55 protein-coding genes and 2 other annotated features (1 of these 57 only partly in view) are annotated in these 57671 nt (G+C 45.5%); of the genes, 44 read left to right on the top strand and 11 right to left on the bottom strand.

The genetic code is table 11. The features are described 5' to 3' along the window. Window positions 1–281: 281 nt before the first annotated feature. The 3 genes from KYJ26_RS13840 to KYJ26_RS13830 form a co-directional block, all read right to left on the bottom strand. A complete protein-coding gene (locus KYJ26_RS13840; protein ID WP_219167984.1) occupies window positions 282–1355 on the bottom strand; it encodes an aromatic acid exporter family protein in 1074 nt (357 codons plus the stop codon). Window positions 1356–1474: 119 nt separating this feature from the next. Beyond that, window positions 1475–1801: a cyclic-phosphate processing receiver domain-containing protein gene (locus KYJ26_RS13835; RefSeq protein WP_219167983.1), complete on the bottom strand. Its 327-nt coding sequence runs from the start codon at window positions 1799–1801 to the stop codon at window positions 1475–1477. Window positions 1802–1966: 165 nt separating this feature from the next. Next, complete coding sequence (locus tag KYJ26_RS13830) at window positions 1967–2914, bottom strand: glycerophosphodiester phosphodiesterase family protein (protein WP_219167982.1); 948 nt, start codon at window positions 2912–2914, stop codon at window positions 1967–1969. A gap of 225 nt (window positions 2915–3139) precedes the next feature. Here KYJ26_RS13830 and KYJ26_RS13825 point away from each other — a divergent pair, with 225 nt between their 5' ends. Beyond that, entirely contained in the window at window positions 3140–4189 is a 1050-nt protein-coding gene (locus KYJ26_RS13825) for an ATP synthase beta subunit C-terminal domain-containing protein (RefSeq protein ID WP_219167981.1), read from the top strand. Window positions 4190–4333: 144 nt separating this feature from the next. After that, complete coding sequence (locus KYJ26_RS13820; protein ID WP_219167980.1) at window positions 4334–5644, top strand: ATP-binding protein; 1311 nt, start codon at window positions 4334–4336, stop codon at window positions 5642–5644. A gap of 37 nt (window positions 5645–5681) precedes the next feature. On the opposite strand, the gene KYJ26_RS13815 is transcribed toward KYJ26_RS13820, so the two are convergent. Then, complete coding sequence (locus KYJ26_RS13815; RefSeq protein ID WP_219167979.1) at window positions 5682–6281, bottom strand: YczE/YyaS/YitT family protein; 600 nt, start codon at window positions 6279–6281, stop codon at window positions 5682–5684. A gap of 100 nt (window positions 6282–6381) precedes the next feature. On the opposite strand from KYJ26_RS13815, the gene KYJ26_RS13810 reads away from it, so the two are divergent. Then, on the top strand, window positions 6382–8655 hold the full coding sequence (locus KYJ26_RS13810) for a helicase C-terminal domain-containing protein (RefSeq protein ID WP_219167978.1): 2274 nt from the start codon (window positions 6382–6384) through the stop codon (window positions 8653–8655). Window positions 8656–8687: 32 nt separating this feature from the next. Here KYJ26_RS13810 and KYJ26_RS13805 read toward each other — a convergent pair whose 3' ends face one another. Then, on the bottom strand, window positions 8688–9125 hold the full coding sequence (locus KYJ26_RS13805) for a ferritin-like domain-containing protein (RefSeq protein WP_219167977.1): 438 nt from the start codon (window positions 9123–9125) through the stop codon (window positions 8688–8690). 148 nt (window positions 9126–9273) lie between these two features. Here KYJ26_RS13805 and KYJ26_RS13800 point away from each other — a divergent pair, with 148 nt between their 5' ends. After that, the gene (locus tag KYJ26_RS13800; RefSeq protein ID WP_219167976.1) at window positions 9274–9429 is read left to right on the top strand and encodes a hypothetical protein; all 156 of its coding nucleotides are present in this window, start codon (window positions 9274–9276) and stop codon (window positions 9427–9429) included. 61 nt (window positions 9430–9490) lie between these two features. Then, entirely contained in the window at window positions 9491–9730 is a 240-nt protein-coding gene (locus KYJ26_RS13795) for a YkuS family protein (protein ID WP_206852339.1), read from the top strand. 235 nt (window positions 9731–9965) lie between these two features. Here the strand turns inward: KYJ26_RS13795 and KYJ26_RS13790 are convergent, their stop codons facing one another. After that, window positions 9966–10928 carry a S8 family peptidase gene (locus tag KYJ26_RS13790; protein WP_219167975.1) on the bottom strand — a complete coding sequence of 321 codons (963 nt, stop codon included), beginning with the start codon at window positions 10926–10928 and terminating at the stop codon, window positions 9966–9968. A gap of 369 nt (window positions 10929–11297) precedes the next feature. Here KYJ26_RS13790 and KYJ26_RS13785 point away from each other — a divergent pair, with 369 nt between their 5' ends. Next, window positions 11298–11816 carry a superoxide dismutase family protein gene (locus tag KYJ26_RS13785; RefSeq protein ID WP_219167974.1) on the top strand — a complete coding sequence of 173 codons (519 nt, stop codon included), beginning with the start codon at window positions 11298–11300 and terminating at the stop codon, window positions 11814–11816. A 53-nt stretch (window positions 11817–11869) separates the two neighbouring features. Here the strand turns inward: KYJ26_RS13785 and KYJ26_RS13780 are convergent, their stop codons facing one another. After that, window positions 11870–13213: a sodium-dependent transporter gene (locus KYJ26_RS13780; protein ID WP_219167973.1), complete on the bottom strand. Its 1344-nt coding sequence runs from the start codon at window positions 13211–13213 to the stop codon at window positions 11870–11872. Between the two features lie 70 nt (window positions 13214–13283). Then, window positions 13284–13493, bottom strand: a binding site (T-box leader). Window positions 13494–13787: 294 nt separating this feature from the next. Between KYJ26_RS13780 and KYJ26_RS13775 the strand changes: the two genes are divergently transcribed. Together KYJ26_RS13775 and KYJ26_RS13770 are read left to right on the top strand one after the other, a co-directional pair. Further along, window positions 13788–14903 carry an NAD(P)/FAD-dependent oxidoreductase gene (locus KYJ26_RS13775; protein WP_219167972.1) on the top strand — a complete coding sequence of 372 codons (1116 nt, stop codon included), beginning with the start codon at window positions 13788–13790 and terminating at the stop codon, window positions 14901–14903. 94 nt (window positions 14904–14997) lie between these two features. Next, window positions 14998–16554 carry an ABC-F family ATP-binding cassette domain-containing protein gene (locus KYJ26_RS13770; RefSeq protein ID WP_219167971.1) on the top strand — a complete coding sequence of 519 codons (1557 nt, stop codon included), beginning with the start codon at window positions 14998–15000 and terminating at the stop codon, window positions 16552–16554. A gap of 469 nt (window positions 16555–17023) precedes the next feature. Here the strand turns inward: KYJ26_RS13770 and KYJ26_RS13765 are convergent, their stop codons facing one another. Together KYJ26_RS13765 and KYJ26_RS13760 are read right to left on the bottom strand one after the other, a co-directional pair. Then, window positions 17024–17707 (bottom strand): GntR family transcriptional regulator, encoded by a 684-nt coding sequence (locus KYJ26_RS13765; RefSeq protein ID WP_219167970.1) that lies wholly within the window; start codon window positions 17705–17707, stop codon window positions 17024–17026. A gap of 111 nt (window positions 17708–17818) precedes the next feature. Beyond that, window positions 17819–18661: a YitT family protein gene (locus KYJ26_RS13760; protein ID WP_257475040.1), complete on the bottom strand. Its 843-nt coding sequence runs from the start codon at window positions 18659–18661 to the stop codon at window positions 17819–17821. 249 nt (window positions 18662–18910) lie between these two features. Between KYJ26_RS13760 and KYJ26_RS13755 the strand changes: the two genes are divergently transcribed. The 15 genes from KYJ26_RS13755 to paaX all read left to right on the top strand — a co-directional run bounded on the left by KYJ26_RS13755 (window position 18911) and on the right by paaX (window position 32263). Next, entirely contained in the window at window positions 18911–19366 is a 456-nt protein-coding gene (locus KYJ26_RS13755) for a MarR family winged helix-turn-helix transcriptional regulator (RefSeq protein WP_219167969.1), read from the top strand. A 13-nt stretch (window positions 19367–19379) separates the two neighbouring features. Beyond that, window positions 19380–20978, top strand: coding sequence for an MDR family MFS transporter (locus KYJ26_RS13750; protein WP_219167968.1), 1599 nt, complete (start codon window positions 19380–19382; stop codon window positions 20976–20978). Between the two features lie 313 nt (window positions 20979–21291). After that, window positions 21292–22617 (top strand): phenylacetate--CoA ligase family protein, encoded by a 1326-nt coding sequence (locus KYJ26_RS13745; RefSeq protein WP_219167967.1) that lies wholly within the window; start codon window positions 21292–21294, stop codon window positions 22615–22617. Between the two features lie 73 nt (window positions 22618–22690). Next, a complete protein-coding gene (paaA, locus tag KYJ26_RS13740) occupies window positions 22691–23659 on the top strand; it encodes a 1,2-phenylacetyl-CoA epoxidase subunit PaaA (protein ID WP_219167966.1) in 969 nt (322 codons plus the stop codon). A 16-nt stretch (window positions 23660–23675) separates the two neighbouring features. Continuing rightward, a complete protein-coding gene (gene paaB / locus KYJ26_RS13735) occupies window positions 23676–24032 on the top strand; it encodes a 1,2-phenylacetyl-CoA epoxidase subunit PaaB (protein WP_219167965.1) in 357 nt (118 codons plus the stop codon). After that, window positions 24005–24847, top strand: coding sequence for a 1,2-phenylacetyl-CoA epoxidase subunit PaaC (gene paaC, locus KYJ26_RS13730; RefSeq protein ID WP_374939764.1), 843 nt, complete (start codon window positions 24005–24007; stop codon window positions 24845–24847). Before paaB ends, paaC begins: the two co-directional genes overlap by 28 nt. A 13-nt stretch (window positions 24848–24860) precedes the next feature. After that, window positions 24861–25340 (top strand): 1,2-phenylacetyl-CoA epoxidase subunit PaaD, encoded by a 480-nt coding sequence (gene paaD / locus KYJ26_RS13725; protein ID WP_219167964.1) that lies wholly within the window; start codon window positions 24861–24863, stop codon window positions 25338–25340. A gap of 40 nt (window positions 25341–25380) precedes the next feature. Then, the gene (locus KYJ26_RS13720; RefSeq protein ID WP_034760972.1) at window positions 25381–25689 is read left to right on the top strand and encodes an EthD family reductase; all 309 of its coding nucleotides are present in this window, start codon (window positions 25381–25383) and stop codon (window positions 25687–25689) included. Then, the gene (locus tag KYJ26_RS13715) at window positions 25682–26461 is read left to right on the top strand and encodes an enoyl-CoA hydratase/isomerase family protein (protein WP_219167963.1); all 780 of its coding nucleotides are present in this window, start codon (window positions 25682–25684) and stop codon (window positions 26459–26461) included. Before KYJ26_RS13720 ends, KYJ26_RS13715 begins: the two co-directional genes overlap by 8 nt. 12 nt (window positions 26462–26473) lie before the next feature. Next, window positions 26474–27247 (top strand): enoyl-CoA hydratase-related protein, encoded by a 774-nt coding sequence (locus KYJ26_RS13710; RefSeq protein WP_219167962.1) that lies wholly within the window; start codon window positions 26474–26476, stop codon window positions 27245–27247. Between the two features lie 24 nt (window positions 27248–27271). Further along, window positions 27272–28789 carry an aldehyde dehydrogenase family protein gene (locus tag KYJ26_RS13705; RefSeq protein WP_219167961.1) on the top strand — a complete coding sequence of 506 codons (1518 nt, stop codon included), beginning with the start codon at window positions 27272–27274 and terminating at the stop codon, window positions 28787–28789. 70 nt (window positions 28790–28859) lie between these two features. Continuing rightward, the gene (locus KYJ26_RS13700) at window positions 28860–29735 is read left to right on the top strand and encodes a 3-hydroxyacyl-CoA dehydrogenase (RefSeq protein WP_219167960.1); all 876 of its coding nucleotides are present in this window, start codon (window positions 28860–28862) and stop codon (window positions 29733–29735) included. Continuing rightward, entirely contained in the window at window positions 29732–30937 is a 1206-nt protein-coding gene (locus KYJ26_RS13695; protein ID WP_219167959.1) for a thiolase family protein, read from the top strand. Before KYJ26_RS13700 ends, KYJ26_RS13695 begins: the two co-directional genes overlap by 4 nt. A 74-nt stretch (window positions 30938–31011) precedes the next feature. Beyond that, the gene (locus KYJ26_RS13690) at window positions 31012–31233 is read left to right on the top strand and encodes a hypothetical protein (protein ID WP_219167958.1); all 222 of its coding nucleotides are present in this window, start codon (window positions 31012–31014) and stop codon (window positions 31231–31233) included. Window positions 31234–31387: 154 nt separating this feature from the next. Then, complete coding sequence (gene paaX / locus KYJ26_RS13685) at window positions 31388–32263, top strand: phenylacetic acid degradation operon negative regulatory protein PaaX (RefSeq protein WP_219167957.1); 876 nt, start codon at window positions 31388–31390, stop codon at window positions 32261–32263. A 576-nt stretch (window positions 32264–32839) separates the two neighbouring features. Here the strand turns inward: paaX and KYJ26_RS13680 are convergent. Beyond that, complete coding sequence (locus tag KYJ26_RS13680; protein WP_219167956.1) at window positions 32840–33505, bottom strand: DUF1129 family protein; 666 nt, start codon at window positions 33503–33505, stop codon at window positions 32840–32842. Continuing rightward, the gene (locus KYJ26_RS13675) at window positions 33498–33833 is read right to left on the bottom strand and encodes a PadR family transcriptional regulator (protein WP_219167955.1); all 336 of its coding nucleotides are present in this window, start codon (window positions 33831–33833) and stop codon (window positions 33498–33500) included. The genes KYJ26_RS13680 and KYJ26_RS13675 overlap by 8 nt, the downstream gene beginning before the upstream one ends. Before the next feature lie 198 nt (window positions 33834–34031). Between KYJ26_RS13675 and KYJ26_RS13670 the strand changes: the two genes are divergently transcribed. The 21 genes from KYJ26_RS13670 to KYJ26_RS13570 all read left to right on the top strand — a co-directional run. Continuing rightward, complete coding sequence (locus tag KYJ26_RS13670) at window positions 34032–34988, top strand: NAD(P)H-dependent flavin oxidoreductase (RefSeq protein ID WP_219167954.1); 957 nt, start codon at window positions 34032–34034, stop codon at window positions 34986–34988. A 507-nt stretch (window positions 34989–35495) separates the two neighbouring features. Next, a complete protein-coding gene (locus KYJ26_RS13665) occupies window positions 35496–36467 on the top strand; it encodes an ABC transporter substrate-binding protein (protein WP_219168063.1) in 972 nt (323 codons plus the stop codon). A 16-nt stretch (window positions 36468–36483) separates the two neighbouring features. After that, entirely contained in the window at window positions 36484–37512 is a 1029-nt protein-coding gene (locus tag KYJ26_RS13660) for an ABC transporter permease (protein ID WP_219167953.1), read from the top strand. After that, on the top strand, window positions 37487–38281 hold the full coding sequence (locus KYJ26_RS13655; RefSeq protein WP_219167952.1) for an ABC transporter ATP-binding protein: 795 nt from the start codon (window positions 37487–37489) through the stop codon (window positions 38279–38281). The genes KYJ26_RS13660 and KYJ26_RS13655 overlap by 26 nt, the downstream gene beginning before the upstream one ends. Before the next feature lie 499 nt (window positions 38282–38780). Then, window positions 38781–39176: a thioesterase family protein gene (locus KYJ26_RS13650; protein ID WP_219167951.1), complete on the top strand. Its 396-nt coding sequence runs from the start codon at window positions 38781–38783 to the stop codon at window positions 39174–39176. Window positions 39177–39282: 106 nt separating this feature from the next. Next, complete coding sequence (locus KYJ26_RS13645) at window positions 39283–40389, top strand: Leu/Phe/Val dehydrogenase (protein WP_219168062.1); 1107 nt, start codon at window positions 39283–39285, stop codon at window positions 40387–40389. Window positions 40390–40653: 264 nt separating this feature from the next. Next, window positions 40654–41718 carry a pyruvate dehydrogenase (acetyl-transferring) E1 component subunit alpha gene (gene pdhA / locus KYJ26_RS13640; protein ID WP_219167950.1) on the top strand — a complete coding sequence of 355 codons (1065 nt, stop codon included), beginning with the start codon at window positions 40654–40656 and terminating at the stop codon, window positions 41716–41718. A 1-nt stretch (window position 41719) separates the two neighbouring features. Further along, the gene (locus KYJ26_RS13635) at window positions 41720–42715 is read left to right on the top strand and encodes an alpha-ketoacid dehydrogenase subunit beta (protein WP_307513926.1); all 996 of its coding nucleotides are present in this window, start codon (window positions 41720–41722) and stop codon (window positions 42713–42715) included. A 15-nt stretch (window positions 42716–42730) separates the two neighbouring features. Then, on the top strand, window positions 42731–43915 hold the full coding sequence (locus KYJ26_RS13630) for a dihydrolipoamide acetyltransferase family protein (RefSeq protein WP_219167949.1): 1185 nt from the start codon (window positions 42731–42733) through the stop codon (window positions 43913–43915). Beyond that, a complete protein-coding gene (gene lpdA, locus KYJ26_RS13625) occupies window positions 43916–45343 on the top strand; it encodes a dihydrolipoyl dehydrogenase (RefSeq protein ID WP_219167948.1) in 1428 nt (475 codons plus the stop codon). Between the two features lie 119 nt (window positions 45344–45462). Further along, window positions 45463–46578, top strand: a complete 1116-nt coding sequence (gene hppD, locus KYJ26_RS13620; RefSeq protein WP_219167947.1) for a 4-hydroxyphenylpyruvate dioxygenase — start codon at window positions 45463–45465, stop codon at window positions 46576–46578. Window positions 46579–46762: 184 nt separating this feature from the next. After that, on the top strand, window positions 46763–47872 hold the full coding sequence (gene hisC, locus KYJ26_RS13615; RefSeq protein ID WP_219167946.1) for a histidinol-phosphate transaminase: 1110 nt from the start codon (window positions 46763–46765) through the stop codon (window positions 47870–47872). Continuing rightward, window positions 47873–48484, top strand: a complete 612-nt coding sequence (locus KYJ26_RS13610) for a flavin reductase family protein (RefSeq protein WP_219167945.1) — start codon at window positions 47873–47875, stop codon at window positions 48482–48484. Between the two features lie 6 nt (window positions 48485–48490). Further along, entirely contained in the window at window positions 48491–49456 is a 966-nt protein-coding gene (locus KYJ26_RS13605; protein WP_219167944.1) for a fumarylacetoacetate hydrolase family protein, read from the top strand. Further along, the gene (locus KYJ26_RS13600; RefSeq protein ID WP_219167943.1) at window positions 49422–50567 is read left to right on the top strand and encodes a homogentisate 1,2-dioxygenase; all 1146 of its coding nucleotides are present in this window, start codon (window positions 49422–49424) and stop codon (window positions 50565–50567) included. The genes KYJ26_RS13605 and KYJ26_RS13600 overlap by 35 nt, the downstream gene beginning before the upstream one ends. A 678-nt stretch (window positions 50568–51245) precedes the next feature. Then, window positions 51246–52145, top strand: a complete 900-nt coding sequence (gene ilvE, locus KYJ26_RS13595) for a branched-chain-amino-acid transaminase (RefSeq protein WP_219167942.1) — start codon at window positions 51246–51248, stop codon at window positions 52143–52145. A gap of 15 nt (window positions 52146–52160) precedes the next feature. Beyond that, on the top strand, window positions 52161–53828 hold the full coding sequence (gene ilvD / locus KYJ26_RS13590) for a dihydroxy-acid dehydratase (protein ID WP_219167941.1): 1668 nt from the start codon (window positions 52161–52163) through the stop codon (window positions 53826–53828). Next, window positions 53829–54085 (top strand) — a binding site (T-box leader). Between the two features lie 222 nt (window positions 54086–54307). After that, window positions 54308–56029, top strand: a complete 1722-nt coding sequence (ilvB, locus tag KYJ26_RS13585) for an acetolactate synthase large subunit (RefSeq protein WP_219167940.1) — start codon at window positions 54308–54310, stop codon at window positions 56027–56029. Next, window positions 56026–56550, top strand: a complete 525-nt coding sequence (gene ilvN, locus KYJ26_RS13580) for an acetolactate synthase small subunit (protein WP_044339131.1) — start codon at window positions 56026–56028, stop codon at window positions 56548–56550. The genes ilvB and ilvN overlap by 4 nt, the downstream gene beginning before the upstream one ends. Window positions 56551–56599: 49 nt before the next feature. Then, window positions 56600–57631 (top strand): ketol-acid reductoisomerase, encoded by a 1032-nt coding sequence (gene ilvC / locus KYJ26_RS13575; RefSeq protein ID WP_219167939.1) that lies wholly within the window; start codon window positions 56600–56602, stop codon window positions 57629–57631. Beyond that, on the top strand, window positions 57618–57671 hold the 5' end (the start) of the coding sequence (locus KYJ26_RS13570) for a 2-isopropylmalate synthase (protein WP_219167938.1). The gene runs 1494 nt beyond the window's last position; only the first 54 of its 1548 coding nucleotides appear in the window; it begins with the start codon at window positions 57618–57620; its stop codon lies off the right edge, out of view. Before ilvC ends, KYJ26_RS13570 begins: the two co-directional genes overlap by 14 nt.

Raw genomic sequence — 57671 nt, 5'->3', positions numbered from 1 at the left:
TTTTATTGTTATGGCTAAAGAATACCTAGTGTATTTAGCAGATTCTAGCTGTTGATTGGAGTGCAAGGCGGAGACTCCTGCGGGAAAAGCGGAATAGGTGAGACCCCGCAGGAGCGACAGCGACGAGGAGGCTCGCCTTCCGCCCGAGGAAAGCGGAGTCTTGCACGGAAATCAACAGCGGTGTAACAAGCGATCCTAAAAAGTCAAAAGTACAGATGTTTCGTCTTTAGGTTGATTTTATTTCGTTATATACCAACCCCTTCTCGTTGTTTTTGGTATCTTCATTGTGAATGTAATGTCTTTTCTAATACTTTTTGGTGTTGCGTTTCCAGTATGTGAATTTCATTCAATTCTTCTATAAGATCATGGATGGATAACAATTCATAAAGCATGACGGTTTCACAAGAAAAGTGATGCTTCATGGATTGAAAAGGCTTCATATGAAGTCCCTCGTGATCTTCCCAGAACTCTTCAAGCAGGTTCTTCATCAGTGTGAAATGATGTTCAGGAATTTCAAATGAAGGATGATGCATGATTCCTTTTAAGCTCAGGGTGGCATCCATGATCCGTTCCTTTTCATCTTCACTGAATGCAGATTGAACCGGTAAGTAGATTAGATTTCCAATATGGAAAAGGATCTGCCTCAATAGGTTCAGCTTTTTGTATTCATAATTAAAACAACGCAATTCCTGACGGTTGGAGCGATGAAGCTTCCATTCTTCTTTTTGATACTCACAAAGGGTATCCGTTGTTTCGATTTCTCTTAAAATATCGTTGAATATCAATTTTGTCTCCCTGTGGAGTGAGTGATTCTGAAGGACTTCAGATCCGCGTTTCTCCAATAGGTTCCCCGTTTTGAAATAGAGATTATGGATATTGGTTGAAATCGTGTTGGCATATTTAGGTGGAAGAATCCATAGATTCACCAATGTCGATACAATCAAGCCGATAGTAGTCGTACCAAGTCGGATGAAGAATGTCGCTACATAATGATCGTGTATGGTTGGAATCATGGCGATTCCGGTCAATGTTGCAACCAAGATCCCTGCTCCAAGATGAAGTTTATGGCATGTGATGATCGTCAGAAGTGCGACCAGTGCATACGTAATGGCGTGATCTCCTAGTGTATGGGTGATGATCACGGCAAATAAAGCTCCTATAGCAGAAGCTGGGAAACGGATGAATGCTTTCTTGATTGAATTTGCAGCAGTCGGTTCAATCGTGACGATGGCTGTAATGACAGCAAAGGTCGCCGGCCAGTCCATCAATTCACATACAAGAGCAGTAAGAAAAACGGCAATTCCCGTTTTCGCAATCCTTCCGCCGACAAATTGGAATTTCTTCAAAAAGTCCATAGTTTAAACCCTCTTTAATCAAATTCTCTATTCTCCATTATAAAGTAAGAAAAAACCAAATTAAATAAATTGACAAAAAAAGAACTGTTCAGGGAACAGTTCTTTATATATATGATAACTCATCTTAGAGGTAAGGGCCGCAAAAGAATTTGAATGGACCGAGGCATCTTTTGATCATCCTGAGCTGCTTTTAAATACTTGTACATTCTCTTTCCGGCTACAGAGTTTGCGGAGTGAATCGTGATTCTCTCTGCAAATAACTGTTTTTCCACCATGTAGTGGACGAGCATTAAGCCATTACGAGTCTTACTCTCTAAGTCGTGATCCAGTGAAAGATGAGCGATAGAAAAATTAAGAAGCAGGTCAATACATTCATCGATATCTTTCGCGAGAATGTACCCTTGAGGACAGTGTCGATAATCGTCTAAAAACACATTTACTGTCATATTTATTCTTCTTTCGTCATTTGACTTAATTTAAGCCTAACAGACATTGACAAATAGTTATATAGGTAAATAGTATGATTAATACAAATATATTTGTAATTTTTTTGTAGGTTTTTGGTGAGGAATCTTTATGAAATGTCACTTGGTAAAAAAGTAATGCTTGATTCAATCTTCTTTTTTCCTTAGTAAATCCAATAATAAATCGGGTCTGTCTGTGATGATTCCGTCTGCACCCAGGTTTATGAGTCTTTCCATCGTTGCAGGATCATTGACGGTCCAATAGTGAACATGCAGACCAATGCGATGTGCTCCGGAAATCAACATCGGTTGTGTCAGATCGAGCTTACCTTCCCGGATTGGAAGCTGAAAGGCGTCGACATTTGTTTTATAAAGGTTTCTTAGGAATAATTTGTGAAGGATGACGAATTTCTTTGCTTCCTGCTTCCCTCCTTGGGTGGCGACCCGCCCGTTTGAGTAAGATTCAAATAAATCGATAATATGCTGATCGAATGAAGCGATAAGGACTTTATTTTCCATATCGTATTCTTCGATGAGTTCCATTAATTTCTGCGCGATTTCCTGTGTCCGTTCTTCAGGATTATCGTCTTTTACTTCAATGTTGATCCTCATGTCTGGAAACCGCTGAAACATTTCCTCGAGGGTGGGGATATATACATGTTTTCCGCGAAAGGAGTAGTCTCCATTTAGGTCTTGAAAATAATAGGCTGCATCAAGTCGTTGGAGCTCTTTTAATGTGAAGTCCTTTACAAATCCGTGCCCATTTGTTGTCGCATCAACTGTAGGATCATGAATGGTGACCAAATGACCGTCTTTGGTGATATGTATATCCGTTTCAATTACATCGGCTCCCAAATTGGCGGCATGTTGGAAAGCTTCAATGGTGTTTCCAGGCGCAAGTTGCTTCCCTCCCTGATGAGCGATGACGAGAGGGCGCTCATTTTCTTTTTGTAAAAATGGGGGTGGGGTGGCTGTTTTTACAGGCATCCAGTAGACGATGATGGAAATCGAGACAAAGAAAACGATCATCGCTGCCGAGACGATTAGACGCTGCTTTTTAGAAGTTTCAGGTATTTTGAGATTCGTATTTTTCATCCACTTTCATCCTTTTAATAAAAGATTCTTATCTTTTATTATAGGTACGACCTTTTGAATTTAGGACAATAAAATAGGGTGATTTTAGATGTGTCTAAGAAGAGGAGAGGTGAAGATATTCGTCTTATTTACTATTAGAAGTAAAAAAATTACGTTTTAAAATAAAAACTATTGCTTTTTAACGTAATATAGATTACCTTATAAAGTAAGGAGGGGATATTTTCCATGAAAGACCATTTAAAGCTGAATGTTTCATTATTGCGTAAGCGTGTGCCGAATCTGACAACGGCTGCTAAATCGGTGGGATTGAGGCCGGCCACGGTTTCAAATTTATGTACAGGAAAGATAGCGGTCGGTCGTGCAGAAGTCAAAACAATCGTCACGCTTGCAAATCTGGCTAATTGCACGTTGGATGAACTGATTATTCAGGGAGGGAAACGAAGGATGATTGAAACGGGAATCAAACCACTTGATGTATTTGCACCAGTTGTTCAGGGAGGTACCAACGGATTCGTCGCAAGAGCTCAGGTCGGCCAATTTGTCGTACTGGCTGAATTGACGCAAGCATTGAAGAAGAAAGGGTACCACGCCATATTATTGACACCGGATAAACCATACCCGGGATTAAGTGATCTAGAAGGATTTGTACATGCTAAATGCCATAGTATAGAGGATGCCTTTGCAGAAGTTTCCATGGTTGAAGACAAAGAAAGTATTCTTCTGTATGTGGACCGTTCGTATATCGTATCGGGAGAATTGTATGAATTAAGGGAGCGTTTTGAAGCGGAAGATTATACTGAGCTCACGACACTATTGTTTGATCCGAGTGGGGAAGCAGTCGACGAAGATGATCCGTTCGGTCCGCTTGATAGCCTCTGTTATTTCGATATTGATTTGGCAACCCGTGGGATGTATCCGGCAATTCATCCGGTCCAGTCCACGTCTGTTCTCTTAGAAGACGAAACGGTCGATTCCAGCCACTCGTCGACACACAAGAAGGCAAAAAAATTATTAAGACGGTATAAAGAAATCCGCGTTCTCATGAACACGATCGGGAAGGAGAAAATCCCTGAAGCAGATCTTGAAATTTTTCAAATTGGAGAGAGACTAGAAGCTTACTTGAGCCAGCCCTTCTTCGTTGCAGAAGAATTCACCAAGGTCAAAGGCCAAAGCGTACAGGTTCAGCAAACCATCACAGATATCCAAAAAATACTTCAAGGCGACTTCAACCACCTCGACCCGAAAGACCTTACCTATAAAGGGCAACTGAACTGATTTGAGGGACGGACCTCGGCAGAAATGCTGAGGTCCGTCCCTCTTCTATGACTTTTTTCGTGATTTTATGACTGATGAAAGAGGAATTATCAGAATTTTGTCGTATGTGTAAAGTATTACATTTTTAAACTGGGAGACATTTCGATGCTGATCGAGAAATTATTATTACATGTACTGATTATTTTGGCTCCTGTTCTCATTCAAACCTCGCTTCTTGAAAACCACAGGCTGGGAAAATCGCCTGTTTTCATAGGGGTTTTACATGGGATTGCAGCGTTTATGTGTTTGATTTTTGCTTATGAGAGCTTTGGGTTGTACTGGGATTTCAGGTATATTCCGTTGGTTCTTTCCATGTTATATGGTGGGAGGAAGGCAGGGGTCATCGTCTTCGTATTCATAATATCAGCACGTATCATCAATGGAGGTGATGCAATTGTCTTCGGATTCGTTAGTGCCTTGTTAGCAGGGTTGCTGCCCTTCTTGATTTCCAATCGTTTCTGGTCTTTTTCTCCCAAGAAGCGGGTGACGTTTGCTGTGCTTCTGGGCTTTTGGCCGGCATTGGTGATGCTCGGTATCCTTCTTGCCTTTGCCTTCATAACGGGTGTCCCCGTATCTGGCAACCGGGAAATGGGGCTCTATGTTCTTATATTCGGTGGTATCCAAGTGCTGGGGGTGGGATTGGCAGCTCAACTAAATGAATGGATGATCGAAAAGAAGTTACTGCGTGAAGAAATCATGAAATCGGAGAAGCTGAATACACTTGGTGAATTGGCAGCTTCTATCGCTCATGAGGTACGAAATCCCCTCACTGTTGTGAAAGGATTCCTTCAGTTGATGAAGAAGCAGGTGACCGGTGATCACGATGAATACTTGAAGATTGTGTTGAGTGAATTGGGAAGGGCGGAGGACATCATCAATGATTATCTTAATTTTGCCAAGCCTGAATTTGAAAAGGTCGAGAAGATCAACCTCAGGGAGGTTCTCTCTGATGTCACTGTACTCCTCAACGCCTATGCTCTGAAAGAAGGGGTTTACCTTGAAGCTCATTTACATGAAGATGCCCATCTATTAACGGACCGGAATAAATTGAAGCAAGCCTTCGTGAATATCATAAAAAATGCCATAGAAGCGACTCCTCCCCAAGGCAACGTCACCGTGAATCTTGAGGTCACCCATACTCAGGCGGTCATTACGGTCGCCGATACAGGTAAGGGTATGACGAAAGAACAGGTTTCAAGAATAGGGACGTTATTCTTCACTACCAAAGACCGTGGGACGGGCCTGGGGACATCGGTTTCCATGCGCATCATTGGGGCCATGGGAGGGCATGTCCATTATACGAGCATAGTGAATAAGGGGACAGTCGCCACGATAAGCCTTCCGTTGGACAGTGAAAGGCAAGGGAAATACGAATCAAAACCATCCAATACATATAGTAACAATTTAAACGCTTAGGACATGGACTAAGTGTTTTTTTATTCTGATAAATTCTTTAACTCCATTTCCCGTACATACGTTCCATGATAGGATAGAAGATATGAATGATGAAGCCTAATGTGCAGGCAACTATGACGGTTCCGATCCCCACTGCCCCATGAAACATCATGGCAAGCGTAATGGCAATGGCTTCATTTAATAAACGTGAATTGCGTAAGTTCAATCCGAAACGCCTGTGAATGGCCACCATGAACGTATCCATCGGACTTGAAGGGAGTTTGGCTTGAAGGTATATCGAAATGCCAATCCCGAGGAGCAGGATGCCTGTAATGACCAGGATCAACTGCTGAGGAAATCCCGCAGGTTCCAGGAAGGTAAGGCCCATTGAAATCCAGTAATCAACCATCATCCCGATGATGAATATCGAAAAGGCAGCCAACCATTGTATGCTTTCTTTCAGTAATAGGGCATTTATACAAATGAGGATGCATCCATTCATGAAGATGCATGTCCCGATTGAGAGATGAAAGAGGTTGGATTCCCCCACGGCCAGCGCATCCCAGGGAGCCGCACCAAGTTCCCCTTTGATAATGAGAGAAACACCTAATGAAAGAGCGAGTAAACCAATACAGTAAAAGCCGAATCTTGCCTTCATTCCCCGAATCCTCCGTTCCAAAATGCTTGTCTAATATATATGTTCATTGAGAAACGGTTAGAATCAACATTTTCGACTGAAAGCTTGAGGTGAAACGTCTGTGAAGAAAACGATTAAGATATCCATCAGGGAATTGGTGGAGTTTGTCTATAAAGAAGGTAGCATCGATCTCAGGTTCCAGGCACGCTCCTCCATGACGACCGGTACAAGGCTTCATCAAAAGCTGCAGAAAGAATATAAAGAAGGTGATGAGAAGGAAGTCTTCCTGAAGGGAGAACTAACATATGAGGATATACTTTACCAATTGGAGGGCCGCTGTGATGGAATTCACTATGAAGAAGGAAAAGTCATCATTGAAGAAATCAAGTCAACTGCGAAACGGTTGGATTTGATTGAAGAGGGATCCCGAGTCCACTGGGCTCAGGGAGAATGTTATGCCTACTTATTGGCAAAGGAGAAACAGCTTTCCCAAATCGATGTTCAACTAACTTACATCGAAGTCGAATCAGAACAAACGAAGTCCTTCCATCAGACCTATTCCTTCGAAGAGCTTGAACAGATCGTAACCGCTATCCTGGTGGCCTATACCCCATTTGCCATTTTGTTATTGAACAATGAAGTAAATAAAATGGAAAGTATTGAAGATCTTACATTCCCTTTTCCAACGTACAGGAAAGGGCAAAAGAAACTAGCGGGTGCCGTATACAAAACCGTTTCCGAATCAAAATCATTGTATGCGAATGCACCGACAGGAACGGGTAAAACCATTTCCACTTTATTTCCCACTATAAAAGCGATGGGGAAAGAAAATTCCAAATGGATTTATGTAACGGCTAAAACCATCACCCGGACTGTGGCGGAAGAGGCATTGCATCTCCTTGAAGGAGAGGGGTTGTCCCATAGGACTGTTACGATTACGGCGAGGGATAAAATCTGCTTTAAGGAAGAAACCATATGTCAAAAAGAGTATTGTGAGTTCGCCAATGGGTATTATGACCGCATAAACGGGGCTCTGATCGATATCTTGACAAACGAAACCATCCTTACCCGTCCTATCATTGAAACATACGCAAGAGATCATAAAGTCTGTCCCTTTGAGTTCTCAATCGATCTTTCCTATTTGGTGGACGGAGTCATATGCGACTATAACTACATCTTCGATCCGAAGGTATCCTTTAAAAGAATGAGCGATGAAGGCAAGAAAAAGACGACTCTGTTAGTAGATGAAGCTCATAATCTTGTCGGCAGGGGAAGGGAAATGTATACAGCCTCACTGAAAAAATCGGATTTTTCACAGATCAAAAAGCTGTATTCCGCACACGAAGCGTTGAGGCGAAGTTTAACGGCTGTAAATAAGCAATTCCTCCGGATTAAAAAAGAAGACGGATCTGATATTCGATCTGAATTGGATGCTGAATTTATAGAGTCCGTTATGGGGTTCATTGAGATAGCTGAAAAGAGCCTGGGGGAAGCAGGCAAAGAGTGGTCAGAAGATTTCATGCAATTGTACTTTGATTCGTTAAGTTTTGTTCGAATTTCCAACCTTTTCTCGAAGGAGCATCGTTTTGTGATTGGTCGGAGCTCGAATGACTTAGAGGTGAAGCTCTATTGCATCGATCCATCTAAACTCATCAAGCAGGTTGCAAAGCCTTATCATTCTTCCATCTTTTTCTCTGCAACACTTCACCCGTTTTCTTATTATTTTCAACAATTGGGTGGAGGGGAAGAGGATTATCGTTTCTTGATGCCTTCCCCATTTCAACATGAGCAATGGCAAGTTGGAATTCATCCGATTTCGACCAGGTTCAGTGACAGGGAACGAACCCTTCCGTCCATTACGCATTCAATTGCAGAGACGTTCAATCAGTATACAGGAAATTATCTGATCTTCTTTTCGTCCTATGCGTATATGGAAGAAGCGTATGAAAGGTTGAACAAGGAATCAATGTTGAAGGCGGATACCATCATTCAGGAACCAAATATGAATGAGGGTGAAAGAGAAGCGTTTCTCCAGCAGTTTCAAAGTGAAAGAGAGCAGCCTGTTATCGGTTTTGCCGTCCTTGGAGGAATATTCTCAGAAGGGATCGACCTGAAAGGAGACCGGTTAAAAGGAGTGATCGTGGTCGGTGTCGGCCTTCCACAGCCGTCAGAGGAGCAGGAAATCATCAAAGACCATTTCAATACCTTGGGAATGAACGGGTACGATTATGCCTATGTATACCCAGGACTGAACAAAGTGTTTCAAGCAGGGGGAAGACTCATTCGTTCGGAAGAGGACATTGGTGTCCTGAAACTGATCGATGACCGCTACTTGACTCCTAAGTACCGATCCTTATTACTTGATGAATGGAGTAATTACCGGGTCATAACGTAAGAAAAGACCGCTGAATAGCGGTCTTTTGTGTATTAATTGAAAGAAGGGTCCTTTAACAGGCGATCGAACTCTTCAAGGTGATGGGTTTCATCAGCGATCATATCATCGAGCTTGATGCTAAGCTCGACAAGACCTAATTCGTCAGCCTGTTCTTTACGTTTCTTGTAGCGTTCAATTGTATCTGCTTCGGCTTTTCGTCCTTCTTCAAGCATTTCCTTCACATTATCCGTTTGCTTCACGGCTGCAGGCGTCGTTGTCGGATCTCCACCCAATGTTTTAATCTTTTCAGCCAGATATAAAGCGTGGCCCTGCTCGTCTGGAATTTCCTCTTCGAAGAAAGGCTTTAATATTTGACGATATAAGCCGCTCACTACAGCAGCGTAGTTTGTGTAAAGAATGACTGCGGCATATTCATTTGCCAAGTCTTCATTTAATCCATCAATTAACTCGTTTAATTTTGCTTCATCCATGTGAATACCACCCTTTTTATTTGTTGTTATATAAACCATTTACCCGGGTTCTTGAAAAATAAACATACCCGTCGGATTTGAATGCCCTTCAAATATTTTGTCTTGAAATGGGGATTCTAATTCTATAAAAGTCAGAGGAGGGATGAAAATGTCTAAACAGGGAAAGAAAAGTATGGACCAAACATCGGAACAATTGGCGAAACAAAAAGCGAAAAATGATGTGGAGTTTGCATCTGATACCCAGACAGGAAATGCTAAAGGTCAAAGCCAGAAAAAAAGCGGCACACAAGTAAATAAAAAATAAATGACGAATATCTTTTTCATCGATAGAAAATCCTATATGTAGAAACAGGAGGTGTAAAGGCATGAGAATTGGTGTTGAACAATCCTTAACAAACGTTGTAGAAGCCTTACGTGCTCAGGGGCATGAAGTAGTGGAGCTGAAGCAGGAGTCAGATGCAAACGGATGTGACTGCTGTGTCGTAACAGGAATGGATACAGATGTAATGGGTATTCAGAATGTAGCGACTCAAGGCCCGGTCATCGAAGCAAGCGGACTGAGTGCAGATCAAATCTGTCAGGAAGTACAAAGCAGACTGCAATAGTTTACAGCACAAAAAACAGTCAGGGATGGCTGTTTTTTTGTTGCATATTAAAAGAAGTGGATCGTGCACGATTTTTGGCTCATTCGGTTGAAACGTACGTTTCAACCGCCTTTCAGCAAAGCTGAAAGGTCGTCTAAATGAAAAGAATCCCCGGACCTAATGCATTAGTCCGGGGATTCTTTTCATTTAGACGGAAATGAGCCAAAAATCAACTAGATAAGGATTCGAAACACGATCACCCAATCTGTGCAAGTGGCTGATTTCTTAGGTGCTCCCGCAGAAGGTCAGGAGCAGTTAAAAAGACGAGTCCATTTCCTTCCAGTGTTTTCGGGAAACCGAGTGGGACCGTGCGTTTAATGAGTTGAGCATATACTTCACATTCAGATAGCTTGCGGTCAAAGGAGACCTGTTCGAACTCTTTGATCAGGGCCAGGGCTCCGGAGACGTGGGGAGCAGACATGGAGGTGCCGCTGAGCTTAGCGTATTTCTCACCAGGGATGGTCGATAAGATTTGTTCACCGGGTGCCACTAAGTCAACCTCATTGTTGGAATTGGTGAAGTAGGAAGACTTTCTCTGGAGGTCAATGGCTCCGACCGAAATGACTTCATTGTAGCAGGCAGGGTAGGAGAATTCATCCGTACTGCTATTTGAGTCACCCTCGTTACCGGCAGCGCAGACCACCAGGATGTTGGAATCCACCGCTTTTTGAATCGCTTCATGAAGCGGCTCATAGTCTGTAGGGCCTCCCAGGGACATGGAAATGATGTCGACCTTTTGTTCAATCGCATACAAAATACCATTTACGATCCATTCATACTTTCCACTTCCACGGCTGCCGGCAAGAACTTTAATGACCATCAGATCAGCCTGTGGGGCCACTCCGATGACACCATCGCCATTTTCACTTGCGGCAATCGTTCCCGCCACATGAGTACCGTGTCCACTGTAATCAGTCACGTTATCTTCCGCGCCGTCATCATCATCGGTGAAATTCCGGAAGCTCTTGACCTTCCCCGCAAGATCCGGATGGTTCATATCACATCCTGTATCGAGGATTGCAATGGTCACACCTTTTCCTTTATACCCATTCTTCCACATGCTAGGAGCTTGGATTAAATCAACGCCTTTAGGAATTTCATTTGCATCAACAATCATTTCGTCCATGAAATATGGAATTAACCTAATTTCACCTTGCATATCAATCCCTCCTAAAATAGTGTTGCATTGCAGAATAGAAATCAGAAGTTTCTGAAAATATAACATTTCTGGGACAAAATGAAAAGGGATAATAGTAATAGGAAAATAAAACCAATCGTAATTTCGCACTTCAGAGCATATAGGGATTTGGGAATAACCAACAAAAGAGATAGTCCACGGAAAGATGTCAAACGGTTTCAAAGTAAAGGCTGGAAATTTAAACAAACGTTTGATTAGTGCCTCGAACCCTTGATGAAGGAAGGTTTTTTGAAGTTAAACAAACGTTTGATTAAAAAGGACACTACGGTTTTTTTCATCATGTATCCCCGGTTCCTTCATAAAATAGAATGAAGGAAGGGGGATTACGGGATGAATTATTATCAATACGGCTATCCGGCTTATTCCTATTATCGAAATACTCCCAATATGGCGTATGCTCAAATCCAGGGAGGACCACTCGCTCCTGGGCTGCAAGGGTATGTTTTTTTTCGGGAAGTTCAAAATGGAGTGGAAGTATTTGCCGAGGTGACAGGTCTACCGTCTTATAAAGAAGGAAAAGGGGATCAAAAACCGATTGGCCCCCACGGTTTTCACCTCCATGAGAAGGGAGTCTGTGAAATAGGGGATCCGAAAGAACCTTTCACTTCTGCAGGAGGGCATTGGAATCCGACCAATCAGCCACATGGCAATCATGCAGGGGATTTTCCTGTTTTGTTTTCGAACGATGGCTATGCCAAAATGTCCTTCTTTACGAATAAATTCAAAGTGGGTGACGTGATCGGTAAAGGAGTCATCATCCATCAAAACCCGGATGACTTCAGATCACAGCCTTCAGGGGATGCAGGAAAGAGGCTTGCGTGCGGAGTGATCATGGGATATGGAACTTAACAAGAAAAAGGGTTGACCCTTGAATCGGGTCAACCCTTTTATGGGAAGAGGTATTAAAATACCCCCAAGACATCAAGCATGACAAACAGGATCAACACAGGTGCCACAAAACGGATCAAGAAGAACCACGTTTCGAACAATCCGCGCTTCAACCCGCTACCTTGCTTTAATTCTTCATAGAGTGCCGTTTTCTTCATTTTCATAGGGACGAAGATTGCGATGAGCAATGACCCGATTGGAAGCAATACATTACTGACGGCAAAGTCGGCCAGGTCGAAAATGGTTTTGTTAAAGAGCGTGATGTCCCCCATGATTCCGAAAGATAATGCCGATGGGATCCCGCAAACGAAAATGGCAAGGCCGATGATCCACGACCACTTTCTCCGCTTTACAGGGTCTCCCTTCGAAATGACGGAAACGATGATTTCAAGCATCGAAAAGGCAGAGGTCAATGCTGCGAATAAGAACAGTACCAGGAATGCGATGAAGAAGAGCATCCCGAAAGGTAGCTGACTGAACACAGTAGGCAGCACATTGAACAGCAATACAGGACCGGCACCCGGTTCTAAATCAAAGGCAAAGACTGCAGGGAAAATTGCAAGACCGGCTAACAACACGATGAAGATATTCATCGCAACAATTGAAATGGCCGAACGGGGCAGACTCTGCGTTTTCGGGAGGTAGGAACTGTACGTCACCATGACCGATACCCCGACACTTAATGTGAAGAACGATTGTCCCATTGCTTCCAAGATCGTCTGAGACGTCACTTTAGAAAAATCCGGCTGAAGCAGGAATGTGATTCCTTCACCTGCCCCTTCCAGTGTTACCGCGCGGATCACAAGCAGAATGAATAGGATGAATAACGCCGGCATCATGATTTTACTTGCCAGCTCAATCCCTTTTTCAATCCCTTTGGCCACGACAATGATGGTCATCAAGATGAAAAGAAATTGGACAAATACACTGGTTAATGGATTTGAAATCGTCGTCCCGAATACTTGGGCATACTGATCTGAAGTAAGTCCGTTTAATTGTCCAGTGACAGCTTTGAATAAATAAACGACGATCCAACCACCGATCACACTGTAGAACGAAAGCAGGATGAAGGAGGTGATCATCCCAAGAATCCCTACCCAGTGCCATTTAGTCCCGGGAGCGATCTTACGATACGAATCCACGGCATTGCTCCCGGATGTTCGTCCGATTGAGAATTCTGCCAATAGTAATGGAAGACCGAGTAGTAAAGTAAATAGAATAAAGATCAGGAAGAATGCTCCGCCTCCATTTTCACCGGCGATATAAGGGAATTTCCATATGGCCCCCAATCCGATGGCAGACCCGGCTGCCGCTAAGATAAAGCCGATTTTCGATGACCATTGTTCACGCTGACTCATTCTCATTCTCCTTTCTGTTTTTTGTGTGGGAGGGGATTTTTGACCAAATAAAAAAATCGCCCCTACGTATCGTAGGGACGATTTGGATATCGCGGTACCACCCTAGTTATGAGAAGTATCTTCTCATCACTCTTCACACATAACGGCCTTGACCGTCTTTTGATCTCGTCAAAAGAAGCTCCGGAATCGAAATTCGCTTAATCTTTGTACCGGTTCACACCAACCACCGGCTCTCTTTAACAGGGAAATGTCTGCTACTTGTTTCCTTCAAAGCTTTTCAATATTAGGTTATACAATTTTTATCATGAATCAAAACGACTTGTCAATCTATTTCGGGAAAAGGTGTGAGAATTGTCTGGAATTGATGGTGGTTTTTGGTTTGGTACGAATGGGTGGGAGGTGGCTGCCAGGCACCGAATGGTGAATTGGTACCTGGCACCAAACACCGGAAGCGTACCAGGCATCAAATGTACAATTTGTACCTGGTACACATGCCCTTGGCAAGCGTCCATCCATTGAGTTCATCTTTCCACTGAAGTAAAATGAAAGAAAAATAGGTGAAAAGGTGTTTTGCATGAAATCATATATTATCGTTGGTGCCGGCATTCTGGGAGCTTCAACTGCGTATCATCTTGCGAAGGCAGGAGCGGATGTCATCGTTGTAGACGGCAGGGATCCCGGACAGGCAACCGATGCGGCAGCAGGGATCGTCTGTCCGTGGCTGTCACAGCGGAGGAATAAAGTGTGGTATCGTCTTGCCAAAGGCGGAGCCAAATATTATCCGAGCATCATAGAACAGCTGGAAGCTGATGGAGAAACAGACACAGGCTATAAACGCGTAGGAGCCATCAGTCTACATACCGATGAACAGAAATTGCATAAGATGGTGGAAAGAGCGGAGAAGCGAAGGGAGGACGCGCCGGAAATCGGTGAGCTTAACCTTCTGACCGCAGAAGAAACAAGGCAGCGTTTTCCACTGCTTTCTGAGGAGTATCAGTCTGTTCATGTCAGCGGGGCAGCCAGGGTGGATGGTAGAGCGATGAGGAATGCCCTTTTAAATGGGGCTGAAAAGCACGGGGCAACACTGCGACAAGGAGAGGCCACGTTGTTAAACGAAGACAATCGGAACATTGGTGTCAAAATAGGAGACGAAGTACTTCGGGCGGACGGAGTCATCGTGACGGCCGGGGCCTGGGCGAAGGAACTCTTTCTACCCCTTGGAATCAACTTTCTCGTATCCTCCCAAAAAGCGCAGATTCTCCATCTGCAAGCAGGGGGGCAGGAGACCGATGGATGGCCGGTCGTCATGCCACCCAATGATCAATACCTCCTTGCCTTTCCTGAAGGAAGAGTCGTGGCCGGGGCCACTCACGAAAATGATGTCGGTTTTGATCAGCGGGTAACAGCTGGGGGATTGCACGAAATTCTTCACAAAGCAATGGACGTTGCACCGGGAATTGGTGACAGTGCAGTCCTTGAAATGAGAGTGGGATTTCGTCCGTTCACACCTGGTTTCCTTCCCGTTTTTGGTGTCATGCCGGGATTGAATGATGTCTGGGTGGCCAATGGACTTGGCGCATCGGGCTTAACGGTGGGTCCATATCTTGGTTCGGAGCTTGCGAAACTGGTTCTCGGTGAACCTACAGAACTTGATCCAGCTGATTATGATGTAGCAGGGGCCGTAGAGTAAAAGAAGAAAAAACCACTCCCCCTATCTTCTATAGGGAATGACCCTTATAATAGAGGGAGCGAAATTTAGTTTAGGAAGAAAAGGTGTTTACGATATGAGTTTATTGACAGTCAAAAACTTAACACACGGTTTCGGTGACCGTGCGATTTTTAACGATGTATCTTTCCGATTGTTGAAGGGTGAACATATCGGCTTGATCGGTGCCAACGGAGAAGGAAAGTCTACATTTATGAATATCATTACAGGGAAGCTTGAACCTGATGAAGGGAAAGTGGAATGGGCGAAAAGGATCCGTATCGGCTACCTGGACCAGCATGCTCAGTTGAAGCAGGGGATGACGATCCGGGACGTATTGAAAACGGCCTTCCAATACCTGTTTGATATGGAAACTGAAATGAACGAGCTCTTTGCCAAGATGGGGGAAGCCTCTCCGGAAGAACTGGAAGAATTGCTGGAGGAAACCGGTACCCTTCAGGATGCGTTGACGAATAATGATTTCTATATCATTGATGCCAAGGTGGAAGAAATCGGCCGTGGCCTTGGGTTGGATGATATCGGATTGGATAAAGATGTCCACGATTTAAGCGGGGGGCAGCGGACGAAAGTATTGCTGGCCAAGCTATTACTCGAAAAGCCGGACATCCTGTTACTCGATGAGCCTACCAACTATCTCGATGAGCAGCATATCAATTGGTTGAGACGCTATCTGCAGGAATATGAAAATGCATTTATCCTGATCTCTCATGATATCCCGTTCTTAAATAGTGTCATCAACCTGATCTATCATATGGAAAACCAAGAGCTGAATCGCTATGCCGGGGATTACCATGAGTTCAAGCGGGTCCATGAAATGAAGAAACAGCAGCTGGAGTCTGCATTCAAGAGGCAACAGCAGGAAATATCAGAGCTGAAGGACTTCGTGGCCCGCAATAAAGCACGGGTATCCACCCGGAACATGGCCATGTCACGTCAGAAGAAGCTCGATAAGATGGATATGATCGAGCTTGCTGCAGAGAAGCCGAAACCGGAATTCAACTTTAAACAAGCAAGAACCGCCGGCCGGGTCATCTTTGAGACGAAGGATCTTGTGATCGGGTATGATGAGCCGTTATCAAAGCCACTCAACCTCAAGATGGAACGTGGTCAGAAGATTGCTCTATCAGGAGCCAATGGAATCGGGAAGACGACATTACTGAGAAGTATCCTTGGCGAAATCAAGCCGATCTCCGGTTCAGTGGAGCTTGGGGATTATCTTCATATCGGATATTTCGAACAGGAAATCAAATCAAAGAACAATAACACGTGCATCGAAGAGGTGTGGAATGAATTTCCTTCCATGAATCAGGCAGAAGTGCGTGCAGCCCTTGCCAAATGCGGTCTGACGACAAAGCATATCGAAAGTAAGGTGGAAGTGCTGAGCGGTGGGGAAAAAGCGAAGGTACGCCTATGCAAGCTTATGAACAAAGAATCGAATGTACTTGTATTTGATGAACCGACAAACCACTTGGATGTCGAGGCCAAAGAAGAGTTGAAGCGTGCCTTGAAAGAATACAAAGGTACGGTGCTCTTAATCAGCCATGAACCTGAATTCTATCAGGACGTAGCGACAGAAGTATGGAACTGTGAAGATTGGACAACGAAATTGTTTTAATGAAAAAGCCGAATCCCTCAAATAACTAAACCGTTCCATTTTGAGGTGCTTTTCATAATTGGTATATAAAAAAGTAGAACTCGCCGAAGTGAATTTTGGCGAGTTTCTTTGTTAGGAATACAAAAAACTGTTCATTAAGATCTCTTGCCCTACCAGCGAGAGTAAAATAAGCGGAGATTTTCCGGCTACGTTCAGAATGGAACTTGTTTTGGGGGTGAATAAGCGGAGATTTTCCGCTTATGAACAGAAAAATCACCCATATTTGTATGTTTTGAGCAAATAGACGGAATCTTTCCGTCTATTTCAGCTTTTATATAGATTCATAACTACTTAAGCGGAATCTTTCCGTCTATTTACCAGCCCTGGAGCTTAACCTGATCTCCTAACCGATAAGTGAAGTTTTGCCCACCTAGTCATGTGTCTATTAATAAAAATACACCTGACTGGATTCGGATTATTTACATTACAGCTATTCTTCCAATACGGATTCCAAAGAAGAATACCCATTTTCTTCTAATCGGAGATCATCGAAGCTATGCTTCATATGTAGGTCGATCAGTTCCAAGAGTGTCTGCTGATCCTTGTTTTCAATGGCCTTCACCATTTCCTCATGTTCACGGAATCGGACATTTTCCCCTGGCTCTACATGATAGAAAACATCAAATAAAAACAAATACACATTGGATTGGGTAAGCATTTCATCCATGTAGCGAATCAGGAATTTATTCCCGCTTATTTCTGCAAGGAACAAATGAAATTGCTTATTAAGCTCGACATATTTCAACAGATCCTTTTGTCTATACGTTTCCTGTTCTTCTTCAAGAAACATATAAAGCTTAGATATATCTGATTTTCTAACTTTAGGCAGGCCGTACTTTACGGTTAGAAATTCGATTTCTTTCCTTAATTCAAAAAAAGAAATGATTTCTTCCCTGGTAGGATGGACGACGAATGCGCCACGGTTCGGAATGATCTGAACCAGTCCTTCTGCTTCCAGCCGTTTCAATGCATGTCGGATAGGGGTCCTGCTTACAGCCATCTTCTGAGAGATGATTTGCTCGACCAGCTGAGTACCGGGTGCGATTTTCCTCGCCAATAAGGCGTCCTTTAGATGGCTATATACTTTTCGTTCTGTGGTCTGTCTTTTCTTCACGGTCATCATCCATTCAATCGAATATTTCCTTTTCTATCATATATGAAAAAGAGGCCAATCCAAAATCAGGTGCCTTCTATACAGAAGACACCTGACTTACGAACCAGCCTTTTAAGCGAATGATTTAAAATTATTGCCCCAGATTTCGTTCATGCTGTGTACCGTAATGAATGCTTTCTCATCAGTACATTGAATATATGATTTTAACTTGGAGAAGTCCTTGCGGCCGACAATGGTCGTGATGACTTCTTTCCGGTCATCGGAAAAGGCGCCTTTGGCTGAATGCACCGTAGCTCCTCTTTCAAGGTCTCCAACAATATATTCTTTGATTTCTTCGCTGTATTCGCTGATGATGACTACTTCTTTGTTTTCGTTGAAGAATTGAAGGGTGCGGTCAATCATCATCCCTTTCAACAGCAAGCCGAAGAATGCATATAATCCGACCTGAAGGCCAAAGAACCACGCAGATGCAACAACAATGAGAACATCTGAAGCAAGAACGGCACGTCCCAGTTCAAGTCCGGTAAATTTGTGGATGATTTTCGCCAGGACCCCTGTACCTCCGGCGGAAGCACCCTGATTAAATATCATGGCGACTCCGATAGCCCCAATCAGCGTCCCGATGACAATTTGAATCAGGACATCATGTCCGATTGGATTCTGAAGAGGATGGAACACCTCTAATCCCCACACCATCCCGCTGAGGGAAAGACTCGCGAAAACAGATTTCAGGCCGAAACTTGGACCAATCAATATCAGCCCAAGAATGAATAACAACATATCCAGTGTAAACATGATGACGCCGACAGGCAGGTCCATAAATTGAGCAAGCACGATGCCTGCTCCGCTCGTCCCGCCTGTGCCTACTTTATTGGGTGAAAGGAAAAAATGTATATTCAATGCGATTAAAAACGCACCAAGCACTATGTTTAATAAAGAGTGAACTTGTTTCATTATGGAGCACGCTCCTTTTGAGTAACGGTAGTTTGAAAAACAATCAACCCGATTATAAAGAGTGTATAACCCCCTGTAAATGATAAATTCTTATGAAAGCATTTACGTATAAAAGTTTTTATAATGCATGTTTTCTGACATTTTCGCTGCCGAAAATAGGGGAGAAAAATTGGTTGACTTTTTTACCTAAGGTGATTAATATTTAAACAGGTTAAATATTAAATGAATGAACAGAAATGGAGGGTGAACTTGGACCCGGAACAAATCCAGCAATCTTATATAGATCGTTTGTTTACAGCATTTCACTTAGCGAATCGTCATATTCAGCAGGAAATGTCACTTGCATTGAAAGATATGAAATTAACAGGTCCTCAGTTTTTCATCCTTTATCTCTTGTCGACTTCAGAAGATATGAAATCGACGGAACTGGCTGAGAAGTTAGATGTAAAGCCAAGTGCAATCACCGTCATGATCGATCGACTGCTGAAGAATGATTTGGTCCTGAGACAAAGGGATGAAAGGGACCGCAGGATTGTAAAGCTGCAGCTCACTTCACTCGGTCGAGAGATTTTCGAGAAAGCGAAAAGGAAGAGAAGAGAGATATTCTCCCGTTACCTTGCTTATCTCGATGAAGAGGATATCGATCAGCTTGTCACGATTTACGAAAAGCTGGCCACAGTAATCGAGAACAATACAGAAGAATAAGGAGAGAACACATATGTCAGTACAACCAGGAATCAACAGGCGTTTAGTCCTGACCGGTTTGATCATCGGAATGTTCTTCAGTGCCCTTGAACAAACGGTAGTCGGGACGGCGATGCCGACGATCATCGCCGAACTGAACGGCTTTTCCATCTTTGCGTGGGTAACCACGGCTTACTTAATCACATCCACTACAGTCACACCGATCGTTGGAAAATTATCGGATTTATACGGACGAAGATTATTATATTTAATCGGGGTCATCATCTTTATCATCGGGTCAGGCTTATGCGCCACGGCCACTTCCATGGAGCAACTTGTGTTATACCGTGGTCTTCAAGGAATTGGTGGAGGGATGATCATGCCATTATCCCAGACGATCATCGGAGATATCTTCACGGCTGAACAACGTGCGAAATGGCAGGGAGTATTCGGGGCTCTATTCGGACTGAGCTCTGTCATCGGTCCATTCATCGGAGGCTTCATCGTCGATACGATCAGCTGGCACTGGATTTTCTTGATTAACGTACCATTTGGCTTATTATCAGCCCTACTATTATTCGTCGGCCTGAAATATGAGAATGTCGGTCGCCCGACGGATAAGGTAAGCATTGACTACCTCGGAATTATTACCTTGATTCCTGCACTTGTCCTCTTATTGATTGGACTGAACTTCGGCGGGGATAAATTTGAGTGGGTTTCAGGAACGAGCTTCCTGCTATTCGGAGGATCCATCGTATTACTTTTAGTCTTTGGTTTCATTGAAAAGAAAGCGAAAGAACCGATCCTTGATTTAAGCCTGTTTAAAAATCGGGTATTTGCCACAACGAATGCCTTAGGTTTCCTTCTCGGGTTAGGAATGTTCGGAGCGATCATGTTCGTGCCGATGTTCATGCAGGGTATTCTCGGTGTGACACCGACTCAAGCGGGGTCTACCATGACGCCAATGATGATCTCACTAATTGTGGCCAGTATCATCGGAGGTAGATTATTATTAAGGCTAAAATACCGTACCGTGCTGACGGCCGGTATGCTGATCACAGTAGTCGGATTCTTCTTAATGAGTACGATGGGTCCTGCTTCCAAAGAATATACGGCGTATATGTATATGATTGTCATGGGATTCGGAATGGGTCTTGTCATGCCGACACTTATGATCGCGGTTCAGAACGAGTTCCCTAAATCCCGACTCGGGGCGGTCACTTCATCTGCAACCTTCTTCCGTTCCATCGGGGGAACGATCGGGATCACCGTTCTGAATGCTGTCATGAATCAATCTCTTCAGGAAAATATGAAGGATGTGGCAGAACAGGCGAAAAATCCTGCTGCAGGTCAAATTCTGAGCGGACTAAGCGAAAAAACGGACGCCTTGTTCGGACTGCTCGTGACACCAGGCTTGTTGGAAGTGCCGAAAGAAATCGGAAGCATTGTTATTTCTTCGATTGAAATGGCATGGTCCGATGCGTTCACAACCGTCTTCCTGACCGGATTGATCTTCATTGCCATCGGTGTTGGAGTGGCATTGTCGGTTGGAAATGGAAAAATTAAGCGTGATAAAGAGTTACAGGAAGAAGCGGAAAGGGAAGAAACGGTCCTTAAACCAGCTACTGAATAATATGAAAAAGCCTGCTTTGGATGATTTCGAAGCAGGCTTTTTGTTATTGCCTCATGGGTTTCGATTGGGGTGGATTTCAATTTTATCATCGAAAATTAAAATATATCAGCGAATTCTCGATATCAGCAGTTCCCCCAAATAAATACCCAAGCCAATCTCCCTCTTCTTCAATTATTAAATTTTCTGAAAATATATTGACAATTTTCAGCATTCACGTTATCTTTTGAGTAGTTAAATATAACACATATTTTTATAAACGAATAAATAACGTTATATAAATATATTTTTATATCATGACAGGGAGGCAAATACATTGATTTTGCATGAGATAGAAACGGCAAGTCGATCGCAAATGGAACGCCTTCAACTAGAGAGACTTCAACAAGTTGCTTCAGTCGTGTATGAACGGGTTCCTTTTTACCGGGAGCAATTTGAGAGAAGGGGTATCAAGCCCGAGGATATAAAGTCTTTGTCAGACTTAAAAATGTTACCGCTTACAATAAAGAAAGACCTTCGTGATCATTATCCGTTCGGACTGTTTGCGGTAAAGCGTGAGGAAATGGTAAGGGTACATGCTTCTAGCGGTACGAGCGGAAAGCCTACAGTCGTAGGCTATACCCAGAATGATATTGATATGTGGGGCGGAATCGTCGCCCGCGCCATCGCAATGGCTGGCGGTAAACCGGGGGATGTTCTGCATAATGCATATGGATATGGACTTTTTACCGGTGGACTGGGCCTGCATTATGGAAGTGAGAAGCTCGGGATGATCACGGTACCGGTGTCAGGGGGGAATATGTCAAGACAGATTACATTGTTGGAAGATTTTCAACCGACAGTCATATGCGGGACACCGTCTTACGTTCTGAATTTAGCCGAATCCATGGAGGCACAAGGAAAGGATCCCGCTTCCCTGTCCATTCATTATGGAATATTCGGCGCCGAGCCATGGTCGGATGCAATGAGGAAGACCCTTGAGAAGAAGATGGGTATTAAAGCATGCGACATCTACGGCTTAAGTGAGGTCATCGGACCCGGTGTTGCCATGGAATGTCATGAGGCAAGGAACGGCCTTCATATTGCAGAGGACCATTTTCTTGTCGAAGTCATAAATCCAGATACGCTTGAGCCTCTGCCGGAAGGGGAGGTCGGTGAGCTTGTGTTTACGAGCTTAACGAAGGAAGCCTTCCCGATCATCCGCTACAGAACCGGGGATATTGCGTCGATCCAGCATGGAACCTGTTCTTGTGGACGGACAACCGTGAAGATGTCCCGGGTGAAAGGAAGAGTCGATGACATGCTCATCATCAGGGGTGTGAACGTGTTTCCATCTGAAATGGAGCACTTTCTGCTTCAAGTACATGAGTTGGCGCCGCATTATCAGGTTCATCTAAAGAAAAAAGGGGCTCTTGATACAGTTGAACTTCAGGTGGAGGTCACGGATGAATGCTTCAAAGGGGTGTCTCAAGATTTAATGCATGAAGGAATCAAGGAGTTGGAATCCAGGGTGAAGAGCCTGATGAAAGATCGCTGCTACGTTTCCATGGATGTGAAGATCCGGGGTCCGAGAGAAATTCCGCGATCGGAAGGAAAGGCCATCCGGATTGTAGATCTTAGAGGAGAAGCCATGCTTCAATAATTTTTTTTGAGAAAAATAGTTATCACAAAATTCACGAGCATCGTGATAACCGTGTGATAAAAGGAGGGCTACGATGAGTGACGTACTATCAAATCAACCTTTGACGGAAGAAGAACGTATGGCTCATTTTATGAAAAAAATCGAAAACAACGAAAAGATCGAAGCTGATGACTGGATGCCGGATGAATACCGGAATGCACTGATCAAATTGATTTCCATGCACGGAATCAGTGAAATCATGGGGGCACTGCCCGAGAAGGAATGGGTCCCGAAAGCGCCGACCCTCAGACGAAAGCTTGGGATCATGGCCAAGGTTCAGGACGAGATGGGTCACGGGCAGCTTCTGCTTCGAGTGGCGGAAGATCTGATGAAGCCTTATGGGAAAACAAGAGAGCATATCATGAGAGATTTGTTTTCGGGAGATTTAAAGTTTCATAACGTGTTTCATATGGAAGCACCTACCTGGGGAGACGCTGGATTAATCGGCTGGCTTGTGGACGGGGCAGCAATCATCACCCAAACGAATATGCTCCATGCATCCTATGGTCCGTATGCCCGTGCGCTAAAGCGGATCTGCGCGGAGGAAGTGTTCCACGCCCAGCACGGTGAGGCGATCATCATGGCCCTCGCAGAAGGTACTCCTGAACAGAAGGCGCTGGTCCAGGATGCGGTGGACCGCTGGTGGGAATCGCTTCTTATGTTCTTTGGACCGGGAGATGCGAAGACAACCGGATCTTCCAAACAGGACATCACGATTAAGTACAACATCCGGACGAAAACGAATGAACAGCTGCGTCAGGACTTTTTCACGAAATATGTACCGAGGATCCTGTCGCTTGGGCTGACCCTTCCGGATGAAACGATGTACTTCGATGAAGAAAAAGACTTATGGATCTATAAGCAGCCCGACTGGAGCCGCTTTAAGGAAATCATCCGAAATAATGGACCGAAATCGAAGGAACGCCTTCGTTTGAGGGAGTTATCCTACGACAACAATGCATGGGTGCGGGAAGCATTAAGCCCTGGTGACCAAGTAAGTTAGAAGGGAATGAGACAGGATGTCAGATAAGGGGCAGAATTTTTATCAGGAGTTTGAAGTGTTTAGTAAAAGGACGGACGGGGCACAGATGCAGCATCAATTCAGTCTGCTTGCGCCCAATCATGAACTTGCCATGGTCATGGCCCAGGAGAATTTCATGAGAAGGGAGCCTGTTTCGGATATATGGGTCGTGAAGAGGTCGGATGTGCGGATGATGACACCCGGAGAAAGAGAGAGTGTCTCGCGACTTGATAATAAAGACTACCGGAACGCCAAGGGCTACGGTTATTTGAAAAAGAAGTGGAGACAGTACGAACAGGAAATGCTTGATGAGAAGGAAATCATGTCATGGGGAGAGTTGGTGAAGAAGAAATGAATGTGAAGAGTCCGAATGACATCCCGAATGCAGATTATAAGGAAGCCCTTTTGAGCCTCCTATATCAACTGGCGGATGACGATTTCATCCTCGCTTACCGAGGTTCTGAATGGCTGGGCCTCGCTCCCCATATCGAGGAGGATGTTGCGTTTTCGTCTATCAACCAAGACACGATGGGCCATGCGACGATGTTTTATCAGCTCCTTGAAGAGTTGGGAGAAGGAGATCAAGACCATCTCGCACATGGCCGTAAAGCAGGTGAAAGAAGAAATGCGATCCTGCTAGAAGAAGTGAACGGACCAGGAAACTATATGGAGGAACCCCGTTACGATTGGGCTTTCGCCGTTGTTAGACATTATTTCTACAGCGTGGCGAAAAAGGTGAGGATTGACGCATTAAAGAATTCCTCCTATGAACCACTTGCCGAAATGGCCATCAAGATCAACACGGAATTATATTATCACCTCATCCACTGGAAAACCTGGTTCATCCAATTATTGAATTCAGGCGGAGAAGCAAGAGAGCGGATGAATAAGGCGATTGAACGCGTGCTGGATGAATTCCAAGGAGTGCTCACTTTAGGTCCGGAGGGGAAAGAAATGTCCCTTATGGCTCTGATCGAAGGAGAAGAAATCTTGACGAAACGGTGGGAACTGGCCCTCGAGCCGGTCTTTAGATCCACTCAACTATCCTTTCCCCCGAACATAAGCATGAAAAAGGGAAATGGACGTTTAGGTGAGCATACTCCTGAATTAGATGCAGCGTTATCGACATTAAGCGAAGTCTATCAAACCAATCCCGCAGCAATCTGGTAAAGGATGAGGAGAAATGACGGCAACCGTATTAGATGTTCTTCAAACAGTGAAAGATCCTGAAATTGATTCCATCAGCATTGTGGACCTTGGTATGGTCAATCGGATTCATCTTGAGGACGATACCCTTGTCATCGAACTGCTTCCCACATTTGTAGGGTGTCCTGCACTGGACATCATCAAAGGGAATGTGGTGAAGGCATGCAGGGAGGAACTGGACATTCAATCCGTACAGGTGGAGTTCGTCTATTCTCCGCCATGGACATCGGATCGTCTGACCGTGAATGGACGGGAGCGGCTGAAGGAATTTGGCATCGCGCCTCCTCCTGAACATTTCACAGGGGAAGAAGATTGGCAGATTCACTGCCCGTACTGTGACTCCCCTTATACCTCCATGGAGAACCTGTTCGGACCGACCGCCTGCAGAAGCATCCTCTACTGCAAAGAGTGTCGGAACCCATTCGAAGCCATGAAACCAATATCCACGATGATGTAAAACCTATTAAACTATTGAAAATTAAAGGAGAGATTCCATTATGGTAAAACTGATTGCATTATACAAGCACCCTGAAAACAAAGAAAAATTCGATGAGCACTACTTTAACACCCACGGTCCAATCACGGCGAAGATCCCTGGACTTAAAAAGATGGATGTTACTCGCATCGTCGGTTCACCTATGGGCGGGGAGGGCAAATATTACTTAATGTGTGAAATGTACTACGAAAGCCATGAAGCACTGAAGGCAGCCATGAAATCCGATGAAGGAAAAGCTTCCGGGAAGGACCTTATGGGCTTCGCCGCAGATCTCGTCACCCTAATGATCGGCGAAGAAGTGAATGAGTAAAGAGTATGAATATATCGTGGTGAGCGAGAGGGACGGACTTGGCTTCATTGAATTGAACAGACCGAAAGTCCTGAACGCCATCAATCGTCCCATGGTATCTGAGATCGTCCATGCTTTCGAGGCATTTGACCGGAACGAACGTGTAAAAGTGATGGTGTTATCGGGTAAAGGAAGAGCGTTTGCTGCAGGGGCAGATATTGATGAAATGGCAGAGGACGGCGCAATCGATCTGGAGCTACTGAATCAATTCACCGAATGGGACCGCCTTGCCTGGATCAAGAAACCGATCATCGGAGCGGTTCAAGGATTTGCCTTGGGCGGAGGATTCGAGCTTGCCCTTTGCTGCGATCTTCTCTTTGCCGCTGAGGATGCGGGTTTCGGGTTTCCTGAAGTGAATCTCGGCGTCATGCCGGGCGCAGGTGGAACCCAGAGACTGACGAAGCTGATTGGAAAGTCCCGTGCCATGGAATGGCTGTTGTCAGGAGACATGTTCACAGCGACTCAAGCACTCCAGTGGGGAGTCATCAACAGAACGATCCCGAAAGAATTATTAATGGAAGAAACCGAGAAATTTGCGAGGAAATTAGCTGCAAAGCCACCGCTTTCCCTTCGCCTGATCAAGGAGTCCGTTCATAAAGCCGTTGATTCCTCAATCTATGAAGGAATGCAGTATGAGCGTAAGAATTTTTATCTTCTTTTTGCCTCTGAAGATCAGAAAGAAGGCATGAAGGCTTTCGTGGAAAAACGCAAACCTGATTTCAAAGGAAAATAAGGAGGCTGCAGCATGTTCGAAACGATTAAGTATGAAGTGGAAAATAACGTAGCCTGGATCACCTTGAACCGACCGGATAAGTTGAACGCATTTATCCGTCAACTGAATCTGGAAATTCAAAAGGCGGTCAAAGAGTCTTCGCGAAATGAAGAAGTGAGGGCGATCGTCATCACAGGGGAAGGCAGGGCCTTTTGTTCGGGGCAGGATCTGAGTGAAGTGGATGAAAGTATGGATCACGGTGAAGTACTCCGGAATAACTACGGACCGATGGTGAAGGAAATTGAGCAATGCGAGAAGCCGGTGATTGCCGCGGTCAATGGTGTGGCGGCAGGAGCTGGATTCAGCCTGGCACTGGCTTGTGATTTCAGGCTCGTGTCAGAGAAAGCAAGTTTTGTGCAGGCATTTGTACATGTCGGATTAGTCCCTGATTCAGGGAATCTGTATTACTTATCTCAAATTGTTGGATACGCGAAGGCATTGGAGTTGGCCGTATTTGGAGAGAAAATCAAAGCGGATGAGGCAGAAAGGCTGGGCCTTGTCACGAAAATCATCACAGTTGATGAATGGCAGGAAGAGACAGCTGCCTTTGCCGAAAGGATCGCCTCCATGCCAACGAAGGCAATCGGTTTGATGAAGCGGTTATTGAAGGGCAGTGGAGATCTATCCTTCAACGAATACTTAGAAAAAGAAGCCTGTGCCCAGCGGATCGCTGGCAAGACACAGGATCATCTCGAAGGTGTGACAGCCTTTTTGGAAAAAAGAAAGCCAGCCTTTCACGGAAAATAATTCAATCAAAAAGGAGATGGAGTTATGTCTACAGTAAAAGAGCAAAGCTTTGAAGTCCTTGAAATGAAAAGAGAGCATTATTCATTGGTGATCAACGGTCAACGTATGGAAAGTACGACGGGAGAAACGTTCACGACGTACAACCCGGCAACAGGTGAAGCCATCGCCACCGTTTCACTTGCATCAGTTGAAGATGCTGAAAAAGCGGTTGAAGCAGCCAGAAACGCATTTGATTACGGTAAATGGAAGAAGTTCCCGATCAATAAACGTTCACGTGTGCTTAACAAAATTGCAGGCATTATGAGATCCCGTTTCAATGAGCTTGTTTCCCTTGAAATCATGGACAGTGGGAAATCGCTATCCGCGGCACAAGGCCAAGTGATGCAGGCAATCGAAGACTTCGAATTTTATGCAGGAGCGATCGTGGGTCACCGTGGGACCGTCAATAACGTACCGGGTCAATTTACGAACGTTGCAGAGAAAGAACCCGTCGGAGTTTGTGCCCAGATCATCCCTTGGAATTATCCGTTGATGATGGCGGCGTGGAAGATTGCACCTGCAATTGCAGCGGGCTGTTCGGTTGTCGTGAAACCAGCGACGCTTACACCTCTGACAGCCATCGTACTTGGGGAAATCTGCATTGAAGCGGGAGTGCCTGAAGGGATTGTCAACATCATCCCGGGTGCTGGTTCTTCAGTAGGTAATTACTTAGTGGAGCATGAAAAGGTGGATAAAGTGGCCTTCACTGGTTCCACTCCGATCGGTAAAAACATTATGGAAAAAGCGTCTCAAACATTAAAGAGAGTCACGCTTGAATTAGGAGGGAAATCTCCTAATATCGTCTTTGAAGACGCCGATGTGGATGCAGCCGTCGACGGTTCCCTGTTCGGAATCTTCTATAATACAGGTCAATCCTGTGAAGCCCGTTCCAGATTATATGTGCACGAAGATATTTACGATGAGTTCATGGAAAAATTCGTTGAAAAGACGAAGAAGCTGAAGCTGGCCGATCCCCATGACAAAGGCACTCACATCGGGGCCATCATCAACCAGGATCAGCTAGATACGATCGATGGATATGTTCAGTCTGCCAAAGAAGAAGGAGCGACAATCTTAGCTGGAGGAAGTCCTACCAAAGTGGAAGGGTTCGAAAATGGCTACTGGTATGAGCCAACCATCATCACAGGTGTGAATCATGATATGAAGGTTGTGAAAGAAGAGATCTTCGGACCGGTCGTGGTCGTGATGAAGTTCAAGGATGAAAAAGAAGCGATCAAACTGGCAAACGACAGCGAATATGGATTAGGTTCTGCCGTATGGACTCAAAACCATGGTCGTGCCACAAGAGTATCGAAAGCGATCCAGGCAGGAATCGTCATGGTGAACTGTCCGTTCTCTGCGTTCCCTGGTACTCCATTCGGTGGTTACAAGCAATCCGGATTCGGCCGTGAGCTTTGCGTGGAGACGCTGGACCTGTATACAGAAACAAAGAGTATCATTTCTTACTTCGGTAACCGCCCGTTAAATCCGTTTGGTGTATAAGAAGACATAATCAAGCAAGGGGTTGCCCAATCAGGGTCAACCCCTTATTGCGAGAAAGGGGAAACCAGACATGACACAGCATATCGTCGTCGTAGGCTCCGGTGTGATGGGAAGAGGGATTGCTTATGTAAGTGCCACAGGAGGCTTCCGCACCACACTGGTTGATATTAATCAAGAACAGTTGGAGCATGCCAGAAATGAAATCGGGCTCATTTTCCAAAAGGGAATCGAGCGAAACAAGCTCACTCAGCAGGAGTATGTAGAAGCAAAAGAGCGTATGAGTTATTCAACGAATCTGTCCATTGCCGTGAGGGATGCCGATGTGGTCATCGAAGCCGTTCCGGAAAAAACAGACATCAAGCGTGGCGTATTCGAAGTGCTCGATGCCCATGCCCCTGAATATTGTTATTTGGCGACCAATACCTCTACCATGAGTCCGACTGAGATCGGCTCCTTTACGAAGCGACCCGACAAAGTGATTGCGATGCACTTTTTCAATCCTGTACATAAGATGCCCCTCGTTGAAATCGTGAAGGGATTGGAAACAAGCGATGAAACGGCGGAGGTCATCAGTCAGGTAGCCCGCATGATGGGGAAAGAAACGGTGGTCATCAATGAGTTCCCTGGTTTTGTCACAAGCAGAATTTCTGCACTTGTCGGGAATGAAGCTTTTTATATGCTTCAGGAAGGTCTTGGCTCTCCTGAGGAAATTGATAAAGCGATCAAGCTCGGCCTGAATTATCCGATGGGACCCTTTGAATTGGGTGATTTAGTCGGATTGGACACACGCTTGAACAATCTCAAGTACCTTCACGAAAAGCTCGGGGAGAAGTATCGTCCTGCTCCATTATTAGAGAAATACGTAAAGGCCGGACGCCTGGGGAGAAAATCAGGCAAAGGGGTCTATGATTATTCAGAAGCGAAGGAAAAGGAGCATCAGTCATGAGAGAAGTGGTCATTGTCGATGCTGTCCGTACTCCGATCGGAAGATATAAAGGTGCGTTGAAAGAGGTCCGCCCTGATGATTTGGGAGCTCATGTCATAAAAGCCCTGGTGGAACGGAACCCTCTCGTTCATGTAGATACCATTGAAGAAGTGGTACTTGGAAACGCAAACGGTGCCGGGGAGGACAATCGGAATGTCGCCCGGATGTCGACTCTTCTGGCAGGACTTCCTGTTGAAGTCGGAGCAACCACCATCAACCGTCTATGCGGTTCTGGACTGGACGCTGTGAACTATGCAGCAAGGGCCATTTTAGCAGGAGAAGGGGAGGTCTTTATTGCCGGCGGTACCGAGAGCATGACCCGTGCCCCGTACGTCATGGCAAAACCTTCAAAGGATTTTCCAAGAGGAAATATGGAAATGTTCGATACGACGATCGGCTGGCGCTTCGTCAATTCCCGTCTGAAGGATAAATACGGGACCGATTCCATGCCGGAAACGGCTGAAAACGTGGCGAAGCAGTTCGGCATTTCACGTGAAGAGCAGGATCACTTTTCTTATTGGAGCCAAATGAAGGCGAAACGTGCCATGGATGAAGAACGTTTCAAAGAAGAGATTGTACCGGTAGAGTTAAAGGATAAGAGAGGCAATGTCTCTACCTTTATGATGGATGAACACCCAAGACCGGAAACCAACAGTGAAAAGCTGCAAAAACTAAAGCCTCTGTTCCAAGGGGGGACCGTGACGGCGGGGAATGCTTCCGGAGTCAATGACGGGGCATCTGCCCTTTTACTTATGAGCAGGGAGAAGGCCGAAGAATTAGGCGTCACCCCCCTTGCCCGCTATGTGACGTCTGCCACTGCGGGCCTTGAACCTTCTGTCATGGGACTGGGTCCGATTTATGCCACACAGAAGGTCCTGAAGCGTTCAGGCCTCGCCCTTGATCAAATTGGCTTAGTCGAGCTGAACGAAGCCTTCGCTGCCCAGTCCATTGCCTGCATCCGTGAACTTGGACTGAGTGAAGAAATCGTCAACGTCAATGGCGGTGCCATCGCATTCGGTCATCCACTCGGAGCCAGTGGAGCCCGTATCCTCACCACCCTCCTGTATGAAATGAAGAAGAGGAAGGTTCGCTACGGTCTGTCCACCATGTGTATAGGTGTCGGCCAGGGAATCGCTACCCTGGTGGAAAACATAGATTCGTAATTGCCCTGTCATTGCAGGGCTTTTTGTGATTAAGACGATTCTTTTTTAGAAAGGATAGACGTGAGGTGATAGAGATGGAATTTGAAATCATGACAGTCGAAAGTGAGATCCCTTGCCTTGTCGTCGCAGATGAGGATAACGGCCGATTTATGATCAGGAAAGCCGATACAAGCGGGGAAGTGTTCAATAGCCAGGAGGAGCTTGTGAATTGGATCGAGGCGAACTGGTCCAAGGAGAAGGTTGTGAACACATATGATTTTGTGAAAATGCTGGAGATGTTGAGGGTGTATCATTGAGGATCAGGCTCTATGGGAAGAGCCTGGTTTTTTATTTAACTACTCAAATTCAAGAATATTCATTTATTCCCCTTGAATATTTATGATATTATATTAACTAATCGTAAAATTAACGTTATAAAAAGAACGTGATAGAACAAAAGGAGAGGCAGCCATGAATACAAGATCAATGATCTTTACACTATATGGGGACTATATTCGGCATTACGGAAATAAAATCTGGATAGGCAGTTTGATTCGCCTGCTGAATGAATTTGGTCATAATGACCAGGCAGTCCGAGCCGCGATTTCACGGATGAATAAGCAGGGATGGGTCCAGGCGGAGAAACAGGGAAACAAAAGCTATTACTCCCTGACTGAACGTGGTGAGATCCGAATGGAAGAAGCGGCAAACAGGATTTTCAAGCTGAAGCCCGAGCAATGGGACGGTAAATGGAGGATTCTGATGTATTCGATTCCCGAAGAAATCAGGAGCATACGGGATGAGCTGAGAAAGGAACTCGTATGGAGCGGTTTCGGAACCCTGTCGACGAGTACATGGATTTCACCTAACAACCTGGAGAAGCAGGTGCAGTCCCTGATCGGCAAATATGATATTAAAGAATACGTCGATTTCTTCATAGCAGAGTATGAAGGTCCCAATGAAAATCAGCGGTTGATTGAAAAGAGCTGGGATCTGAACGAGATCAATGACCGCTATCAGGAATTCATCTCACACTACAGTCAACAATATATGATTGATAAGAGTAAAATCGGAAAAGGGCAAATGAGCGATGCCGAGTGCTTCGTGGAAAGAACGAAGCTCGTCCACGAATACCGGAAATTCCTCTTCGTCGATCCGGGTCTGCCGGAAGAGCTTCTTCCCGAAAAATGGATGGGAGCCCACGCAGCCAATCTATTCGCTGATTATTACAAAGAACTTGCAGAACCGGCATCCCGATTCTTCGAAAGTGTATTCGAAGACGGCAACGAACTGAAAAACAAAGACCGGAGCTATAATGTGATGACTCATCCGTTATTGCTGGATTGAATTCAGTTGCATTTTTAGACACAGTATTAAAAAGAGTGGCAAAACTACTGGCATTTGCAATCCCGTTTTGATTTTATAGGTTGATATAAGCTGGTCAATTAGAGTATCCAGGTTCAAGAGAGGGCGCACTTATCAGTTGGGAGATCAGGTTAAGTACCAGAGCTGATAAATAGCCGGAAGAATTCCGCTTAATTCATCATGATGATTAAAAAAGGATGAAATAGCCGGAAAGATTCCGCCTATTGACCCGTAAAATACAAAAATGGGTGATTTTTCTGTGCATAAGCGGAAAACCTCCGCCTATTTATCCCCAACACAAGTTCAATACTGGACTTAACCGGAAAATCTCCGCTTATTTACTTTTGCTGGTTCTAAGACATCTTAGTTAAAAAACTACGATGATCCATATCAAAAGTATTTAAATAAGGATTTTGTAATCCTATTAAAGAAACTCGCCAAATTTACTACGGCGAGTTTTCCTTTTTTATATACCATATTGATGCTACTTAAAAAATGCACCTCAGAACGAAATGATTTAGGTTGCATTCGGCAGTTGGTTTTTTGAGGGACGGACCTCTATTTCTTTAGAAAATAAGAGAGTCCTACCAGCAATCCTCCTGAAATAAGCGAAGCATACCAAGGAAAGATGAATGAAGGCCCAATGTCAGGCAGGAAGTAAGTACTGCAAATGATGCCCCCCATTGATATCATGCCCATTGTTCCTGCTTTGATGGAGTCTTTCATAGGGGTTTGCTTCTCCTTGAACAGAGACTTCTCAATAATAGAAAAAATAATCTTTACACCAATTAAACTTGAGCAGAATATAACAAAGGCCAGGGTGGAGAACGTGACTGGGTAAACTTCATTGCTTATTTCTTTAAACATTGGACCTATCAATAATAAAAGTCCACGAATCAACAAGAAGTATCCGAATAAATTCAGGGCTAACGAGGATATGAATGTAGCGATACTCCTCTTCTTTTCCAAGGGCAGCTGCTCAATAATATCGTCTGCGTAAGCCTTTGGATCTTCTCCTAAAATCATTCTCGCTGTTTTTCCTTCACGCTGTCCATCGATGATGTGATCCAGGATCTCCATCAATATTTCCTCGGTCTGCTGCTCTGATAATGTAAGTTGAAGACGCATATATATTAGAAAATCCGAATAATACTTTTCATTTTCTTCCGACAATCCTGTTCGTTTCTGATTATTTAATTCAATTAATTGCTTTGCTTCAGTCATTCTTGTTCCCCCTTTTTAATAAAGCTGTGACCGGTAATACGATTTGTTCCCATTCCTTTGATATATCAGAAAGTGCCGTATGTCCTTCTTCTGTTAAATAATAGTACTTTCTGTTGGGTCCGGATTCTGAGGGCTGCATTTCCCCACGTATCAAATTGTTTTTCTGGAGCCTTAATAATACTGGATAAATTGTCCCTTCACTTACATCTTGTAATCCTGAAGTCTGAAGCTTTTTTGAAAGTTCATATCCGTAGACCGGCTCTTTCTCAATTACAGATAGGACGCAACCATCTAATATACCCTTTAATAGCTGACTGCGAATTGACATATGAATCCCCTTTTTGTGTATATTGCATTACAAGGTACTGACTGATAGAAAAGCTACCTTGTTTTACAAAGTAGCTTATTTCAGGATATGTGTTAAGGGATAATTTGTCAACAGTGAATTCAAAATAGTGGAAATAACATTTAACCTTGTCGAACAATTCCAAAAAGTATAACATTAATTTAACGAAGGGGGATTTTCATGAATAACTTAACGGACATACTACATATAAAATATCCAATCATCCAGGGCGGCATGGGGAATATCAGTAATGCTCCGTTGACTGCGGCTATCTCTGAGGCGGGGGCATTGGGTACAATCGGTGTTGGAACGATGAGTATGGAAGAAGTAGAAGAAATCGTTATAGATACGAAAAAGAGAACCGGCCGGCCTTTCGCACTGAACATACCTGTTGCCATCACTCCTCACCTGAAGGATATGATCAGGCTCGTCGTGAAACACGGGATACCGGTCGTATCCTTATCCGCAGGAAACCCGGCTCCATTCATTCCTTATTTCCAGGAACACAACGTAAAGGTGATTTGCGTTGTTGCTTCGAAAAAGCAGGGGAAGAAAGCGGAAGATGCGGGAGCAGATGTGATTGTGGCGGAAGGATATGAAGCTGCCGGGATTAATTCAAATCTAGAAACGACAACATTGGCGCTCATTCCTCAACTCGTCGATACGGTGAAGATTCCAGTAGTGGCAGCAGGGGGGATCGGTGATGGCCGTGGACTGGCCTCTATGCTTGCCCTTGGTGCCAGTGGGGTGCAGATGGGGACACGTTTCATTGCGACACAGGAAGCTCCTTTTCATGAAAACTATAAATCTACCCTTGTGGATGCAAAGGACGATAGCACCGTCATCGTGGGACGTTCCGTCGGCAGGGTGAGACGGGTGATGAAGACGCCATACGCAGCAGGATTGCTTCAAAAAGAGCAGGAGGGTGTGGCTCTTGAAGACTTCAGTGTGATGACTTCTGAGGAATATCATCGTATCGGTGCGCTTGAAGGGAAGTTGGATCAGGGCTTTATAAACGGCGGGCAGGTGTCGGGACTTGTATCCGATATTCCAACGGTAGCAGAGCTACTGGAGAGAATGGTGAGCGATGCAAAAGGGATTTTTAGAGAGCTTTCAACTAATGCTATGCGATTTTAATAGATGGAGGTTTCCAAAGCGCTGCTCCTTGTTGGGAGAGCGCTTTTTTTGGTTGAGTTCACAAACCTGCACAAGTTCAACAATTTTCTTCACAAATCCTACGTTCATGTCAGAAAGCTATAGCACAAAACTATTAAATAAGTCGGAATCGCAAATTTTTGGCCTCTTCGTGATAGGTAAGACGATAAAATTTGCGACTCAAAGACCATTAGACAAAGCTAGTCAAAAGCTATGACGCCACACCAACATCCATTCCACGCCAAATTTTCCTCAACTTCCTCTAGATATTCCCCTCCGGACCGTCTATACTAGTATTAATTTTTAAATTTTCCGAATATTATTGACTATTTTGTGACAGGAGTGATACTATAACGTTGTATTTACGTTGAATGGTATTTTTATCATACCTGGATTTGCTAGTCTTGCAGACTACTGATCATATATCTCAGGAAGAGAAAAAGGGGGATTTCTGTGAAGAAGAAGAGTTTATTACTTGTTGTTATCTCTATGTTATTTGGAATGCTGATTCTATCAGGATGTGGTAGTGATAAGAGCTCCGGCGATGGAGATGGTGAGAAGCAATACGTGATCGGGGTAACCCAAATCGTGGAACACCCGTCTTTAGATGCTGCGTTTGAAGGTTTTAAGAAGGCTTTGTCTGAAAACGGTTTCAAAGAAGGTGAAAACGTTAAATACGATGTTCAAATCGCTCAAGGGGATCAAAGTAACTCACAAAGTATCGCAAAGAACTTTGTCGGGGACAGTGTAGACCTCATCTTTGCAAACTCAACCCCAAGTGCACAGACTGCACTGAATGCAACGAAAGATATTCCGATCGTTTTCACGTCTGTTACGGATCCGGTTGGGGCTGAACTGGTAAAGTCCTTTGATGAACCAGGTGAGAACATTACCGGGACGACGGATACTCATCCAGAAGCCATTTCAAAAACACTTCACTTTATTACGGATGAAATGAAAGCGAAGAAAATCGGGATTGTGTATAATTCCGGGGAACAAAATGCTGTTGTTCAAGTAGCTGAAGTGAATAAGCTTGCTAAAGAAGCAGGTGTAGAAGTGGCAGAGGCTACGGTTTCAACGTCAGCTGATGTCAAACAGGCGACGGAATCCCTTGTTGGAAGAGTCGATGCCATTTACATCCCTAAAGATAATACAGTCGTTTCAGCACTTGAATCCGTCATTACGGTGGCAAACGACAAAGATATTCCTCTTTTTGTCGGGGAACTCGATTCATTGAAAAAAGGTGCGATTGCAGCAAGTGGATTCAACTATGAAGATCTTGGTTACCAAACAGGGTTAATGGCAGTGAAGATTTTGAAGGGTGAGAAAAAACCTTCTGAAATCCCTGTACAGGCTCCGGAAAACTTTGAGCTGATGTTCAATAAAGCAGCAGCTGAAGAACAAGGTGTGGAAGTACAGGAAGCCTGGTCAGATCTTGGAAAGTTTATAGAAGAACAATAGGAAGGGATGATGATTCGTGCCAACAGCTATATTCGCATCCTTTGAATCTGGAATCATTTACGCTATTATGGCCCTCGGAGTCTACCTGTCCTTTCGGATCTTGGATTTTCCTGATTTAACAGTCGACGGCAGCTTCGTAACCGGAGCCGCTGTCGCTGCAACCATGATCGTCAGTGGCGTAAACCCCGTTATCGCAACTCTTACAGCGATAGTGATCGGATTTGTAGCAGGGTGTATAACAGGATTACTTCATACGTTTGGTAAGATCAATGCCTTATTATCAGGTATTTTAATGATGATTGCCCTCTATTCCATCAATCTCAGGATCATGGGGAGATCGAATGTCCCTTTGCTTAGTCAGGACACTGCGTTTACAGGAGTAGAAGGGTTTTGGTCCCCTCTTGGAATCGATGCTGCCCTAAACAAGTTATGGGTTGCCGTGGGTCTCGGGGAACCTGTTCCTGGGACATGGAGTATTTTATTCATCATGACGATCATCACGCTTGTTATCAAGTTTTTGACAGATGCATTCCTGAAAACGGAAATCGGATTGGCGCTTAGGGCGACTGGGGATAATCAGCGGATGATCCGCAGCTTCTCTGCCAATACCAATCTGATGATCATTCTTGGATTGGGAATTTCGAATGGGATGGTCGCATTATCCGGTGCTTTGATCGCTCAGTACAGCCGATTTGCAGATGTCGGAATGGGGATCGGGATGATCATCATCGGACTTGCTTCTGTCATCATCGGTGAGGCGTTATTCGGAACCAAGTCCATCGCCCGCACGACCTTAGCCGTCATAGGGGGAGCAATTATCTATCGATTAGTCGTATCCATGGCGCTCAGGGTGGATTTCCTCGAAACAGGGGATATGAAACTGATCACGGCGACCATCGTCATCCTTGCCCTTGTCATGCCTAAAGTGATGGAGCGTTACAAGGATAAGAAACGAAAGGCGGATCGAATGGCAGAACGGGTAACTAAAGCCACGATATCGGAGAGAAAGGGTGATGGCGGTGTTACAGTTAAATCGAATTCATAAGGTATTCAATGAAGGGACACCAGATGAAAAAATCGCCCTCGATGATATCCAGCTCTCTCTGAAGCCAGGGGATTTCGTCACAGTCATCGGCAGTAACGGTGCGGGGAAATCGACACTGATGAATATCGTTTCAGGTGTCCTGATGCCCGATATCGGGAATGTTTTGATTGATGATCACGATGTATCAAAGGTTTCTGAGTATAAACGGTCTAAGCTGATCGGTCGCGTATTCCAGGATCCCATGGCAGGCACGGCCCCTTCCATGACCATCGAAGAAAATCTGGCGATGGCGTATTCGCGGAATCGGACCCGAACCTTCAAAATGGGGGTCACCAAAAAGCGGAAGCTCTTCTTTAAGGAAGTACTTGAATCCCTCCACCTGGGACTTGAGAATCGCTTGAACGCCAAGGTGGGTTTGTTATCAGGTGGTGAGCGGCAGGCCCTCTCCCTTTTGATGGCGACCTTCACCGAGCCGTCGATCTTACTTCTGGATGAACATACGGCAGCGTTGGATCCAGCCAGGGCAGACCTGATTACGAACCTGACGAAGGAGATTGTCGAGAAATATAAGCTTACTACTTTGATGGTTACCCATAATATGCAGCAGGCACTGGATCTTGGGAACCGGCTTATCATGATGGATAAAGGACAGATCATATTGGAAGTGAATGAAGAAGAGAAGAAGCACCTCACCGTCGAGGGACTTCTCCACGAATTCCAGCGGATCCGCGGCAGTAAGTTGGCAAGTGACCGCGCGCTTCTTTCATAGTATCGGTAAAAAGAATAAACAACCTTCAGTAAAAAGCAACGGGACTTTGGTTCCGTTGCTTTTTTGCGTAAAAGGAGGGACGGACCTCCGCATTAGGTATCGTCCAGCTCCGGCGGCTAGCCCCTCGAGGTCATAAGTCAAACAGTCCAAAAAGGCAAAAAACGCCTTTCCGGCCTGTTCGCCTTATGCTTGTCGCCTCTGGGCGAGCCGCCTCCGCTTTAGGTATCATCCAGCTCCGGCGGCTAGCCCCTCGAGGTCATAAGCTAAATGAGCCACGAAGGCAAAGAGCGCCTTCATGGCTCATTCATCTTATGCTTGTCGGGGCTGAACGAGCCGCCTCCGCTTTAGGTATAGGTCCGTCCCTCTGCATAACTTATATTAATATAATATTTTAAATATTATAACAATTTATTGACTAGTTATAAAACAAAATGTTATTATATCGTTGAATTAACGTTATATAAAAATATATGATTCGTTGGTTTAAAGGGGGAAAGCGATGAAGTCTGGATTAGTAGTAGGACGTACCGCCGTTGTATCGGCAGAGGTAACCCCCGGCATGTATGCCCAGTTTGAAGGGAACGTGGTACACCCTGTATATTCAACGGTTTCAATGGTATATCACATGGAATGGGCATCCAGAAAGATTATTCTACCCTATTTGGAAGATCATGAAGAAGGGATGGGGGCAAAGGTGAGCGTGGAGCATATGGCTCCGGCGAAGTTGGGTTCCTCTCTTGATATTAAAGCGAACGTCATAAAATATGAACGCAATATCATCCTGACCGAAGTGACTGTCATAGATAAAGAGAATGGCAGAATCATTGGAAAAGGTGAAGTGAAACAAGTGGTGCTCCCAAAAGAGAAAATCAAAGAAAGAATAGAAGAAAACTAGTATTGATCCACTTTTTAATCAAGCAGTAGAAGGAGGAAGATCAGTGACAAATGTATCGACAAAAGTGAAAGCGGTTACAAAGAGAGAGTTTACAGGGGGAAATGACATGGATATGTTCCAAAAGATACAAAACCATGAACAGGTCGTATTCTGTAATGATGAAGAAACCGGCCTTAAAGCGATCATTGCCATACATAACACCACTCTGGGACCGGCGCTTGGCGGATGTCGGATGAGACCTTATGCATCAGTCGATGAAGCTCTTGAGGATGTCCTCCGCTTATCGAAAGGAATGACCTATAAATGTGCTGCAGCAGATGTGGACTTCGGCGGGGGGAAGGCGGTCATCATCGGCGATCCGGAAACAGACAGACATCCGGAGCTGTTCCGTGCCTTCGGTCAATTCGTCGAGTCCCTTAACGGACGTTTCTATACAGGAACCGACATGGGGACCACCCCTGAAGATTTTGTTTTCGCCCTGAAGGAAACAAATTGTATCGTTGGAGTCAATGAAGAGTACGGTGGAAGCGGAGATTCATCCATTCCGACTGCCATGGGAGTCATCTATGGCTTGCAAGCTACAAACCGGAACGTATGGGGTTCGAAAGATCTTCATGGGAAAAGCTACGCCATTCAAGGGTTGGGAAAAGTAGGTTTTAAAGTAGCTGAGCGCCTTTTGGAAGAGGGAGCAGACCTTTATGTAACGGATATCAGCCAAAGGTCCATCGATCAGCTGGTTGCGAAAGCGAAGAGCATGGGAGCTGCCCTCAAGGTCGTATCAGGTGAAGAAATCTACTCTGTCGATGCTGATGTCTTCGTTCCTTGTGCCATCGGTGGAATCATCAATGATCACACTGTAGATCAGCTGAAAGTGAAAGCAGTAGTGGGATCAGCCAATAACCAGCTATTGGATCTCTCCCATGGGATGAAGCTTCATGAAAAAGGGATCCTCTACGCTCCTGATTACATTGTAAATGCCGGAGGATTGATCCAGGTAGCTGATGAATTATACGAACCGAACAAAGAACGTGTACTGCAAAAGACAAGCGCCATCTACAACAGCCTTCAGAATATTTATCTGCAATCAGAGAATGAGCATATGACCACGGTGGAAGCCGCCAATCGGTTCTGCGAGGACCGGATCCACGCGCGTACGCGAAGGAACAGCTTCTTCTCTCATGCGAAACGGCCGAAGTGGTCGGTTAGAACATAACAATTTGCAAACTAACATGCTGGGAACGTTCACCATTTGGGACAACAAACAGTTAAAGTGGCACAACAAACTCTAAAAGGGGCACAAGTTACTCCACGGAATAATCAATTCATAATAATGCAATGCATTTTTCATTCTTAAAGAGCTCTGTTGGCATTACCTATACAACTTTACGTCTAAATTGCCACAGGAAAAGCTAAATTCCAGTTATTTTTCAATAAGAGTGTCACGCACCACCAATAAAGCACCACAAGAGGTGATGAAATGATCCAGGAATTTCAACTGGTCCAGGTCATGGATCGACAAGGACAACTCATTCAAAGCGAGTATGAAAAAGACATTTCAGAAGAATTGGCCAGAAATTTTTACCGGCATCTCACCAGGATCCGCATTTTTGATCGCAAAGCGGTAAGTCTCCAAAGGCAGGGACGCATCGGGACGTACGCGCCCTATGAAGGACAGGAGGCATCCCAGGTGGGGAGTGCACTAGCCCTTCAAGAGAAAGACTGGCTGTTCCCGTCCTACCGAGATCACGGGGCCACTTTGACGTTCGGTCATTCCCTGCTTCATATTCTTCTTTTCTGGAAAGGTCGAAATGAAGGATGCGTGCCTCCTGAAGGGAAGAACATCTTCACTCCTGGGATCCCGATTGCCACCCAGCTACCCCATGCGGTAGGGGCTGCTTACGCTGAAAAAAGAAAGGGTACCCGAAATGCAGCAATTGTGTATTTTGGTGACGGCGCCACTTCGGAAGGCGACTTTCATGAAGGATTGAATCTGGCTAGCGTTTGGGAGGCTCCCGTTGTCTTTTTTAATCAAAATAATCAATATGCCATCTCCGTTCCCATTCATAAGCAAATGAAAACGAAAACCATTGCCCAGAAAGCACTAGCCTATGACATTCCAAGTGTACGCATCGACGGCAATGATGTTTTTGCTGTTTATTTTGAAACATTGAAAGCGTTGGAAAGAGCGAGAAACGGGGACGGACCTACCTTGATCGAGTCTGTGACATGGAGGTATGGGGCCCATACGACGGCCGACGATCCGACGAAATATCGGGATCAAGAGGAAAGCGAGAGCCGTCGCAAGGATAATGATCCCCTTGACCGTTTAACACACTTCATGAAAGAAAGAGGATGGTTGGACGAGGAATGGATGAATAGTGTTCAAAGGGAATATGCGAAGGAAGTGGACCTGGCCGTTGAGGAGTTGGAAGACTATCCCGCGGCTGACCCGGGTGTGATCTTCGATTATGTGTTTGCCACTCCTACGTGGACGATTCAGGAACAAAAAGAAAAGCTCCTTGAGCAATTGAGAGGTGAATAGAATGAGCACCTTAACGAAAATGAAGACATTGACGATGGTCCAGGCCATAACGGATGCAATGAGAGTGATGCTTCAGGAAAACGAAGATGTTCTGTTGATGGGTGAGGATATTGGGACGAATGGTGGAGTATTCCGAGCGACTGACGGACTGCAGCAGGAATTCGGTGAAGATCGTGTTCTTGATACACCTTTAAGTGAAGCAGGGTTTATCGGCGCGGCCATCGGGATGGGGTTGAATGGTTTTCGTCCCGTAGCGGAGGTCCAGTTCCTGGGGTTCATTTATCCTGCTTACGAGCAGATCATGACTCATGCTTCCAGAATCCGTGCCCGTACCCTTGGGCATTTTAGCTGTCCGCTTGTGATCAGGGCTCCCTATGGGGCTGGTGTAAGGGCACCTGAAATCCATTCAGATAGTACAGAGGCACTGTTTACCCATATGCCGGGTATCAAAGTGGTTTGTCCTGCAACTCCATACGACGCTAAGGGACTCTTGATTGCCGCCATTGAAGATCCCGATCCCGTCCTTTTCCTTGAGCCGATGAGGTGCTACCGGTCGTCTAAAGAAGAAGTGCCGGAAGAGAAGTACAACGTTGAAATCGGGAAGGGCAAGGTGGTCAAAGAAGGGGAGGATGTCACGATCATTGCCTGGGGTGCAATGGTGAAGGTAGCGGAGGATGCAGCGAGGGAAGCGGCGGACAAAGGAGTCTCGTGTGAGGTCCTTGACCTTAGAACACTTTATCCCCTTGATAAGGACCTCATCTCAAATTCTGTCCAGAAGACGGGAAGAACAGTGGTTGTCCATGAAGCCCATGCCACAGGCGGAGTCGGGAATGATGTACTTGCGATCATCAATGACACATCCTTTTTATATCAGAAAGCGCCGACTGAGCGCGTAACGGGATTCGATACGCCTGTTCCTTATTTCGGATTTGAAGATTTCTATTTACCTGACAGTAAACGTGTGCTTGCTGCAGTGGAAAAAGTGGCACGTTATTAGACAAGGAGGGAGTCCATGGAAGTCAAGCTTCATGATATTGGGGAAGGAATGACCGAAGCCAATATCAATCACTTTCTTGTGAAAGTGGGGGATATCGTGAAAGCGGATCAACCACTTGTGGAGGTTCAAACAGATAAAATGACGGCGGAGATCCCTGCGCCATTTTCAGGTGTAATCAAGGAATTTACGGTGAATGAAGGGGAGACGATCCCAGTAGGGTCGACGGTCCTGCGGATGGAGAAAGAACAAGGTGTGTCGACTGGCAGCCGGCGGATTGTTCCTGAAACCACTCAAATCGTAACGAAAAAAAGAATCCTTGCTTCCCCTTATACAAGGAAAATAGCGAGGGAAAATGGTGTCAACATCGAAGAAGTGAAGGGGTCAGGAGCCGGGGGAAGAATCGTTGATGAGGATGTTCTCCTTTATATGAAAGGCGAAAGCGCGACAACCCCAAGGCAGGCAGAAGAGCGACAAACGGCTGCCTCTCCAGTTTCAGTAGAATCTGCTGGGCATACCATCCCATTCAGGGGCAGACGCAAACAAATCGCATCCAAAATGTCGCAGTCGCTCAGAACGATCCCGCACTGTACCCATTTTGAAGAAATAGATGTTACGAATCTACTAGCCTGGAAAGATACGATGAAGGCAAGTGGAGGGTCCATCTCGATGGGAGCATATTTTATCAAAGCCATTTCAGTTTGTTTAAAAGAGTTTCCGATCTTCAATGCCCGCCTCAATGAAGAGGAAGAGTGTGTCGAGCTTCAAGCGCATCATAATATTGGGATTGCAGTCGACACAGAAGAGGGATTGATCGTTCCTGTCATCAAGCAAGTCGAAAGGAAGACGATGAAGGACATTCACGCTGAAATGAAGGACCTGACCACCAAAGCTCAAGATGGCAAGTTAACGATGAAAGAAATCAAAGGCGGAACCTTTACGGTGAGTAATGTAGGCCCGTTGAACGGATCGATAGGAGCGACTCCGATCATTAACGAGCCGGAAGTTGCCCTGCTTGCGTTTCATAAGACGAAGAAGCGTCCCATGGTGAATGAAAAGGATGAAATTGTCATCCGATCCATGATGAATGTCTCCATGTCCTTTGATCATAGAGTGGTAGACGGCGGGACAGCCGTGAAGTTTACAAATCGATTAAGCGATCTGATTGAACACCCTCAATCCATGCTTCTGGAGTTGATGTAAATGGTAGTGGGAGAAATTACGGAAGATAAAGATGTTGTCGTTATCGGAGGAGGTCCCGGGGGCTATCACGCAGCCATCAGGGCAGCTCGCCTCGGTAGACAGGTAACATTGATCGAACGGGAGGATCTTGGTGGGACCTGCTTGAATAAAGGGTGTATTCCGTCAAAGGTGTTCACGCATTTTGCCCAGGAATTTAAGAAAATGAAGCACCTGAAGGAAATGGGGATGGAGTTTGGAGAAATGGAGGCTAATCTCTCTACCCTTCAACACTATAAAAATAAAAAAATATCCCAGCTGCGAACAGGTGTGGAATCATTGTGCAAAGCGAATAAGGTTGAGGTCGTCAAAGGGTCGGCTTCCTTCCTGTCTGAATCCCGTATCGGGGTTGAAAACGGTCATGAGTTTTCCCTCTTCAATTTCAAAGAGGCGATCGTGGCAACGGGCGGTGATTTTTATTATCCAGAAGGAATCAAGTTTGATTCTGACCGGATCCTGAAGGAAAGAGAGATCTTTCAATTGAAGGACATCCCAGAGGAACTGATCATATATGGGGCCGATTATATTTCACTGGAAACTGCTTCTGTATTCTCCATACTGGGAAGCCGTGTCACCCTTGTATTGGATGGGGAGTTTTCATTTGACTCCGCCATCACCAAAGAACTGTCCCGGCAGCTGAAAAAACAGAAAATCAATGTAATCAAGGATTCCCAGCTGCGAGCGGTCATTGAGAGGGACGGACACCTCATGGTAGAGCTGGAAAAAGAAATCGGAGAAACGATTTCAATCGAAGGCTCTCACTTTGTCATGAGCGGCCAAGTAAGGCCAAACCTATCCGAACTTGGACTCGACCGCCTCCCATTGGAAATAACAGAGCAGGGGTATATCCGGACAGATCGAGAGGGACGGACCTCCATTCCGCATATTTGGGCGATCGGGGATGCGACGGAAGGTCCGTCCCTCGCAGTGAAGGCGATCAAGCAGGGGAAGGTTGCAGCTGAGGCGATGGCTGGCCTCAAGGTGGAAGTGGATCTGCAGTTTGTGCCGACGGTGGTGCAGATGAGCCCTCCGATTGCGTACGCGGGACTTACCGAGGAGGAAGCACGGAAGGAAGGCTATTCCGTCACCGTGAGTGAAAATCCAGTCAGAGGAAATGGGTACGCACAACTCACAGAAGAAAAGGATGGATTCGTGAAAGTCGTGTCAGACATTGAAACGGATGTGGTCCTTGGTATTCATATGATGGGAATGGGAGCAGTCGAGCTGATCACTACCGGTGTCCTTGGCCTTGAGATGGCAGCGCGGGATGAAGACTACCGTTTTCCACTCTATCCCCACCCGAGTATGAATGAAAGTCTACTTGAAGCAGTCGAGGGGTTAAAGGATGATGCCGTGCACATGCCTCCCCGAAAAAAAGAGCTTGCCAGGTAATTGAGGGACGGACTTCATCACAGAGAAGCGTTTAAGCTTTACTAGCCGCTCTTGAGAAGTTCTGTGAAACTATTTAATATAATATTCAGAATATACTAACGTTTAGTGGAGGGATTAGGATGCAAGAAAATGTAGCAAAAAAACAGGTGAAAGTAGAAGATGTATTCCCGGTAAGAGATGTGGACTATTTAGAGTATTATACAGGTAATGCGAAACAGGCCGCTCATTTCTTCTGTACAGCATTCGGCTTTAAGACGGTTGCCTACTCAGGACTGGAAACGGGGAATCGTGACACAGTATCCTATGTACTGCAACAAAACAAAGTCCGTTTGGTGATTACAGGCAGCCTGCACGAAGGAAGCCGAGTGTCCCAATTCGTGAAGCATCACGGAGACGGAATCAAAGACATCGCCCTTGTAGTGGATGATGTTGAAAAGGCTTACACGGGTGCGGTATCCCGCGGTGCGATTGAAATCATGCCCCCTTCCACCCTTGAAGATGATAACGGAAAAGTGAAAAAAGCCATCATTGGTACATATGGGGATACGATTCATACCCTGGTGGAACGTAAAGACTATAAAGGGATCTTCATGCCTGGATTTGAAAAATATGATTCAGCTCTTAAACATGAAGATGCCGGTATCATCGCTGTCGATCACGTCGTTGGAAACGTTGAAAGCATGGAAGAGTGGGTAGAGTATTACGAGAAAGTGATGGGCTTCAAGGAAATGCGTCATTTCACAAACGAAGACATTACAACCGAATACTCAGCGCTTATGTCCAAGGTTATGCATAATGGCGGCCGCATCAAATTCCCGATCAATGAGCCGGCTGAAGGAAAACGCAAATCGCAAATTCAGGAATATCTTGAGTTCTACGGTGGACCGGGAGTTCAGCACATCGCGATCTTAACGGAAGATATCGTGAAAACAGTCGGTATCTTGAAAGAAAATGGCGTGGAGTTCCTCAACACTCCTGATTCCTATTACGAAATGCTTTCAGAGCGTGTCGGGGAAATCGATGAAGAGATTTCGAAAATCAAAGAATTGAATATTTTAGTAGACCGCGATGACGAAGGATACCTCCTTCAAATTTTCACGAAGCCTATCGTGGATCGTCCTACATTATTCATCGAAGTGATTCAACGTAAAGGGGCAAGAGGATTCGGGGAAGGAAACTTCAAAGCACTTTTCGAATCCATCGAGCGCGAGCAGGAACGCAGAGGAAATCTATAAACAATAAAAAATAGATAGATAGAGAATAGATAACGGGGGTCAAAGGACCGGTCAGGGGGTTAACTCATGGAGAGCCGCTTCTACGCTTACGATCGTACAGATTACATATACGATCATAAAACGTGAAGATGAGCTAACACGTGAGTCGACCCCCTTCATCCATGAGGAAAGCGGGGATCCATGTATGACGTTAAAGTTCAAAACAAGAGAAGCGGTCACGCATATCGCTCCATATGTGCTGGGAAAGACACTTGGGGATTTACAGAAGGAGCATAACTTAAGCTCGATCAGAAAGCTGTCGGAGAATGAAAATATATATGGCTGCTCCCCAAAAGTGAAGCAGTGGTTCAAAGAGAACGGAAGCGACCTATTTTTATATCCGGACGGAGCAGCTGTCGATCTTAGTCATAAGGTTTCCACATTTTTAGGGGTTCCGAAAGAACAGCTCGTATTTGGAAATGGATCTGACGAAGTGATCCGCCTGCTGACGAGAGCTTATGTAAGCCCTGGAGATGAAGCCATTATGGCTGATGTTACGTTTCCGAGATATCAGACCAATGTGTTGTTGGAAGGAGGCACACCAGTCATTGTCCCTCTTGTGAATGGAACACATGATTTACAGAGTATGCATGACCATATCACTTCCAATACGAAGCTGATCTTTGTGTGTAACCCGAATAACCCGACTGGCACGATTGTTGGAAAAAAAGAGCTCCTGCAATTTATCGAAAGCGTACCTTCACATATATTAGTGGTGGTGGATGAAGCTTATATGGAATACGTCACAACTGATGACTACCTAGAAACCTTGCCTCTTCTGGCCTCATTCGAAAATTTGATCGTCCTGAGGACATTTTCAAAAATATATGGCCTTGCAGGACTAAGGGTCGGATTCGGTGTCATGAATGAAGAAGTAGCCGAACAGCTACGTAAAGTGAAGGATGTCTTCAATGTGAATACGGTAGCCCAGAAGTCTGCGATCATCGCACTCGAAGATCAAGCGTTCATTAGAGAGTGTACTCATAAGAATGAACAGGGACGTCTATATTTGGAATCTGAATTTGACCGTATGGGTATTTCCTACTTCCCGTCCCAATCAAACTTTATCATGGTCGATACAGGATTGAATGGAGACACAGTCTCCTATGAGCTGGTGAAAAAGGGACTCGTCGTCCGTTCCGGAACGCTTCTCGGGTATCCGACAACGGTTCGGGTCACAATCGGAACAGAAGAGGATAATAAACGGTTCATCCATGCGCTGGAAGCCATTTTACGAAATGAAGGGGTGAACTGAATGGATATCAAACCAGAGACACTCGAGTGGCAGTCAGCCTATAAATTGATGATCGGATCGATTTTGCCAAGACCGATCGCTTTTGTATCGTCCCTTGATAAAGAAGGGAATGCGAATCTTGCACCTTACAGCTTCTTCACTGCTATCTGTGCAGATCCTATGCTTGTCTGCTTCTCTCCCATGAGGAGGGGAAAGGATGGCAGCAAAAAGGATACGCTTGAAAATATCGAAAGCACGAAGGAGTTTGTCATCAATATCGTCAGTGAAGAGTTTGTAGAGGAAATGAACAACTGTGCCATAGAGTTCGATAGAGGCATTGATGAATTCGAACAGGTCGGGCTCACGAAGAAAGAGTCCATTACGGTACAGCCTCCGGGAGTCTCTGAAAGCAAGGTCCAATTGGAATGCGTTCTTCATGAGGTCCTTCACTTCGGCGATCACCCTGGTGCAGGGAGCCTTGTCATCGGGAAGGTCGAATGTGTGAGGATCAATGATGAGCTTTATTACGATGGAAAGATAGATTCAGAGAAACTCAAACCGGTCGGAAGGCTTGCCGGCCAGATGTATACGAAGCCACTATCCGATTCATTTGAATTGATTCGAAAAAGGTGATGACACGTGAAACTGGTTAGTTTTGAGAAAGAAGGAGAAGTACGGGCAGGCTTCCTCCAGGGTGAACTGGTTGTAGACATCCATGTTGTAAGTGGAAAGTGTCTTCCTAAAGATTTGTTATCCATCATCGATCTTGGAGATGAAGGCCTGAAACGAATGAAGGAGCTTGGCACATTTTCAGCGGAGAACGAGGGAGTGTATTCATTACGTGAAGTCGCACTCAAGTCGCCGATTCCAAGACCTGTCAGCATAAGGGATTTCTATGCATTTGAAGAGCATGTGAAAACGGCCCGAAAACGAAGGGGGCTGGATGTGGTTCCAGAGTGGTATGACATCCCCGTCTTCTATTTCACGAACCACTTGGCTGTGAAGGGTCCTCTCGATTCCATCGAAATTCCTACAGGCTGTGAGTGGCTCGATTATGAACTGGAAATCGCCTGCGTCATCGGGAAAAAAGGCAGGAACATTTCCAGGGACAAGGCGGAAGACCATATTTATGGATATGTCGTCATGAATGACTGGAGTGCCAGAGACATTCAGAAGCATGAAATGAAAGTCGGGCTTGGTCCAGCGAAAGGAAAGGATTTTGCTACATCCATCGGCCCGTATCTGGTGACAAAGGATGAACTGGAAGTCTATCGCAACGGTGACCGTTTGGACCTGTCCATGACGGCGAAGGTGAACGGGAGACTCCTATCCGAGGGGAATTATCAAGATATTCATTATACGTTTCTGGACATGATCGAGCGTGCCTCCAAAGACGTCACCCTGTACCCAGGTGAGATCATCGGATCCGGTACTGTAGGTACAGGATGTATCTTAGAGCTTGGGCCTGAAACACACCCGTGGTTGAAGCCCGGGGATGTGGTGGAATTAGAGATTACGGGACTGGGAGTTTTGCAGAATACGATTGCCATGAGAAGAGAGGAGGAAGAGCATGTACTATCGTCAACTGGGGAACATACCTCATAAACGTCACACCATGTTTAAAAAGGATGATGGCACGCTTTACAGGGAGCAGGTCATGGGAACGAAAGGGTTCTCAGGGACACAGTCCATTTTGTATCATCATCATTTGCCGACGGCAGTGGCGAAAACAGAGTATTTAGGGAGTTATATGCCGGAGTTTGAAGAAGAGGGGGCTTTGCGCCACCGACATTTCTTTACAGACAGAGTCGAGAAAAAAGGATGCGCATTGAAGAGTCGTGAGTATTTACTCGGAAATTCGGATCTGCTGATCGGAACGGCTTATGTCACGGAAGAGATGACAAGCTTTTACCGGAATGGTGATGGGGATGAAATGCTTTATATCCATTTTGGGAAAGGGAAAGTGGAAACCATGTTCGGAACGATCACGTATGGAAAAGGGGATTACGTGGTGATTCCGATTGGAACGATCTATCGTGTCGTTCCCGAAGAAGAAACGAAGATGCTGATTGTCGAGTCCTTCAGTCAGATCACAACGCCACGCCGCTATCGCAATGAGTATGGACAGCTATTGGAGCATAGTCCATTTTGTGAACGTGATATACGTGGGCCTGAGACTCTTGCAACCATGGATGAAGAGGGAGAATTCGAGGTGATCACTAAATCCAGGGGTGCCCTTCATTCCCATGTCTTGGATCATCATCCATTGGACGTAGTCGGATGGGATGGATATTTGTATCCGTGGGTATTCAACATTGAAGATTTCGAGCCGATCACAGGCCGTGTCCATCAGCCGCCGCCTGTTCATCAAACGTTTGAAGGGCATAACTTTGTTGTGTGCTCATTCGTGCCGAGATTATATGATTACCATCCGGAATCGATCCCTGCTCCTTATAATCACAGCAATGTGAACAGTGATGAGCTTCTGTACTATGTGGAAGGAAACTTCATGAGCAGAAAGGGAATCAAGGAAGGATCGATCACCCTTCATCCGAGCGGTATTCCACACGGTCCTCATCCAGGAACGACGGAAGCGAGCATCGGAAAAAAAGAAACCTTGGAACTCGCCGTGATGATCGATACCTTTAAGCCGTTGAAGATCGTAAAGAAAGCAAAGGATGTCGAAGATCCAAATTATATGTTTACGTGGGTATAGGTAAAGAATCAATCCAAAGATTTTGGATTGATTCTTTTTTATTTGTACAGAGTTTAAAATGGAAGGATGTCTAAAGTGTGGAAATATATTTCTGTGCGGAATATTATCCAAATCAAGAACTTGCATTTAGATGGTGAAAGGAGGATGAAGTATAAACTTTTATCATATCGTAGGTGAAGGAATTGATTCTTTTTTAATGAATAATCATACAACATTCTCTAGAATTGAAAAAAAGCATTCTCATCTGGGATTTTTCAATGAGAATAACCCATGCCTTTACACAGGTGTCTAAACTCCCCGAACCACCATTCCCACAGGATTTTGTCGAAAAATATATGTCATGCATCCATGCTTGATCTGGAGCTTCCTTTTCCTCCGAAAATAAAAAAATCTCAAAAAAATTTTTAATGCAACAAACTCCATTAGGACAAAGATGTAAGCGTTTACTTATAATCAGATTAATCTAAATAGTCAAATAATTTACAAAAAGCCTGTTGACCTACCCGGAAAACGGGAGTAATATTGTCCTCAATAAAAAAATCTTGAGCCACCGGGAAGCGGCAATGAAAAGCGAATCGAGCCGCACGCCTATCAGGCTCCATTAGTCAACGCACTACCGTTGCACAAATAAATTTCTGAATAATCAAATAAATTACCAGCCGGAAAGGAATGATTAACATGAACGAACAATGGATCTACTTAGACGGACAATACGTAAAAAAGGAAGACGCAGTTGTATCTGTGTACGACCATGGTTTTCTATATGGAGATGGAGTGTTCGAAGGGATTCGAATGTACGATGGGAACGTATTCCGTTTAGAAGAACATGTTGATCGCCTTTATGACTCAGCAAAATCCATCATGCTGCATATCGAGATGTCCAAACAAGAAATGAGTGACATCATCGTTGATACATTGAAAAAAAATCAGCTGGAAAATGCCTACATACGTGTGGTCATTTCTAGAGGTGTTGGAAACTTGGGATTGGATCCATTTACTTGTAGAAAGCCACAAATCATCGTCATTGCAGAACAATTGGCTCTATTCCCTAAAAGCTTATATGAAACGGGCATTGATATCGTGACGGTAGCGAGCCGCCGGAATCGGGCAGATGTTCTTTCTCCGAAGGTTAAATCTCTAAACTACTTAAATAACATTCTCGTTAAAATCGAAGCGAACCTCGCCGGTGTAAGCGAAGCACTGATGTTGAACGATCAAGGATACGTAGCCGAGGGATCGGCGGACAATATCTTCATTGTCAAAAAAGGAAAGATCCTGACGCCGCCTGGATATGTAGGGGCCCTTGAAGGGATCACCCGCAATGCCATCATCGAAATTGCCGAAAAATTAGGGTTCGAGATGAAAGAGGAAGTGTTCACCCGTCATGATGTGTACACAGCAGATGAGGTGTTCTTGACAGGAACCGCAGCCGAGGTCATTGCCGTTGTGAAAGTGGACGGACGAGTGATCGGAGAAGGGAAGCCTGGAAAGTATACAAACCAATTATTACAGGAGTTCAGAAACACTGTCACGCAGGATGGAAGAAAAGTTTACAAACAAAATGCTCAAGTCGGCTAAGTTGGAGGTGATGACGTGCGAAGTGACATGATCAAGAAAGGAATCGACAGAGCTCCTCACCGCAGTTTACTTTATGCGACGGGAGTAAAGCTTGAAGACCTGGAAAAACCGTTTATCGGGGTATGTAACTCCTACATTGATATCATCCCGGGTCATATGCATTTAAACGGATTTGCCCAGGTCGTGAAAGAAGCGATCCGGGAAGCTGGAGGAATCCCCTTCGAATTCAACACGATCGGTGTTGATGACGGGATCGCCATGGGACACATCGGGATGCGGTACTCATTGCCGAGTCGTGAACTGATCGCCGACTCAGCAGAAACCGTCATCAATGCCCACTGGTTCGATGGAGTATTCTACATTCCGAATTGTGACAAGATCACACCGGGTATGCTGATGGCATCAGTCAGAACCAATGTCCCTTCCGTTTTCGTATCAGGAGGCCCTATGGAAGCAGGGGTTTCAAGTGAAGGAAAGCCATTATCACTCGTATCTGTTTTTGAAGGGGTCGGTGCCCATCAGTCAGGAAGGATGACGGCAGAACAGCTTCTTGATATCGAGGCCAATGCATGTCCGACATGCGGATCCTGTTCAGGGATGTTCACAGCGAACTCCATGAATTCCCTGATGGAGATGCTTGGAATGGCTCCACCGGGGAACGGAACAATCGTAGCCACCTCAGAAGAACGGCACAAATTGATCAAGGATGCAGCAAAACACCTGGTGGAAATGGTGAAAAAAGATATCAAGCCAAGAGATATCATAACGGAGGATACGATTGATGACGCATTTGCACTGGACATGGCCATGGGGGGATCGACCAATACCGTCCTTCACACACTGGCCATTGCCAATGAAGCGGAAATCGATTACGACATCAACCGGATCAATAAAGTTGCTGAGCGTGTACCCTATCTATCCAAGATAAGCCCGGCCTCCGATTACTCCATGCAGGATGTACACAATGCCGGAGGGGTCAGCGCCATCATTAAAGAACTTTGTGAAATGGAAGCTGTACACAAGGATCGCATCACGGTTACAGGAAAGTCCCTTTATGAAAATGTGAAGGATGCCCATATTCAAAATGATGATGTCATCCGTCGCAGGGAGAATGCCCACAGTCCAGTCGGAGGATTATCCGTCCTCTTCGGGAATATCGCTCCAAACGGCGGGGTCATCAAAGTAGGGGCAGTCGATCCATCGATTAAAACATTCATGGGAGAAGCGATTGTCTACGAATCCCAGGATGATGCCCTTGCCGGAATCGAAAGTGGGGAAGTGAAAGAAGGGCATGTTGTGGTCATCAGGTATGAAGGGCCAAAGGGTGGTCCGGGAATGCCGGAAATGCTCGCACCGACAGCAGCCATTGCTGGAAGGGGACTCGAAAAGAAAGTCGCCCTCATGACCGACGGACGATTTTCAGGAGCATCCCGTGGTATTTCAATCGGTCACGTCTCCCCGGAAGCGGCTGAAGGAGGACCGATCGGTGTCGTGGAAAATGGAGACGCCATCTTCATTGATCTGACGAACCGGACGATTTCCCTTATGGTATCAGAAGAAGAGTTGAAATTCAGGCATCAGGAGTGGGTACAGCCTCCTCCGAAAATCAAAAAAGGCTATCTGGCAAGATATGCGAAGCTTGTGACATCAGCAAGCACCGGTGGAATCTTGAAAACGGAATAATGGAAAGCGTTGAAGAGGTAAAAGGATTGGGAATCGTATTTTCAGAGAGCTGGTGGTGCTGAGAACCAGTAATACATCCAATACCGACATCCCCTCTGAGTATCGTTCTGAACTCTGTAAGTAGGAACGATCGAGTAGATGATACTCGTTACAAAAACAAAGGCCGGTGAAACCGATCGGCCTGCAAAGGGAGATGCACTGGCATCTCTGAACTAGGGTGGTACCGTGGAAAGGATAAAGACCTTTTCGCCCCTGCGAAAGATGAACTCTGACGTAGTGGGTGGAAAGGTCTTTTTTGTTTGCAAAAGGTGGATGAATAAAGCATGCGTTTTAATATATCCAGCTCCGGCGGCTAGTCCCTCGAGGTCATAAGCCAATCTCGCCAAAAAGGCAACAAACGCCTTTTCAGCGACCTTGCCTTATGCTTGTCGGGCCTGACCGAGCCGCCTGCGCTTTTAAAAAAAGGGAGGAGATACGCAATGAGAGCAAAAGTTGAGGCAGAACCGGCTTCACAGACACTGACAGAAAACGTCAACGGTGCTGATATGCTCATGAAGGCTTTGAAGGAGGAAAAGGTCGAGATTCTGTTTGGGTACCCTGGGGGAGCGGTTTTGCCGATTTACGATGCTCTTTACAAAGCCCCGATCAAGCATGTACTCGCCCGTCATGAGCAAGGGGCCATCCACGCGGCGGAAGGATATGCCCGGGTATCAGGAAAACCGGGTGTCGTCATTGCGACATCGGGACCTGGAGCGACGAATCTTGTGACAGGGATCGCGGATGCCATGATGGATTCACTTCCACTGGTAGTGTTCACGGGGCAGGTAGCTTCAGGGGTGATCGGAACCGATGCATTCCAGGAGGCGGACGTAGTGGGGATTACGATGCCGATCACCAAGCATAATTATCAGGTTCGGGATATTAAAGATTTACCGAGGATCGTGAAGGAGGCTTTTCACATTGCCTCAACCGGAAGACCGGGACCGGTACTCGTGGATATTCCGAAAGATCTGACTCTGCAGCAAGCATTCGCGGTACATGAAGTGGAAATGGACTTACCGGGATATCAGCCTAACTTTCACCCGAATCCTCTCCAAATCAAGAAGCTGGTGGATGCCATCAAGGTTTCAAAACAGCCCGTCATTTTAGCGGGAGCTGGAGTCCTTCATGGGAAAGCAACTGAGGAATTGAAGGCATTCGCAGAACAATATGACATTCCGGTGATCCACACCCTGCTTGGTTTAGGGGGATTCCCGGCAGACCATACACTTTTCTTGGGCATGGCGGGCATGCATGGATGTTATGCCAGTAATATGGCCATCCACGAATGTGATCTGCTCATCAATATCGGTGCCCGGTTTGATGACAGGTTGACTGGGAATCTCGCTACCTTTGCACCAAGGGCCAAAGTGGTCCACATTGACATAGACCCTGCTGAAATCGGGAAGAACGTTGAAACACAGATCCCAATTGTAGCCGATGCCAAGCAGGCACTCGCAAAAATTCTGCAGCATGAAACGGAAAAGCCTGATTTTGATGCCTGGCATCATCATCTGCGCTCTTACAAAAGGAAATATCCTTTCTGGTATAACCAGGCACATGATGTCCTATCACCCCAACGCCTCATTGAGCAGGTGTATGAAATGACGAACGGGGAAGCGGTCGTCACAACGGACGTCGGACAGCATCAAATGTGGGCGGCGCAGTACTATTCTTTTAAAAAGCCGAATAACTGGGTTACATCCGGTGGGCTCGGCACGATGGGATTCGGGTTCCCGGCAGCGATCGGTGCTCAATTAGCGAATCCCGACAGCACGGTGGTTGCTTTTGTAGGAGATGGTGGATTCCAGATGACTCTTCAGGAGCTTGTTCTCCTGAAAGAATTGAACCTTCCTGTGAAAGTGGTCCTTCTCAATAACGGCACACTGGGCATGGTGAGACAGTGGCAGGAAACATTTTTTGAAGAGAGATATTCACAATCGGTTTTTTCCACCCAGCCTGATTTTGTGAAACTGGCTGAATCATACGGAATCAAAGGGTATCAAGTGAAAACCCAGGAAGAAGTAGATACGGTTTTAAAAGCGGCATTAACGAGTGATGAACCGGTTCTCATCGATTGCTGGGTGAATCCGAAGGAAAACGTCTACCCGATGGTGGCTCCAGGAAAAGGATTACACGAAATGTTAGGAGTGAAACCATGAGGAAACGGATTGTAACGGCCCTCGTTCATAACCGAAGCGGTGTCTTGAATCGGGTGACCGGATTGTTTACAAAACGTCAGTTTAATATCGAAAGTATTTCCGTCGGTTATACAGAAGTCGAAGGAATTTCGCGGATGACCTTTGTCGTCAATGTAGAGGACGATCGTAAAATCGAGCAGCTCTTAAAGCAGCTCCATAAACAGATTGATGTCCTCAAGGTGTCCGATATCACCGATCAAGGAGTGGTCGCCAGGGAACTGGCCCTCATCAAAGTCCTGAGTACAGGCCAGACCCGATCCGAAATCAACGGCATTGTTGAACCGTTCAGGGCCGCGATCATTGATGTGGCAAGGGACAGCGTAACAGTTCAGGTAACCGGGGAGACATCCAAGATCGAAGCGATCATTGACCTGTTAAGACCTTATGGAATCAAAGAGATCGCCCGAACCGGCATCACGGCATTTGCAAGGGGCAATGGAAAATCGGTCACGGATTTGAAACAGTATTCGATTGTGAATTAGAAGTAACTTAAAAAAACTTATTATTCAAAAAATGGAGAGGATGAGGGAAATGGTAAAGGTATATTATAACGGAGATGTAAATGAAGAGGTTCTAAAAGGGAAGAAAGTAGCGGTTGTCGGCTATGGTTCACAGGGTCACGCACATGCGCAGAACCTGAAGGAAAGCGGCTTTGATGTTGTAGTCGGATTGCGAAAAGGAAAGTCATGGGACCAGGCGGAAAAAGACGGCTTCGATGTCTACTCCGTGCGGGAAGCGAGCGAACAGGCAGATGTCATCATGGTTCTCCTGCCGGATGAGCATCAGCCGAAAGTGTATGAAGCGGAAATCAAACCGGCATTGTCAGCAGGAAAGGCATTGGCATTTGCACACGGATTCAATATCCATTTCCATCAGGTCGTTCCGCCGGAAGACGTAGACGTTTTCCTTGTAGCACCGAAAGGACCGGGGCATCTCGTAAGAAGGACGTTTGAAGAAGGAGCCGGTGTACCTGTACTTTTCGGGGTTTATCAAGACGCTACCGGCCAAGCAGCTGAACTGGCCCTAGCCTATGCAAAGGGTGTAGGGGCAGGGCGTGCCGGAATCCTAGAAACATCATTCCAGGAAGAAACGGAAACCGATCTATTCGGGGAACAGGCGGTCCTTTGCGGAGGGGTGACATCCCTTGTCAAAGCAGGGTTCGAAACTCTTGTCGAAGCCGGTTATCAAAAAGAAGTTGCCTATTTCGAGTGTTTACACGAATTGAAGCTGATCGTCGACCTGATGTATGAGCAGGGACTGGAAGGGATGCGCTATTCGATTTCCGATACCGCTCAATGGGGGGATTTCGTGTCAGGACCACGGGTCGTGAACGAAGAAACGAAAGCCCGCATGAAGGAAGTTCTGACGGATATCCAAACAGGAAAATTTGCGAAGGGATGGATCCTGGAGAACCAGGCAAACCGACCGGAATTCAACGCCATCAACCAACGTGAGAGCCAGCATCCGATTGAAGTCGTTGGCAGGGAGCTTCGTAAAATGATGCCATTTGTACAGAAACCTTCTACTAAAGAAAAGGAAGTGGTAGCGAGTGCGAACCATTGAGATCTTTGACACGACTCTACGGGACGGTGAACAGTCAGCC

Source organism: Rossellomorea orangium, assembly GCF_019334305.1.
Lineage (GTDB): Bacteria > Bacillota > Bacilli > Bacillales > Bacillaceae_B > Rossellomorea.
Note: the sequence above shows the minus strand (reverse complement) of the source record. Positions and strands in the feature narration are given on the sequence as shown.

Bases quoted from the DNA above. Each gene is read 5' to 3' on its own strand.
- KYJ26_RS13840 (WP_219167984.1), bottom strand. From the start codon at position 1,355: ATGGACTTTTTGAAGAAATTCCAATTTGTCGGCGGAAGGATTGCGAAA.
- KYJ26_RS13835 (WP_219167983.1), bottom strand. From the start codon at position 1,801: ATGACAGTAAATGTGTTTTTAGACGATTATCGACACTGTCCTCAAGGG.
- KYJ26_RS13830 (WP_219167982.1), bottom strand. From the start codon at position 2,914: ATGAAAAATACGAATCTCAAAATACCTGAAACTTCTAAAAAGCAGCGT.
- KYJ26_RS13825 (WP_219167981.1), top strand. From the start codon at position 3,140: ATGAAAGACCATTTAAAGCTGAATGTTTCATTATTGCGTAAGCGTGTG.
- KYJ26_RS13820 (WP_219167980.1), top strand. From the start codon at position 4,334: ATGCTGATCGAGAAATTATTATTACATGTACTGATTATTTTGGCTCCT.
- KYJ26_RS13815 (WP_219167979.1), bottom strand. From the start codon at position 6,281: ATGAAGGCAAGATTCGGCTTTTACTGTATTGGTTTACTCGCTCTTTCA.
- KYJ26_RS13805 (WP_219167977.1), bottom strand. From the start codon at position 9,125: ATGGATGAAGCAAAATTAAACGAGTTAATTGATGGATTAAATGAAGAC.
- KYJ26_RS13800 (WP_219167976.1), top strand. From the start codon at position 9,274: ATGTCTAAACAGGGAAAGAAAAGTATGGACCAAACATCGGAACAATTG.
- KYJ26_RS13795 (WP_206852339.1), top strand. From the start codon at position 9,491: ATGAGAATTGGTGTTGAACAATCCTTAACAAACGTTGTAGAAGCCTTA.
- KYJ26_RS13790 (WP_219167975.1), bottom strand. From the start codon at position 10,928: ATGCAAGGTGAAATTAGGTTAATTCCATATTTCATGGACGAAATGATT.
- KYJ26_RS13785 (WP_219167974.1), top strand. From the start codon at position 11,298: ATGAATTATTATCAATACGGCTATCCGGCTTATTCCTATTATCGAAAT.
- KYJ26_RS13780 (WP_219167973.1), bottom strand. From the start codon at position 13,213: ATGAGTCAGCGTGAACAATGGTCATCGAAAATCGGCTTTATCTTAGCG.
- KYJ26_RS13775 (WP_219167972.1), top strand. From the start codon at position 13,788: ATGAAATCATATATTATCGTTGGTGCCGGCATTCTGGGAGCTTCAACT.
- KYJ26_RS13770 (WP_219167971.1), top strand. From the start codon at position 14,998: ATGAGTTTATTGACAGTCAAAAACTTAACACACGGTTTCGGTGACCGT.
- KYJ26_RS13760 (WP_257475040.1), bottom strand. From the start codon at position 18,661: ATGAAACAAGTTCACTCTTTATTAAACATAGTGCTTGGTGCGTTTTTA.
- KYJ26_RS13750 (WP_219167968.1), top strand. From the start codon at position 19,380: ATGTCAGTACAACCAGGAATCAACAGGCGTTTAGTCCTGACCGGTTTG.
- paaA (WP_219167966.1), top strand. From the start codon at position 22,691: ATGAGTGACGTACTATCAAATCAACCTTTGACGGAAGAAGAACGTATG.
- paaB (WP_219167965.1), top strand. From the start codon at position 23,676: ATGTCAGATAAGGGGCAGAATTTTTATCAGGAGTTTGAAGTGTTTAGT.
- paaC (WP_374939764.1), top strand. From the start codon at position 24,005: ATGGGGAGAGTTGGTGAAGAAGAAATGAATGTGAAGAGTCCGAATGAC.
- paaD (WP_219167964.1), top strand. From the start codon at position 24,861: ATGACGGCAACCGTATTAGATGTTCTTCAAACAGTGAAAGATCCTGAA.
- KYJ26_RS13720 (WP_034760972.1), top strand. From the start codon at position 25,381: ATGGTAAAACTGATTGCATTATACAAGCACCCTGAAAACAAAGAAAAA.
- KYJ26_RS13715 (WP_219167963.1), top strand. From the start codon at position 25,682: ATGAGTAAAGAGTATGAATATATCGTGGTGAGCGAGAGGGACGGACTT.
- KYJ26_RS13710 (WP_219167962.1), top strand. From the start codon at position 26,474: ATGTTCGAAACGATTAAGTATGAAGTGGAAAATAACGTAGCCTGGATC.
- KYJ26_RS13705 (WP_219167961.1), top strand. From the start codon at position 27,272: ATGTCTACAGTAAAAGAGCAAAGCTTTGAAGTCCTTGAAATGAAAAGA.
- KYJ26_RS13700 (WP_219167960.1), top strand. From the start codon at position 28,860: ATGACACAGCATATCGTCGTCGTAGGCTCCGGTGTGATGGGAAGAGGG.
- KYJ26_RS13695 (WP_219167959.1), top strand. From the start codon at position 29,732: ATGAGAGAAGTGGTCATTGTCGATGCTGTCCGTACTCCGATCGGAAGA.
- KYJ26_RS13690 (WP_219167958.1), top strand. From the start codon at position 31,012: ATGGAATTTGAAATCATGACAGTCGAAAGTGAGATCCCTTGCCTTGTC.
- paaX (WP_219167957.1), top strand. From the start codon at position 31,388: ATGAATACAAGATCAATGATCTTTACACTATATGGGGACTATATTCGG.
- KYJ26_RS13680 (WP_219167956.1), bottom strand. From the start codon at position 33,505: ATGACTGAAGCAAAGCAATTAATTGAATTAAATAATCAGAAACGAACA.
- KYJ26_RS13675 (WP_219167955.1), bottom strand. From the start codon at position 33,833: ATGTCAATTCGCAGTCAGCTATTAAAGGGTATATTAGATGGTTGCGTC.
- KYJ26_RS13670 (WP_219167954.1), top strand. From the start codon at position 34,032: ATGAATAACTTAACGGACATACTACATATAAAATATCCAATCATCCAG.
- KYJ26_RS13665 (WP_219168063.1), top strand. From the start codon at position 35,496: ATGTTATTTGGAATGCTGATTCTATCAGGATGTGGTAGTGATAAGAGC.
- KYJ26_RS13650 (WP_219167951.1), top strand. From the start codon at position 38,781: ATGAAGTCTGGATTAGTAGTAGGACGTACCGCCGTTGTATCGGCAGAG.
- KYJ26_RS13645 (WP_219168062.1), top strand. From the start codon at position 39,283: ATGGATATGTTCCAAAAGATACAAAACCATGAACAGGTCGTATTCTGT.
- pdhA (WP_219167950.1), top strand. From the start codon at position 40,654: ATGATCCAGGAATTTCAACTGGTCCAGGTCATGGATCGACAAGGACAA.
- KYJ26_RS13635 (WP_307513926.1), top strand. From the start codon at position 41,720: ATGAGCACCTTAACGAAAATGAAGACATTGACGATGGTCCAGGCCATA.
- KYJ26_RS13630 (WP_219167949.1), top strand. From the start codon at position 42,731: ATGGAAGTCAAGCTTCATGATATTGGGGAAGGAATGACCGAAGCCAAT.
- lpdA (WP_219167948.1), top strand. From the start codon at position 43,916: ATGGTAGTGGGAGAAATTACGGAAGATAAAGATGTTGTCGTTATCGGA.
- hppD (WP_219167947.1), top strand. From the start codon at position 45,463: ATGCAAGAAAATGTAGCAAAAAAACAGGTGAAAGTAGAAGATGTATTC.
- hisC (WP_219167946.1), top strand. From the start codon at position 46,763: ATGACGTTAAAGTTCAAAACAAGAGAAGCGGTCACGCATATCGCTCCA.
- KYJ26_RS13610 (WP_219167945.1), top strand. From the start codon at position 47,873: ATGGATATCAAACCAGAGACACTCGAGTGGCAGTCAGCCTATAAATTG.
- KYJ26_RS13600 (WP_219167943.1), top strand. From the start codon at position 49,422: ATGTACTATCGTCAACTGGGGAACATACCTCATAAACGTCACACCATG.
- ilvE (WP_219167942.1), top strand. From the start codon at position 51,246: ATGAACGAACAATGGATCTACTTAGACGGACAATACGTAAAAAAGGAA.
- ilvB (WP_219167940.1), top strand. From the start codon at position 54,308: ATGAGAGCAAAAGTTGAGGCAGAACCGGCTTCACAGACACTGACAGAA.
- ilvN (WP_044339131.1), top strand. From the start codon at position 56,026: ATGAGGAAACGGATTGTAACGGCCCTCGTTCATAACCGAAGCGGTGTC.
- ilvC (WP_219167939.1), top strand. From the start codon at position 56,600: ATGGTAAAGGTATATTATAACGGAGATGTAAATGAAGAGGTTCTAAAA.